This window comes from Pseudomonas sp. RIT-562 (genome assembly GCF_026241895.1).
GTDB classification, from domain to species: domain Bacteria; phylum Pseudomonadota; class Gammaproteobacteria; order Pseudomonadales; family Pseudomonadaceae; genus Aquipseudomonas; species Aquipseudomonas mandelii_F.
In genome coordinates this window covers 113,429-171,099 of the sequence record NZ_JAPJIV010000006.1, presented here as the reverse complement: position 1 = coordinate 171,099, position 57,671 = coordinate 113,429, and the positions used below count along the sequence as shown (strand labels likewise).

39 protein-coding genes and 2 pseudogenes (1 of these 41 cut by a window edge) are annotated in these 57,671 nt (G+C 61.1%); 17 read left to right on the top strand and 24 right to left on the bottom strand.

The genetic code is table 11. The features are described from left to right. Position 1: 1 nt before the first annotated feature. From ORL50_RS10500 to ORL50_RS10490, 3 genes are all read left to right on the top strand, one after another. A complete protein-coding gene (locus ORL50_RS10500; RefSeq protein WP_266013711.1) occupies positions 2-442 on the top strand; it encodes a carboxymuconolactone decarboxylase family protein in 441 nt (146 codons plus the stop codon). A 57-nt stretch (positions 443-499) separates the two neighbouring features. After that, positions 500-1,021, top strand: a complete 522-nt coding sequence (locus tag ORL50_RS10495) for a GNAT family N-acetyltransferase (protein ID WP_266013708.1) — start codon at positions 500-502, stop codon at positions 1,019-1,021. A 108-nt stretch (positions 1,022-1,129) separates the two neighbouring features. Then, entirely contained in the window at positions 1,130-1,624 is a 495-nt protein-coding gene (locus tag ORL50_RS10490; protein WP_266013706.1) for a hypothetical protein, read from the top strand. 131 nt (positions 1,625-1,755) lie between these two features. Here the strand turns inward: ORL50_RS10490 and ORL50_RS10485 are convergent, their stop codons facing one another. From ORL50_RS10485 to ORL50_RS10475, 3 genes are all read right to left on the bottom strand, one after another. Next, entirely contained in the window at positions 1,756-1,977 is a 222-nt protein-coding gene (locus tag ORL50_RS10485; protein ID WP_266013703.1) for a cbb3-type cytochrome c oxidase subunit 3, read from the bottom strand. Between the two features lie 13 nt (positions 1,978-1,990). Further along, positions 1,991-3,418, bottom strand: coding sequence for a cytochrome-c oxidase, cbb3-type subunit I (ccoN, locus tag ORL50_RS10480; RefSeq protein ID WP_266013700.1), 1,428 nt, complete (start codon positions 3,416-3,418; stop codon positions 1,991-1,993). Positions 3,419-3,799: 381 nt separating this feature from the next. Beyond that, a complete protein-coding gene (locus ORL50_RS10475; protein WP_266013697.1) occupies positions 3,800-6,160 on the bottom strand; it encodes a tetratricopeptide repeat protein in 2,361 nt (786 codons plus the stop codon). A gap of 213 nt (positions 6,161-6,373) precedes the next feature. Between ORL50_RS10475 and ORL50_RS10470 the strand changes: the two genes are divergently transcribed. Continuing rightward, positions 6,374-7,045 (top strand): DUF3313 domain-containing protein, encoded by a 672-nt coding sequence (locus tag ORL50_RS10470; protein ID WP_266013694.1) that lies wholly within the window; start codon positions 6,374-6,376, stop codon positions 7,043-7,045. A gap of 321 nt (positions 7,046-7,366) precedes the next feature. Here the strand turns inward: ORL50_RS10470 and ORL50_RS10465 are convergent. The 3 genes and pseudogenes from ORL50_RS10465 to ORL50_RS10455 all read right to left on the bottom strand — a co-directional run bounded on the left by ORL50_RS10465 (position 7,367) and on the right by ORL50_RS10455 (position 9,234). Continuing rightward, a pseudogene (locus ORL50_RS10465) lies at positions 7,367-8,382 on the bottom strand (HAD family hydrolase). Further along, positions 8,379-8,648 (bottom strand): annotated as a pseudogene (locus ORL50_RS29075) (BatD family protein); the annotation flags it as partial. The pseudogenes ORL50_RS29075 and ORL50_RS10465, both read right to left, overlap by 4 nt. A gap of 160 nt (positions 8,649-8,808) precedes the next feature. Next, the gene (locus ORL50_RS10455) at positions 8,809-9,234 is read right to left on the bottom strand and encodes a YciI family protein (protein ID WP_266013691.1); all 426 of its coding nucleotides are present in this window, start codon (positions 9,232-9,234) and stop codon (positions 8,809-8,811) included. A 1,182-nt stretch (positions 9,235-10,416) separates the two neighbouring features. Between ORL50_RS10455 and tpx the strand changes: the two genes are divergently transcribed. The 7 genes from tpx (at position 10,417) to ORL50_RS10420 (ending at position 23,347) form a co-directional block, all read left to right on the top strand. Beyond that, on the top strand, positions 10,417-10,917 hold the full coding sequence (gene tpx / locus ORL50_RS10450) for a thiol peroxidase (RefSeq protein ID WP_266013689.1): 501 nt from the start codon (positions 10,417-10,419) through the stop codon (positions 10,915-10,917). A 178-nt stretch (positions 10,918-11,095) separates the two neighbouring features. Further along, positions 11,096-12,406 (top strand): MdtA/MuxA family multidrug efflux RND transporter periplasmic adaptor subunit, encoded by a 1,311-nt coding sequence (locus tag ORL50_RS10445; RefSeq protein ID WP_266013687.1) that lies wholly within the window; start codon positions 11,096-11,098, stop codon positions 12,404-12,406. After that, positions 12,403-15,507 carry an MdtB/MuxB family multidrug efflux RND transporter permease subunit gene (locus ORL50_RS10440; RefSeq protein WP_266013684.1) on the top strand — a complete coding sequence of 1,035 codons (3,105 nt, stop codon included), beginning with the start codon at positions 12,403-12,405 and terminating at the stop codon, positions 15,505-15,507. The genes ORL50_RS10445 and ORL50_RS10440 overlap by 4 nt, the downstream gene beginning before the upstream one ends. Further along, positions 15,504-18,611 (top strand): efflux RND transporter permease subunit, encoded by a 3,108-nt coding sequence (locus ORL50_RS10435; protein ID WP_266013681.1) that lies wholly within the window; start codon positions 15,504-15,506, stop codon positions 18,609-18,611. Before ORL50_RS10440 ends, ORL50_RS10435 begins: the two co-directional genes overlap by 4 nt. Beyond that, positions 18,608-20,089 carry an efflux transporter outer membrane subunit gene (locus ORL50_RS10430; protein ID WP_266013678.1) on the top strand — a complete coding sequence of 494 codons (1,482 nt, stop codon included), beginning with the start codon at positions 18,608-18,610 and terminating at the stop codon, positions 20,087-20,089. Before ORL50_RS10435 ends, ORL50_RS10430 begins: the two co-directional genes overlap by 4 nt. A gap of 342 nt (positions 20,090-20,431) precedes the next feature. Beyond that, positions 20,432-22,564: a putative bifunctional diguanylate cyclase/phosphodiesterase gene (locus ORL50_RS10425; RefSeq protein ID WP_266013675.1), complete on the top strand. Its 2,133-nt coding sequence runs from the start codon at positions 20,432-20,434 to the stop codon at positions 22,562-22,564. 36 nt (positions 22,565-22,600) lie between these two features. After that, complete coding sequence (locus ORL50_RS10420) at positions 22,601-23,347, top strand: SDR family oxidoreductase (protein ID WP_266013672.1); 747 nt, start codon at positions 22,601-22,603, stop codon at positions 23,345-23,347. 110 nt (positions 23,348-23,457) lie between these two features. On the opposite strand, the gene mapR is transcribed toward ORL50_RS10420, so the two are convergent. The 3 genes from mapR to ORL50_RS10405 form a co-directional block, all read right to left on the bottom strand. Next, complete coding sequence (gene mapR, locus ORL50_RS10415; RefSeq protein WP_266013669.1) at positions 23,458-24,867, bottom strand: GntR family transcriptional regulator MpaR; 1,410 nt, start codon at positions 24,865-24,867, stop codon at positions 23,458-23,460. A gap of 120 nt (positions 24,868-24,987) precedes the next feature. Beyond that, positions 24,988-26,418, bottom strand: coding sequence for a cytochrome c oxidase accessory protein CcoG (ccoG, locus tag ORL50_RS10410; RefSeq protein ID WP_266013664.1), 1,431 nt, complete (start codon positions 26,416-26,418; stop codon positions 24,988-24,990). 195 nt (positions 26,419-26,613) lie between these two features. After that, entirely contained in the window at positions 26,614-26,847 is a 234-nt protein-coding gene (locus ORL50_RS10405; RefSeq protein ID WP_266013661.1) for a DUF3203 family protein, read from the bottom strand. Positions 26,848-26,967: 120 nt separating this feature from the next. On the opposite strand from ORL50_RS10405, the gene ORL50_RS10400 reads away from it, so the two are divergent. Beyond that, positions 26,968-27,474 (top strand): MgtC/SapB family protein, encoded by a 507-nt coding sequence (locus ORL50_RS10400; protein ID WP_266013658.1) that lies wholly within the window; start codon positions 26,968-26,970, stop codon positions 27,472-27,474. A gap of 66 nt (positions 27,475-27,540) precedes the next feature. On the opposite strand, the gene ORL50_RS10395 is transcribed toward ORL50_RS10400, so the two are convergent. Further along, a complete protein-coding gene (locus tag ORL50_RS10395) occupies positions 27,541-27,699 on the bottom strand; it encodes a hypothetical protein (RefSeq protein ID WP_266013655.1) in 159 nt (52 codons plus the stop codon). 213 nt (positions 27,700-27,912) lie between these two features. Here ORL50_RS10395 and ORL50_RS10390 point away from each other — a divergent pair, with 213 nt between their 5' ends. From ORL50_RS10390 to glgB, 3 genes are all read left to right on the top strand, one after another. Beyond that, on the top strand, positions 27,913-29,910 hold the full coding sequence (locus ORL50_RS10390; protein ID WP_266013652.1) for an alpha-1,4-glucan--maltose-1-phosphate maltosyltransferase: 1,998 nt from the start codon (positions 27,913-27,915) through the stop codon (positions 29,908-29,910). Positions 29,911-30,100: 190 nt separating this feature from the next. Next, positions 30,101-33,442, top strand: a complete 3,342-nt coding sequence (gene treS / locus ORL50_RS10385; protein WP_266013650.1) for a maltose alpha-D-glucosyltransferase — start codon at positions 30,101-30,103, stop codon at positions 33,440-33,442. 2 nt (positions 33,443-33,444) lie between these two features. Continuing rightward, positions 33,445-35,676, top strand: coding sequence for a 1,4-alpha-glucan branching protein GlgB (glgB, locus tag ORL50_RS10380; protein ID WP_266013647.1), 2,232 nt, complete (start codon positions 33,445-33,447; stop codon positions 35,674-35,676). Between the two features lie 66 nt (positions 35,677-35,742). On the opposite strand, the gene ORL50_RS10375 is transcribed toward glgB, so the two are convergent. The 13 genes from ORL50_RS10375 to glgA form a co-directional block, all read right to left on the bottom strand. Then, positions 35,743-36,816 carry an autotransporter domain-containing protein gene (locus tag ORL50_RS10375; RefSeq protein WP_266013644.1) on the bottom strand — a complete coding sequence of 358 codons (1,074 nt, stop codon included), beginning with the start codon at positions 36,814-36,816 and terminating at the stop codon, positions 35,743-35,745. 312 nt (positions 36,817-37,128) lie between these two features. Beyond that, on the bottom strand, positions 37,129-39,762 hold the full coding sequence (locus ORL50_RS10370) for an autotransporter family protein (RefSeq protein WP_266013642.1): 2,634 nt from the start codon (positions 39,760-39,762) through the stop codon (positions 37,129-37,131). A gap of 110 nt (positions 39,763-39,872) precedes the next feature. Next, positions 39,873-40,673, bottom strand: a complete 801-nt coding sequence (locus tag ORL50_RS10365) for an endonuclease/exonuclease/phosphatase family protein (RefSeq protein WP_266013640.1) — start codon at positions 40,671-40,673, stop codon at positions 39,873-39,875. Positions 40,674-41,171: 498 nt separating this feature from the next. Further along, entirely contained in the window at positions 41,172-41,930 is a 759-nt protein-coding gene (locus ORL50_RS10360; RefSeq protein ID WP_266013638.1) for a PIG-L deacetylase family protein, read from the bottom strand. Between the two features lie 140 nt (positions 41,931-42,070). Next, on the bottom strand, positions 42,071-42,670 hold the full coding sequence (locus tag ORL50_RS10355) for an SAM-dependent methyltransferase (protein ID WP_266013636.1): 600 nt from the start codon (positions 42,668-42,670) through the stop codon (positions 42,071-42,073). Further along, positions 42,667-43,425 (bottom strand): PIG-L deacetylase family protein, encoded by a 759-nt coding sequence (locus ORL50_RS10350; RefSeq protein ID WP_266013634.1) that lies wholly within the window; start codon positions 43,423-43,425, stop codon positions 42,667-42,669. Before ORL50_RS10350 ends, ORL50_RS10355 begins: the two co-directional genes overlap by 4 nt. Further along, a complete protein-coding gene (locus tag ORL50_RS10345; RefSeq protein WP_266013631.1) occupies positions 43,422-44,414 on the bottom strand; it encodes an acyl-CoA dehydrogenase family protein in 993 nt (330 codons plus the stop codon). The genes ORL50_RS10350 and ORL50_RS10345 overlap by 4 nt, the downstream gene beginning before the upstream one ends. 1 nt (position 44,415) lies before the next feature. After that, positions 44,416-46,575, bottom strand: a complete 2,160-nt coding sequence (gene glgX, locus ORL50_RS10340; RefSeq protein WP_266013628.1) for a glycogen debranching protein GlgX — start codon at positions 46,573-46,575, stop codon at positions 44,416-44,418. Positions 46,576-46,689: 114 nt separating this feature from the next. Further along, complete coding sequence (locus ORL50_RS10335; RefSeq protein ID WP_266013625.1) at positions 46,690-47,022, bottom strand: DUF2934 domain-containing protein; 333 nt, start codon at positions 47,020-47,022, stop codon at positions 46,690-46,692. Positions 47,023-47,043: 21 nt separating this feature from the next. Further along, positions 47,044-49,821: a malto-oligosyltrehalose synthase gene (locus ORL50_RS10330; RefSeq protein ID WP_266013622.1), complete on the bottom strand. Its 2,778-nt coding sequence runs from the start codon at positions 49,819-49,821 to the stop codon at positions 47,044-47,046. Beyond that, positions 49,818-51,896 (bottom strand): 4-alpha-glucanotransferase, encoded by a 2,079-nt coding sequence (gene malQ, locus ORL50_RS10325; protein WP_266013620.1) that lies wholly within the window; start codon positions 51,894-51,896, stop codon positions 49,818-49,820. Before malQ ends, ORL50_RS10330 begins: the two co-directional genes overlap by 4 nt. Next, on the bottom strand, positions 51,893-53,689 hold the full coding sequence (gene treZ / locus ORL50_RS10320; RefSeq protein WP_266013617.1) for a malto-oligosyltrehalose trehalohydrolase: 1,797 nt from the start codon (positions 53,687-53,689) through the stop codon (positions 51,893-51,895). Before treZ ends, malQ begins: the two co-directional genes overlap by 4 nt. A 15-nt stretch (positions 53,690-53,704) precedes the next feature. Then, the gene (gene glgA / locus ORL50_RS10315) at positions 53,705-55,291 is read right to left on the bottom strand and encodes a glycogen synthase GlgA (RefSeq protein ID WP_266013614.1); all 1,587 of its coding nucleotides are present in this window, start codon (positions 55,289-55,291) and stop codon (positions 53,705-53,707) included. A gap of 559 nt (positions 55,292-55,850) precedes the next feature. On the opposite strand from glgA, the gene ORL50_RS10310 reads away from it, so the two are divergent. Continuing rightward, the gene (locus ORL50_RS10310; RefSeq protein WP_266013611.1) at positions 55,851-56,663 is read left to right on the top strand and encodes a crotonase/enoyl-CoA hydratase family protein; all 813 of its coding nucleotides are present in this window, start codon (positions 55,851-55,853) and stop codon (positions 56,661-56,663) included. Positions 56,664-56,670: 7 nt separating this feature from the next. After that, positions 56,671-57,501, top strand: a complete 831-nt coding sequence (nudC, locus tag ORL50_RS10305; RefSeq protein WP_266013608.1) for an NAD(+) diphosphatase — start codon at positions 56,671-56,673, stop codon at positions 57,499-57,501. On the opposite strand, the gene ORL50_RS10300 is transcribed toward nudC, so the two are convergent. After that, positions 57,469-57,671 carry the 3' portion of a TSUP family transporter gene (locus ORL50_RS10300; protein ID WP_266013605.1) on the bottom strand. 577 nt of this gene lie beyond the right edge of the window, so 203 of the gene's 780 nt are visible here — the last part of the coding sequence; its start codon lies beyond the right edge, outside the window; its stop codon occupies positions 57,469-57,471. The genes nudC and ORL50_RS10300 overlap by 33 nt on opposite strands.

The following is a 57,671-nucleotide window of genomic DNA, read 5'->3' as shown; positions in this document are numbered from 1 at the left end:
CATGAATTCCCGCCTGGATTACTACAGCGCATCGCCCAAGGCGATGAAAGCCATGATCGCCATGGAGGCGCTCACCAGCAATCTCACGATCGAACCGCAGCTACTGCACCTGATCAAGATCCGCGCTTCACAGCTCAACGGCTGCGCATTTTGCACCGACATGCACTCGGTGGATGCGCGGCGCCTGGGCGAGACCGATCGGCGGCTCTATTCAATTGTGGTGTGGCGCGACAGCGGCTTCTTCAACCCCCGTGAACGTGCGGCGCTGGCCTGGACCGAGGCGGTCACGCTGCTCGCCCAGAGCCATGTGCCCGATGATGTCTACGCCCAGGCCCGGGAGCAATTCAGTGAAGCTGAAATGGTCGACCTGACCGTTGCCGTCACCACCATCAACAGCTGGAATCGCCTGGCCGTGAGTTTTCGCCAAACGCCTAGTTGTTGACCGGCGCAAGATGGTTATAGAGTGGGGGGCCATGTCTGTATCAAGGATGAATCACCCATGACTGTCGCCGATCCCGTCATTAGCCTCGAACGTTTCAACGAATCCCACCTCGAAGGCGTCGCCGCGCTCTACAACGATACGGCGATCACTCGCCAGGTGCTGCAGATGCCGTTCCAGTCCGTGGAAGTGTGGCGCAAGCGCATTGAGGCGGACAACGAACGCGCACTGAAACTGGTCGCGCTGCACCAGGGCGCGGTCATCGGTCACCTGGGGCTCGAACAATACTCGCGGGTGCGCCGCAGCCACGCTGGCAGCTTCGGCATGGGCGTTGCGGTGGGATGGCAGGGCAAGGGCGTAGGCTCAAGATTGTTGAGCGCCGCCATGGACATCGCTGACAACTGGATGAACCTGCAGCGAGTCGAGCTTTCGGTGTACGCCGACAACGAAGCCGCCATCGGTTTGTACCGCAAATTCGGCTTCGAAACCGAGGGTCTGTTTCGTGACTACGCGGTGCGCGACGGAGTGCTCGTGGACACGTTGAGCATGGCCCGTCTGCGGCGCACGCTCACTTCCCGCTGACCGGTCTGGCCGGATAAAAATACCGCTGGCGCGTTTAGTCGTACGCCAGCGGCTTGCATCTGCCATGCTCAATGTCCGCAGCACTGCTTCAATCTAAGGAACACCGCAATGGACGACGTACAGCAATTGGGTCAGATGCTTCGCCAGTACGCAGACAGCGAAGCGCACAAGAAGCAACTGTTTGAGGCGCAATCGGCCGTGTGGGCGACCCGCATCGGTGAACTGTTCGATCAGATCCAGCTGTGGCTGGAGCCGGTGAAGGCGCCCAATCTGCTGGAAGTCAGTCGCGAGGCCTATGTCGCTTTCGGGCCGAGTGTTCCGGTGGAAACCTCGAATTTCAAGACCGAGAAACTGAGCATCGTGATCGCCGGCAAACCGGTGGAGTTCGTGCCCGATGTGATGGGGACCGGCGGGCAGATTTCCCTGGCGGTCATGGGTTTGACGGCCGCCCGTTATGGCAGCGTTTCGCTGGTGTGCCTGCCGCCATCCAATAGCTGGCAGTGGCGCAAGACCAACGGGCTGAAGGACCCGGATACCTTTGCCTTCGATGCGAATTTCCTCGCGCAGCAGCTGCAGAGCCTGATCCCCCGCGAGCGCGGCTGAGATCCCTGATTGCGCAATCCACCCTGTAGGAGTGAGCCTGCTCGCGATGGCGGTGTATCAGTCGACACGTTTATCGACTAACACTGCGCCATCGCGAGCAGGCGCACTCCTACATTTGGATTTGCGCTAGATCACATTTGGCAGCGGCCCCAGCCTGGTTTTCGCACTTGCGCAGCTACTGCATTCACTTTTTTACCCGTCGCCAGCTCTACCCGTCGCGCTACCTCCGGGTCATCGGCAAAGGGAATCAGGCTGGCTTCCTCCAGGCTTTCGGCGGTCTGCCGATGAAGGCAGCACTCCACCGCCAGCCACAAACCCGCAACACCCAGCCCATTGATCAGCCACTCGACCATCTCAACCTCCGCCTCAGGCGATCTGCGCTTCACGGTTAGCCAGTGCGGCATCGGCAACCCGCACGGTGCGCCACACGTTGTAGGCCATCAGCAACATGCCGCTGAGGAAGAACACCCCGCCGGCAAAGCGCACGATGAAACCCGGGTGACTGGCCTGCAAGGCTTCGACGAAGGAATAGGTGAGGGTGCCGTCGTCGTTGATGGCACGCCACATCAGGCCCTGGGTGATGCCGTTGACCCACATCGAGGCGATGTACAGCACGGTGCCGATGGTCGCCAGCCAGAAGTGCAGGTTGATCAGCGGGGTGCTGTGCATCTGTTCACGTCCGAAAACTTTCGGGACCATGTGGTAGACCGCGCCGAAGGTAATCATCGCCACCCAGCCCAGGGCCCCGGCGTGTACGTGGCCGATGGTCCAGTCGGTGTAGTGGGAGAGGGCGTTGACGGTTTTGATCGCCATCATCGGCCCTTCGAAGGTCGACATGCCGTAGAAGGCCAGCGAGACCACCAGGAAGCGCAGGATCGGATCGGTGCGCAATTTATGCCAGGCCCCCGAGAGCGTCATCATGCCGTTGATCATGCCGCCCCAGCTCGGCGCCAGCAGGATCAGCGACATCGCCATGCCCAGCGATTGCGCCCAGTCCGGCAGTGCCGTGTAGTGCAGGTGATGCGGGCCGGCCCAGATGTACAGGGTGATCAGCGCCCAGAAATGCACGATCGACAGGCGATAGGAATACACCGGTCGATTGACCTGTTTGGGCACGAAGTAATACATCATGCCGAGAAAGCCCGTGGTCAGGAAGAACCCCACCGCGTTGTGCCCGTACCACCATTGCACCATGGCATCGGTGGCTCCGGAATACACCGGGTAGGACTTGAACCAGTCCACCGGGATCGACAGGTGATTGACCACGTGCAGCATGGCGATTACCACAATGAATGCGCCGAAAAACCAGTTGCCGACGTAGATGTGTTTGGTCTTGCGCTGCACCACTGTGGTGAAAAACACGATGGCATACGCGACCCAGACTACGGTCATCCACACGGCGCCGGAGAATTCGATTTCGGCGTATTCCTTGGTAGTCGTATAGCCCAGCGGCAGGGTAATCAGCATCACCACGATCACCGACTGCCAGCCCCAGAAGGTGAACGCAGCGAGCTTGTCCGAGTACAGCCGGACCTGGCAGGTGCGCTGCACGGCGTAATAGCTGGCGGCGAATTGCGCGCTGCCGGCGAAACCGAAAATCACCAGGCTGGTGTGCAGCGGGCGCAAACGGCCGAAGGTGGTCCAGGGCAGGTTCAGGTTCATGTCGGGCCACACCAGTTGCGAGGCGATCCACACCCCCATCGCCATCCCGACGACGCCCCAGACGATGGTCGCCACGATGAATTGCCGGACGACCTTGTAGTTGTAGGCCGCGCCGATTGCTGCTGTGCTCATGGTCAATGCTTCCACGGTTGCAAAGCAGGTACTGTAGAAATCTGCGAGTCAACAAAACAGACTCAGGAAAAGCGAGTTTATGCGGATCAGATAGAGGGCAAGCCTGCGGCGATAAGCCACGAGCTGATGCGGTTTTTTTTCGCGGGGAGTATCTGTTTGCTTGCACGCTACGCCACGTATTGCCGCTGTAGCAGCTGTCGAGCCTGCGAGGCTGCGTTCGGCTGCGCAGCAGTCGTGAGATCAGCGCTGCGGTGTATCAGGGCGACCGCTTGCGCAGGATTTGCGACTGCTGCGCAGCCGAACGCAGCCTCGCAGGCTCGACAGCTGCTACGTTGATCGGGGCGACGGCGAGGGCGCGCGGCGAGCACTCGGGGCAACCCGTCACTTCAATGCCGGGTCCCCCATGTTCATTTTCTTCCAGCCTTGCAGCAGCACCTGGGCCTTGGGTTCCTGGCCGTTTTCCAGGTAGTACTGAATCAACGACAGCCGCGCATTGCGATGGGTCGGCTGCTCTTTGAGCAGTCTTTCCAGCTCCTGGCAGGCCTCGTCGACTTTGCCGCTGTCGTGCAGCGCTACTGCCAGTACGTAGCCGTACTGCGCGGCCTGCGGCTCAAGTTGGGCCGCCTTGCGCAGGGCGGGCATCGCCTGGGCGGTTTTACCGGCGCGAATCAGCGCCAGGCCCTGGGAATGTTGCAGCAACGCCGCATCCGGGTGGTCCTTGAGACCCTGGGCCAGCAGCGCCTGAGCTTCCTGCCCACGCCCGGCTGCTTCCAGCCATTGCACCAGCGTTACCAGGGCCGGGTAGAAGTCCGGGTCGCGCTTGAGCGCGGTGCGCAACAAGTCTTCGACTTCACCGCTGCGACCCTGGGCCTGATACAGCATCGCCAGGTTGAGGTTGGCTTCGGCACGCTCGGCCAGGCTTTTCTGCACCGCTTCATATTCGCTGATCGCCGAGTCCCAAGTGGCCTGGTTGCTGCCCAAACCATTGCGTGCCGCGCCGAGCAGGTCTCGGGCGGCGGCGATCCGCACGGCCTTCACCGGATCAACCAGCAACGGCGCGAGCAGGGCGGCGCGCTCGGCCGGTGGCAGGAAGGCGCTGATCGCCCGTACGGCGCTTTCACGGACCTGGGGCGCGGGGTTGTTCAAGTCTTTACTTGCCAGCTTCAAAGCCTGTTCGCTGGGGTAGGACGCCAATTCAGCCAGCAGCGTCGCGCGTTGGATTGCCGGCAAGTTGCTGCGCTGCAATTGCTCGTACAGAGCTTGCGCGGCGCCCGGCTGGCCATTGCGGATCAGCCACAGGCTTTCGTCGTAGCGCGGCGCCTGGGCGGCAGTCGCGTTGTTCCAGAGCTTGAACTGTTCTGTGACCTTGTCTGCGGCCTTGCCCTGGTGGCAGGTCAGGCAAGCGTCGGGCGTGCCGAGTTTTTGTGCTCGCTGCGGGTTGGGGATGCTGAAACTGTGATCGTGGCGAAAGTCGTTGCCCATGTAGAACTTGCCCGGCATGTGGCAATCGACACATTGCGAGCCAGGCTGACCCATGGTGTGACGGGTGTGTTCGATGGAATCATAGTTTTTCGCCTGCAAGCCCTTGCCGTCGACCCCGGCGACGGCGGTTTTGCCCGCCGTGTTGTGACACTGCAGGCACACGCCATTGCCGGGTGCCTTCAGTTCATTGCTGTGGGGGTTGTGGCAGTTGCTGCAGCGCACGCCCTTGTCGGCCATTTTGCTTTGGGCGAAGGAGCCGTGCTCGAACACTTCATCCTTGATCTTGCCGTCCAGTGCGTACAACTCGCGAGTCAAGGCGCTGGGCAGGTAGTCATCCATCAGGCGCTTGCCGACAGTAAAACCATCGCCCAGGGGCGCGCGGCGGGAATGGCAGCGGGCACAGGTTTCGAGTTCGACCGTGGCGTTCTTGTCCTTGAGGTCGACGGCAAAACCCTTGTGTACCAGGTCACCTTTTTTCGCCGCCCACTCCAGGTGATTCGAGGCTGGACCGTGGCATGCCTGGCAGCCGACGCCGAGGCTGTTCCACTGGCTGTCGAAGGTGTTGTTTGCCGCATCGAAATTGCGCTTGAAGCCGGTGGTGTGGCACTCCACGCACATGAAGTTGGCGTTCTGGCTGGGCTTGCTCCAGTGCAGCGGGTTCTTGAAGTTGACGCCCTGGCCGGGATACAGATGAAACCAGCGATTCTTTTCGCTATCCCAGGCGACGCCGAGTGCTTGCAGTCGACCTTCACCGACCTCGATCAGGTACTGCTGCAGGGGTGCGATGCCGAAGGTGTAGGCCACCTTGAAGTCAGCATTCTTGCCGTCGATGCCAGGGGTGTTGACCCAGAAACCTTCATCCTTGCGCGAGAAGCGCGTGGTTTCGTTTTGCGCCTTGAAGCTGACGTTATTAAAGTCGCCCAGCACCGTATCAGTCTTGGCTTCCTGCATCGCCAATTGGTGATGGGAGCCTTGCCAGTCCTTGACCTCTGCACCGTGGCAACCTTGGCATTGCGCCTCATCAACCAGGGTCGCTGGCGCCATGGCGACGGGTTGCGCCTTGGGTGGTTGGGCAATCGGTGCAGGTGCAGATGCAGGCGCCGGCGCATAGGCGATCGGAGCAGGTTGGCTGTCCAGCAGAAACCAGCCGATACCCGCAACGCACATGAGCAGCGCAGAGATGATGACGGGAAACAGATAACGACCAATCGGGTTCGCAGGCGAATCAGGTTCTGCAGCTTTATTTTTATATTTCGGCATTGCGACTTCCGTAGTCCAGGTGCGATTGCCTTGAGGTGCGCGTGCAAGATCGTTGCAGCTTTGCCGTATGCCCGGCCTGTGTCAATTACCCGTTGTGAACCACTGCGCAGCCAGGATGAACATTGTGATTTTTCAAGGCATTATCCCAAGCATTGGCTATACCTGTTACACCGTTTCCCATAATGTTATCGACCTACTTACAGGAGTTTCCGCATGAAGCTAGCGTTAATGATGAGTACGCTGTGCATTGCCTCGGTTGGCATGGTGGGTTGTGCCAGCAAAGTGGTCGAACCGGATCAGTACTCGGGCTTCCTCAAGGACTACAGCCAGCTGCGCGAGGCACAGTCGCCGTCGGGCGCCACGGTAATGCGCTGGATTGACCCCAAGCTGGATATCAGCAAGTACACCAGCGTCTACGTGGAACCTACCCAGCTCTATCCGAAGCCGCAGCCGACAGTGAAAATTCCCCAGGCGACCCTCAATGGCATCACCGGCTACTACGACCAGGCGCTCAAGCGTGAGATTGGCAAGTCCTTGCCACTGGCCGCAGGGCCTGGACCGGGTGTGATTGTGGTGCGTGCGGCCATCACTGCGGTTAGCAGCAAGACCGAAGGCCTGAAGCCTTATGAAGTGATTCCGATTGCCCTGGTGGCGGCGGCGGTCAGCACGGCCAGTGGTATTCGTGACCAGGAAACCGACCTGTCGACCGAGGCCGTGTTCCTTGATGGCGGCGACAACCACGTGCTCGCCCAGGTTGTGCGCAAAGGCATCGGCAAACCGCTGGAAAATGAAAGCCAGGTGATGAAGGCGGATGACGTCAAGGGCGTGATCGATGGCTGGGCTGCGGATTTGCATCAGTCTTATTTGAAGCTCAAATCCAAGTGATGCGTTTGGGCTAGCGCAATACGCCGTGGGAGCGGGCTTGCTCGCGAATGCGTCGTGACATTCAGCATCGATGTTGGATAACCGACCGAATTCGCGAGCAAGCCCGCTCCCACAGGTTTTGCGACAGGCAAATTTTTATCGCGACAGCTACTCCATCACTGCCCCATGAACCACCGATAATACGGATTACCGCCATCCCCGCGCATCACCTCCCGGGCATCCCTGGCCCAGGCGGCGTCCCGGTCACTCCTTTTGCTCACTAACGTCGCGTTAAGGCGACAACGTTTTTACGGTCCTGCATTACGCTTTTTTTTACTGCACTTACTCTGTGGCGGGGGCGTCAAATGGATAAATGCGCTGCCATTCGGCGGCCATGTCCACAACGGTCCAGCCGCGCTTGTTTGCTTCGTCCAAGGCCTTGTCCAGACGACCGATCTGCGACTGGCGGTCATAGGCCCACTCGCGCTTGGCGTCGGTGTGATGCACCAGGCCCATGAAGCGTTTGCCGCTGCCGTCGGCGGTCCACTGCAGCATCTGCAGGTCTCCGTCGGAGTTGCCGAAGGCGAGGATCGGCCGGCGACCAATCACCGCTTCGATACTCTCGGGCTTGCCTGGGCCATCATCGTTGTGCGCCAGTTTCGGGGTGCGCAGGATCGACGCCTTGCCTTCCTTGAACTGGTACTCGGTGACAAAAGTGGTGCCGATCACCTGTTCCGGCGGCACTCCGTAAACCTTTTCGGCGAAGGCGCGCATGAAGCCGGTATCGCCTCCCGAGACGATGTAGGTCTTGAAGTCCTGGCTGCGCAGGTAGTCGAGCATTTCCAGCATCGGCTGGAAGATCATTTCGGTGTAGGGCTTGCCAGTCTTGGGGTGTTTGGCCTGGCTCAACCAGGTTTTGGCGTAGTCATCGAAGGCGTCAGTGGTCATGCCGGTGTGGGTGGCGCCGACGATCTTCAGCAGGCCGTCCATGCCGGTGGCCGCGAGGGCTTTATGGTCGTTCTCGATGACCGCCTTGAACGGTTGGGTGGTTGCCCATTCCGGGTGCTGCGGCGCAGTGCGCTTGACCTCTTCGAGGGCGAACAACAGCTCGAAGTACATCGGTTGCTCGCTCCACAGCGTGCCGTCATTGTCGAATACGGCGATGCGGTCCTGCGGCTTGACGAAGTCCTTGCTGCCCTGGTCGGTGACTGCCTGGACGAACTCGATGATGCTTTTTTCGACGGGCCATCGTTCCATGAAGGCAGGGGCTCGGCGGCAAGCGCTAGCAGTGGAATGCTCAAGGCCAGGGCGAAGAGAAACTTCAGCCCGTTGCGGTGGATCGAAGTCGGGTTCGTCATGGGAAGTCCTTCTCGTGGGCGGGGTTGAGAGGGCGTAAAGCCTGGGCCGGCGTCGCCCTATGGCGTGCCGCCTGACTGTGCAGCGTAGTCAAGAATTGCTTGAGCTGATGGAGTGCCTGACCTTCGGCGGGTTGCGGGCCATAACAGGCGCGCCACAACGTTTGCATGCGGGCTGTCAGTTTCAAGCCCAGACGACTGCGCCGCAGCCACAGTTAGAGAGCGCTTAACTGTGCCGGCTGGCTGTTGATTTGCTCGGGGATTTGCCTCGTATTAGCCAGTCGAAAGGATTAATTCCTTAGTTTTGCGTACGAGTTCTCACTCTATTCGTGTACTAAAAAGTTAATACAAATCGGCAGGTTGTTCCTCCGGAGTAAAAGGGGGCGGGCAAGCCTCGGGTTCGACGGTGGCTTGCGCGCACTTTAGGGTTCAGGTTTTTTTCGCCTGGGCCCGCACTCTTTCTTCCTGCTCGCGCAGTTCGGGGGTGAATTCGGCACCGAAATCTTCTGCGGCGAACACCGGGCGAATCTCGATTTCGGCGTCAGTGCCGGGCATTGGGTTGGGGCAGCGCTTTACCCAGTCGATGGCTTCCTGTTTCGAATTCACATCCCAGATCCAGTAGCCGGCGATCAGCTCCTTGGTCTCGATGAATGGGCCATCAATAACAATGCGCTGCTCTCCCGAGAACCGCACGCGGGCGCCTTTGCTGCTGGGTTGCAGGCCGTCGCAGGTGACCAGGATGCCAGCCTTGGCCAGTTCCTCGTTGTAGTTGCCCATGGCGGTCAGCAGTTCTTCGCTGGGCATGATGCCGGCTTCGGAATCGGCACTGGCTTTGACAATGATCATGAAGCGCATGGTGGGTACTCCTTCGTTGGCTTGCTCAATAGTCGAATTGCGGTGGCTGGAATCGACAGGCTGCAGAAGAAATTTGGCCTGGTTTCCTCGTAGGAGCTGTAGGAGCTGACGAGTGGAACGAGGCTGCGATCTTTTGATCTGGTCTTGGGTGCATATCCTTTGCTGCGGTCACGGCTGCTTATGGTTCCGCCCTTACGGCGGGTCACTTGGAGAAGCGCCAAGTAACCAAGCGCCCTTTGCCCCACCACTCGGCACCTCGCCTAGGCTCGGTGTGCCCTCACTCCGGCATTGCTCCGCGGGTCGCCGCGATGGGCCATCCCTGGCCCAGCGCGGCTAAACCGGCATCCTTGCCGGTTTCCCCGCTGCGCAATACCTGCGTTCGGCCATCGTGGTTAATGGGCGTCCGCGATCAAGAACCGGGCCGAGGCGGCCTGAAAGCCGACCTGGCGGGTAGTTCGGCTTTGCATCGGCGGTGTTATGTGAACGCGAATTTTTGGCACAACGAAATCTCCTGTAGGAGCCCGGCTTGCCGGCGATGGCGATCTCGCAGACGCCATCGCCGGCAAGCCGGACTCCTACAGGGGGCGTGTTTATTCAGGAAGTATGCGTAATCGTTCACGTCCATCGCGAGCAGGCTCGCTCCTACAGAGGGGTAGCGCAATGCGGCACGACTAGATAAGCGCAGCGCGCCGGCTTGATGCCTTGGTCGGCCCGAAGGCCGCCACGGCCCGGTTGTTGATCTCGGACGCCCCGTTAACCACGCTGGCCGAACGCAGGCATTGCGTAGCGGGTAAACCGGCAAGGATGCCGGTTTAGCCGCGCTGGGGCAGGGATGCCCCATCGCGGCGACCCGCGGAGCAATGCCTGCGTTCGGGCACACCGAGCCTAGGCGAGGTGCCGAGTGGTGGGGCAAAGGGCGCTTGGTTACTTGGCGCCGGGGCGCGCAGCCATTTCCAAGTAACCCGCCGTAAGGGCGGAACCGATACAAGCCATGACCGCAACAACGGATATGTACCCAGACACACAGCCCCCCGCGCAGCTTCTGCAGGCGATACAGGTCACGATTACGAGTAACAACGGATACACCACATTTTGTATCCGGGCATAGGTCGCCAGCCCATTTCGTGGTTAACTTCTGCCTCTTCAAAATTCTCCAAACCAACGTTCAGAAGGACTCCGTTCATGGCTCAAGTCACTCTCAAAGGCACCCCTGTTCAAGTCAACGGCCAACTGCCACAAGCCGGTTCCAAGGCGCCAGCCTTTTCCCTGGTTGCCGGCAATCTGTCCGACGTAACCCTGGCAAGCTTCGCCGGCAAGCGCAAAGTGCTGAACATCTTCCCTAGCGTCGACACCCCGACCTGCGCCACCTCCGTGCGCAAGTTCAACGCCCAGGCCAACGACGTGGCCAACACCGTGGTGCTGTGCATCTCCGCCGACCTGCCGTTCGCCCAGGCGCGCTTCTGCGGAGCCGAAGGCCTGGAAAACGTACAGAACCTGTCGACCCTGCGCGGTGCCGAGTTCATCGAGAACTACGGCGTAGCCATTGCCGATGGTCCACTCAAAGGCCTGACTGCCCGCGCAGTCGTGGTACTGGACGAAAACGACAACGTGCTGCACAGCGAACTGGTCAAGGAAATCGCTGAAGAACCAAATTACGAAGCGGCTCTTGCTGTTCTGAAATAAGTTAACGCTTACAATTGTTAACGGCCTGGCCCTGTCCAGGCCGTTTTCATTTGTGTATCAGTATCTTGGACAAACATCCTGTTACGTAAGCCGAAAGTAAATTGCCGGTAAAGCCGCTTTGCTTAATGCCCGCCAGTGCTTATCGTTCAGCCTCCCGTAGAAGAAGCCCACGCGCCCAATGGTTGATCATTCAATGCAATCCTCCTCCCGTAGTCCCCGTCGCTGGCTGTTCGGCCTGCTAGTCCTGTTGGTCGTCGCCGGCGTTTGCTGGAAATTCTGGCCCGCAGGCGACCAGAACGACCCCGCTGGGCAAAAAGCCGTGGCCGGGCGCACTGGCAAGGCCGGGGGCATGCGTCCGGGGTTTGGCGGAGCGACCGGGCCGATTCCGGTGCGCGTGGCACCGGCAGTGCAGGGTGATTTCCCGCTGTACTACAAGGCGCTGGGCACCGTTACCGCGCTAAATACCATCAATGTGCGCAGCCGGGTGGGCGGGGAACTGGTGAAGATTTCCTTCGAGGAAGGGCAGATGGTCAAGGCCGGTGACCTCCTGGCGGAGATCGACCCACGTCCTTACCAGAACGCCTTGCTGCAAGCCGAAGGCACCCTGTTGCAAAACCAGGCGCAGTTGAAGAACGCCCAGGTGGATGTCGAGCGCTACCGTGGCCTGTACCGCGAGGACAGCATCGCCAAGCAGACCCTGGACACCGCCGAAGCGCTGGTCGGCCAGTATCAGGGCACGGTCAAGACCAATCAGGCAGCGGTCAACGACGCCAAGCTCAATCTCGAATTCACCAAAATTCGCGCACCGATTGCCGGCCGTGTGGGCCTGCGCCAACTGGATGTCGGCAACCTGGTGGCCGCCAATGACACCACGGCCTTGGCCATCATCACCCAGACCCAACCGATCAGCGTCGCTTTCACCTTGCCGGAGAACAACCTGAGCGTGGTACTGGAGCGTTATCGTTCGGGGGCCAAGCTACCTGCCGAAGCCTGGGACCGGGGCGATACGAAGTTGCAGGCGACCGGCGTGCTGCAGAGCCTGGACAACCAGATTGACGTGACCACCGGGACCCTGAAATTCAAGGCCCGCTACGACAACCGCGATCAGTCGCTGTTTCCCAACCAGTTCGTCAACGTCCACCTGCTCGCCGACACCCTGAAAAACGTGGTGCTGGCCCCTTCGGCGGCGATTCAGTTCGGCACCAACGGCACCTTCGTCTATGCGCTGGATGGCGACAAGAAGGTCACCATTCGTCAGCTCAAAGTCGGTGCCAGTGACGGTGACAACACCGTGATCACCGAAGGCCTGGTGGCCGGCGATCGCGTGGTGCTGGAGGGCACCGACCGCCTCAAGGAAGGCAGCGAAGTGGAAGTGGTCAATGACAGCAAGGACGTGCCGACCACGCCAACCGAACACCTGCAGGGCAAGTCGGCGGCCACGGCGCCTGATGCGACGGCGACCGACAAGGCGAAAAAGGGCGGCGCATGAACATCTCGCGGCTGTTTATACTCCGCCCGGTAGCCACCACGCTGAGCATGCTGGCCATTATCCTGGCCGGCATCATCGCCTATCGTTTGCTGCCGGTGTCGGCACTTCCGCAGGTTGATTATCCGACCATCCGCGTCATGACGCTGTACCCAGGGGCGAGCCCGGATGTCATGACCAGTGCCGTGACCGCACCGCTGGAACGCCAGTTCGGGCAGATGCCCGGCCTGACCCAGATGGCTTCGACCAGCTCCGGCGGCGCATCGGTACTGACCTTGCGCTTCAGCCTCGACATCAACATGGACGTCGCCGAACAGCAGGTCCAGGCCGCGATCAACGCGGCGACCAACCTGTTGCCCAACGATCTGCCGGCACCGCCGGTGTACAACAAGGTCAACCCGGCGGACACCCCGGTCCTGACACTGGCGATTACCTCCAAGACCATGCTGCTGCCCAAGCTTAATGACCTGGTCGATACGCGCATGGCGCAGAAAATCGCGCAGATCAGCGGAGTCGGCATGGTCAGCATTGCCGGTGGCCAGCGCCAGGCCGTGCGGATCAAGGTCAATCCGGAGGCCCTGGCGGCCAACGGCCTGAACCTTGCCGATGTTCGCACCCTGATCGGCGCGTCCAACGTCAACCAGCCCAAAGGCAACTTCGACGGCCCGACCCGGGTGTCGATGCTCGATGCCAACGACCAGCTGACCTCTCCGGCGGACTACGCCAACCTGATTCTCGCGTACGCCAACGGCGCGCCGTTGCGGCTCAAGGACGTGGCGGAGATCGTCGACGGTGCGGAGAACGAACGATTGGCCGCGTGGGCCAATGAAAACCAGGCGGTGCTGCTCAATATCCAGCGCCAGCCCGGGGCCAACGTCATCGAAGTGGTGGACCGGATCAAGGCGCTGCTGCCGAGCATCACCGACAACTTGCCGGCCGGCCTCGACGTCACCGTCCTCACCGACCGCACCCAGACCATCCGCGCCTCGGTCACGGACGTGCAACACGAACTGCTGATCGCCATTGCCCTGGTGGTGATGGTGACTTTCCTGTTCCTGCGCCGCGCCAGCGCCACGATCATCCCCTCGGTGGCCGTGCCGCTGTCGTTGATCGGCACCTTTGGCGTGATGTACCTCGCCGGGTTCTCGGTGAACAACCTGACGTTGATGGCACTGACCATCGCCACCGGTTTTGTCGTGGACGATGCGATCGTCATGCTGGAGAACATCTCCCGCTACATCGAGGAAGGCGAGACCCCGCTGAATGCGGCGCTCAAGGGCGCCAAGCAGATTGGCTTCACCCTGATTTCCCTGACGCTGTCGCTGATCGCCGTATTGATCCCGTTGCTGTTCATGGCCGACGTAGTGGGGCGCCTGTTCCGCGAATTTGCCATCACCCTGGCGGTGGCCATCCTGATTTCCCTGGTGGTCTCGCTGACCCTGACCCCGATGATGTGCGCCCGCCTGCTCAAGCGCGAGCCCGAGGAAAAACAACAGGGTCGTTTCTATCGAGCCAGTGGCGCGACCATCGACTGGATGATTGCCGCTTATGGGCGCAAGTTGCAGTGGGTGCTCAAGCATCAGCCGCTGACGTTGCTGGTGGCAATCGGCACGCTGGCGCTGACCGTGTTTCTCTACCTGATCGTGCCCAAGGGCTTTTTCCCGGTGCAGGATACCGGGGTGATCCAGGGCATCTCCGAAGCCCCGCAGTCGATTTCCTTTGCGGCAATGAGCCAGCGCCAGCAGGATCTGGCGAAAATTATCCTCGCCGATCCAGCGGTCGAAAGCCTGTCGTCCTACATTGGCGTCGACGGCGACAACTCGACGCTCAACAGCGGGCGCCTGCTGATCAACCTCAAGCCCCACAGCGCTCGGGACCTGAGTGCCAGCGAAATCATCGCCCGCCTGCAACCGGAAGTGGACAAACTGGTAGGTATCCGGCTGTTCATGCAACCGGTGCAGGACCTGACCATTGAGGATCGGGTCAGCCGCACCCAGTACCAGTTCAGCATGTCGTCCCCGGATTCGGAGTTGCTCAGCCTGTGGAGCGGCCGCCTGGTCGAGGCCCTGGCCCAGCGGCCCGAGCTGACGGATGTGGCCAGTGACTTGCAGGACAAAGGCCTGCAGGTGTACCTGGTGATCGACCGCGATGCGGCGTCCCGGGTCGGCGTTTCGGTGTCGAACATCACCGATGCCCTGTATGACGCGTTCGGCCAACGACAGATCTCGACCATTTATACCCAGGCCAGCCAGTATCGCGTGGTCCTGCAGGCACAGTCCGGCGAGAAAATCGGCCCGGATGCGCTGAATCAGATTCACGTCAAGACCACCGATGGCGGGCAGGTGCGCCTGTCCAGCCTGGCCCACATCGAACAACGCCAGGCGCAACTGGCGATTACTCATATCGGCCAGTTCCCGGCAGTAATGATGTCGTTCAACCTGGCGCCCGGCGTGGCGCTGGGGCATGCGGTGGACATCATCGAACAGGTGCAGCAGGACATCGGCATGCCTCTGGGAGTGCAGACCCAGTTCCAGGGCGCGGCAGAAGCCTTCCAGGCGTCGCTGTCGAGCACTTTGCTGTTGATCCTGGCGGCGGTGGTGACCATGTACATTGTCCTGGGTGTGCTCTACGAGAGCTACATCCACCCCATCACCATCCTCTCGACCTTGCCCTCGGCGGCGGTCGGCGCCTTGTTGGCGCTGCTGTTGAGTGGCAATGACCTGGGCATGATCGCGATCATCGGCATCATTTTGTTGATCGGTATCGTCAAGAAGAACGCGATCATGATGATCGACTTCGCCCTGGACGCCGAACGCAATCAGGGGCTCGACCCGGAAACGGCGATCTATCAGGCGGCGTTGCTGCGGTTCAGGCCAATCCTGATGACCACCCTGGCTGCCTTGTTCGGTGCGGTGCCGCTGATGCTGGCCACCGGCTCCGGCGCGGAACTGCGTCAACCCCTGGGTCTGGTAATGGTCGGCGGGTTGTTGGTGAGCCAGGTCCTGACCCTGTTTACCACACCGGTCATCTACCTCTATTTCGATCGCCTGGGCCGGCGCTGGGGTCATAAATCCGAGCCTGTGGAAGTGGTAGAGCAGCCATGAACCTGTCCGGACCTTTCATCAAGCGGCCGGTCGCCACCATGCTGCTGAGCCTGGCGATCATGTTGCTGGGCGGCGTGAGCTTCGGCCTGTTGCCGGTGTCGCCGCTGCCGCAAATGGATTTCCCGGTGATCGTGGTCCAGGCCAGCCTGCCGGGCGCCAGCCCCGAGGTCATGGCTTCGACCGTGGCTACCCCGCTGGAGCGCTCGTTCGGCGCGATTGCCGGGGTCAACACCATGAGCAGTCGCTCCAGCCAGGGCTCGACCCGGGTGATCCTGCAATTTGACCTCGATCGTGATATCAACGGCGCGGCGCGGGAGGTGCAGGCGGCGATCAACGCTTCGCGCAACCTGCTGCCCAGCGGCATGCGCAGTATGCCGACCTACAAGAAGGTCAATCCGTCCCAAGCGCCTATCATGGTGCTGTCCCTGACCTCCGATGTGCTGGAGAAGGGCCAGCTATACGACCTGGCCTCGACCATCCTGTCCCAGAGCCTGTCCCAGGTGCAGGGCGTCGGCGAAGTGCAGATCGGCGGCAGTTCCTTGCCGGCAGTGCGCATCGAACTTGAGCCGCAGGCGCTGAACCAGTACGGCGTGGCACTCGATGACGTGCGTACGGCCATCGCCAATGCCAACGTGCGCCGGCCCAAAGGCTCGGTGGAAGACGGCGAGCGCCTGTGGCAGGTGCAGGCCAACGACCAGCTGGAAAAGGCCAAGGACTATGAATCGCTGATCATTCATTACGCCGACGGCGCCGCATTGCGCCTCAAGGATGTGGCCAAGGTCAGCGACGGCGTCGAAGACCGCTACAACAGCGGCTTCTTCAATGACGACGCGGCGGTTCTGCTGGTGATCAACCGCCAGGCCGGTGCCAACATCATCGAGACCGTCAACGAGATCAAGGCCCAGCTGCCGGCGTTACAGGCCGTGCTCCCGGCGAGCGTCAAGCTGAACCTGGCGATGGACCGTTCGCCGGTGATCAAGGCCACGTTGCACGAAGCGGAAATGACCCTGCTGATCGCCGTGGCGCTGGTGATCCTGGTGGTGTTCCTGTTTCTGGGCAATTTCCGCGCCTCGCTGATTCCGACCCTCGCGGTCCCGGTGTCACTGGTTGGCACTTTTGCCGTGATGTACCTCTACGGCTTCTCCCTGAACAACTTATCGCTGATGGCGCTGATCCTGGCGACCGGGTTGGTGGTGGACGACGCCATCGTGGTGCTGGAGAACATTTCCCGGCACATCGACGAGGGCGTACCGCCGATGAAGGCCGCTTACCTTGGAGCCGAGGAGGTCGGTTTCACCCTGCTGTCGATGAACGTCTCGCTGGTGGCGGTGTTCCTGTCGATCCTGTTCATGGGCGGGATCATCGAGAGCCTGTTTCGCGAGTTTTCGATCACTTTGGCGGCGTCCATCGTCGTCTCGCTGGTGGTTTCGCTGACCCTCACGCCGATGCTTTGCGCCCGCTGGCTCAAGCCGCATACGCCGGGCCAGGAGAACCGCCTGCAGCGCGTAAGCCGCCGGACCAACGACTGGATGGTGGCCAAATACGCCACCAGCCTCGACTGGGTACTGCGTCACCGGCGTCTGACATTGCTCAGTCTCTTCGTGACAATTGGCGTTAATGTTGCGCTCTATGTTGTTGTTCCTAAGACATTTATGCCGCAGCAGGATACCGGGCAACTGATCGGTTTCGTGCGCGGTGATGACGGTCTGTCGTTTACCGTGATGCAGCCCAAAATGGAGATTTTTCGCCGTGCGGTGTTGAAAGACGCGGCCGTCGAGAGCGTCGCCGGCTTCATCGGTGGCAGCAACGGCACCAACAACGCCTTCATGCTAGTGCGCCTGAAACCGATCCAGGAGCGCAACATTTCCGCGCAGAAGGTCATCGAGCGCCTGCGCAAGGAAATGCCCAAGGTTGCCGGAGCGCAATTGATGCTTATGGCCGACCAGGACCTGCAGTTCGGCGGCGGGCGTGAGCAGACCACCTCGCAGTATTCCTACATCCTGCAGAGCGCCGACCTTGGCTCATTGCGCCAGTGGTACCCGAAAGTCGTGACCGCACTCAAGGCCTTGCCGGAGCTGACGGCGATCGACGCCCGGGAAGGCCGCGGCGCCCAGCAGGTCACCTTGATTGTCGACCGCGATCAGGCCAAGCGCCTGGGCGTCGACATGAACATGGTCACTTCGGTGCTCAACAATGCCTACAGCCAACGGCAGATCTCGACCATCTATGACAGCCTGAACCAGTATCAGGTGGTGATGGAGGTCAATCCGAAATACGCCCAGGACCCGATTACCCTCAAGCAGGTGCAGGTGATCACCGCTGATGGCGCACGGATTCCGCTGTCGACCATTGCCCATTACGAAAATAGCCTGGAAGACGACCGGGTCAGCCACGAGGGCCAGTTCGCTTCCGAGAGTATTTCCTTCGACATGGCCGAAGGGGTCACGGTGGAGCAGGGCACCGCTGCCATTGAGCGGGCGATTGCGCGACTGGGTATGCCGGAAGACGTGATCGTCAAGGTCGCGGGCACCGCTGATGCGTTTGCCGCCACACAGAAAAGCCAGCCGTGGATGATCCTTGGCGCGCTGGTCGCGGTGTACCTGGTGCTGGGCGTGCTGTACGAGAGCTACATCCATCCGCTGACGATTCTCTCGACCCTGCCGTCTGCAGGCGTCGGCGCCTTGCTGTCGATCTATGCGCTGGGCGGTGAATTCAGCCTGATTTCGCTGCTGGGGCTGTTCCTGCTGATTGGTGTGGTGAAGAAAAACGCCATCCTGATGATCGACCTGGCCTTGCAGCTCGAACGCCATCAGGGCCTGGCGCCGCTGGAATCGATTCGCAGTGCCTGCCTGCAGCGGCTGCGGCCGATCCTGATGACCACCCTGGCAGCCATTCTCGGGGCCTTGCCTTTGCTGCTCAGTCGCGCTGAAGGGGCGGAAATGCGCCAGCCTTTGGGCCTGACGATTATCGGCGGGCTGATCTTCAGCCAGGTGCTGACCCTCTACACCACCCCGGTGGTCTACCTCTATCTCGACAAACTGCGCCATCGCTTCAACCACTGGCGTGGGGTGCGTACCGATGCTGCTCTGGAAACTCCGCTATGACTGACCGTTCGCTTTTCACCCGGGCCGCGCCCTTGATCCCGGCCCGCGGCTCGCGCCTGCTGAGCCTGGTACTGTGCGTGTCCTTGCTCAGTGCCTGCGCCATCGGACCGGATTACCAGCGCCCGCAGGCGGTTGCCCCTGTGCAGTACAAGGAAGCAGCCGGCTGGCGGCAGGCCAACCCCAGCGATTCCCTCGCACGCGGGGCCTGGTGGGAGTTGTATGGCGATCAGCAGCTCAACGGCTTGATCGACCAGCTCAACAGCGCCAACCAGACCGTCGCCCAGTCTGAAGCTCAATATCGCCAGGCCCAGGCCCTGGTGCGCAGCGCCCGTGGCGCATTCTTTCCGACGGTGGACCTGACCGTGGGCAAGAATCGCTCGAGCCAAGGTACCGGGAGCAGCAGTTCCAGCCTGAGCAGTTCCTCCAGCGGTATCCGCGACACCTATACGGCGCAGGCCGGCGTGAGTTGGGAAGCGGACGTCTGGGGCAAGTTGCGGCGCGGCCTGGAAGCGGATACCGCAAACGCCCAGGCGAGTTATGCCGACCTGGCGGCCATGCGCCTGAGCCAGCAGTCGGAGCTGGTGCAGAACTATCTGCAGCTGCGCGTCATCGACGAACAGAAACGTTTGCTGGAAGCGACAGTCGCGGCCTACGAGCGCTCGCTGAAGATGACGCAAAACCAGTACCGCGCCGGAGTGTCCGGCAAGGACGCGGTGGCCCAGGCGCAAACCCAGCTCAAAAGCACCCAGGCCGACATGGTCGACCTGATCTGGCAGCGTGCGCAGTTTGAACATGCCATCGCGGTGCTGATCGGTCTGCCCCCGGCGCAGTTCAACCTGGCCGAGTCCCAGGACATACCGACTCTGCCCGAGGTACCGCTGAACCTGCCTTCGCAGCTGCTGGAACGGCGGCCGGACATTGCGTCGGCGGAGCGCTCGGTGATGGCGGCGAACGCCAACATCGGCGTGGCCAAGGCGGCGTATTACCCGGACCTGACGCTCAGCCTCAATGGCGGCTACAGCAGCAGCACGTCGTCGAACTGGTTCAGCGTGCCAAATCGCTTCTGGTCGGTGGGACCACAGTTGGCCATGACCCTGTTCGATGGCGGCCAACGCTCGGCGGAAGTGGACCGCAGCGAAGCCGCCTACGACGAAACCGTGGCCAAATATCGCCAGACGGTACTCGACGGGTTCCGTGAGGTGGAGGACTACCTGGTGCAATTGAAGGTGCTGGAGAACGAGTCCGAAGTTCGCCAGCAGGCACTGGACGCCGCCCGCGAATCCTTGCGCCTGATCCAGAATCAGTACAAGGCGGGGCTGATTGCCTATCTCGATGTGGTAGTGGTTCAGGCGACGGCACTGAACAACGAACGCAACATGCTCAGCCTGATGCAAAGCCGCTTGATCGCCAGCGTGCAGCTGATTGCAGCGCTGGGCGGCGGGTGGGATGGGCAGCTGGAACAAAACGCGGCCCGGTAACAATCAAAACATTTGGGAATAATACCGATCTTTTGACACCAACCTATTGGAGCAAGGCTTGCCCGCGATGCTGTTGGCGGCCTTGTGGCCCCCATCGCGGGCAAGCCTTGCTCCCACAGGTGATCTTCAACCACAGGTTGATCTGCACTCACAGTTCATCCGCACTCACAAGTTGATCTAAACCCCCACCTTTGCCACCGGTTTTCATGTTCAAACAAGCGTTTCATCGCCTTGATGGCCTTTTGCTAATTTTCTCAGTGCGTTCTTGTTGAGAATCAGTACAATCGCCGAATTCAACGCCACCGAGCAGGGACGCAGTACGGGGTAATTTCGAGAAGTCCCATGCTTATTGGTAGCTATTCCCCCACGCTCGTTATCATTTCCCTGTTCGTTGCGATTCTCGCTTCCTACACTGCACTCAACCTGACCGAACGTATTGCCACAGCCAAGGGCCGCGCGGTTTCGTTGTGGACGGCGGGTGGCGCCTTTGCCATGGGTGTCGGCGTATGGTCGATGCATTTCATCGGCATGCTCGCGTTTACCTTGCCTGTGGAACTGGGCTATGACGTCACGCTGACCCTGTTGTCACTGCTGATCGCGGTGCTGTCCTGCGGCTTTGCCCTGTGGCTGGTCAGCCAGCCCCAATTGCCCGCCTGGCAGCTGCTGTTCGGTGCGCTGACCATGGGCAGCGGCATCAGCGCCATGCACTACACCGGTATGGCGGCGATGCGCATGCAACCGGGTATCGACTATGACCCGACGTTGTTCAGCGCCTCGCTATTGATCGCGGTTGGCGCTTCCGGCGCGGCTCTGTGGATTGCCTTCCGCCTGCGCAAGCACACACCCCACGTGGCGCTGATCCGCGCGGGTGCGGCGGTGATCATGGGTATTGCCATCGTCGGCATGCACTACACCGGGATGGCGGCGGCACGTTTCCCCGACGGTAGCTTCTGCGGTTCGGCGTCCAGCGGGTTGAGCGGCAGCGGGCTCGATAACCTGGTGTTGATCACCACCTTGGCGGTGCTGAGCATCGCGCTGCTCACCTCCATTCTCGACGCCCGGATGGAAGCACGGACCGCAGACCTGGCCCAGTCACTGACCGAGGCCAATCGCGAACTCACCCAACTGGCCCTGCATGATCCACTGACCGGGCTGCCCAACCGGGTGTTGCTGGCCGATCGCATTGACCAGGCGATGCTGGTGGTGCGCGAGCAGGGTGGCTGTTTTGCGCTGATGTTCATCGATCTGGACGGTTTTAAGCCGGTCAATGATGCCTTCGGTCACCATATGGGCGATCAGTTATTGCGCGAAGTGGCCCAGCGTCTGCGGGTGGATCTGCGCAGCCAGGACACCCTGGCGCGGATTGGCGGCGACGAGTTCGTACTGCTGGTGCAACTGGCCGAACAGGATGACGCACTGAATCTGGCGGCGCGTCAGGTCGGCCTGATCGCGCGCGCATTCCGCGTCGCCGAACATGATCTGCAAATTTCCGCCAGCGTCGGCATCGCGGTCTATCCGGGCAATGGCGCGACGGCCCAGGAGCTGCTGATGAACGCCGATGCCGCGATGTATCACGCCAAAGGCAGCGGCAAGAACGGCTACAGCTTCTTTGATGCGTCGATGAACAGCAACGCGCGCAAGCAGCTGCAGCTGTTGCAGGACTTGCGAGCGGCACTGGAGCAAGAGCAATTCAGTTTGTACTACCAACCGAAGTTCGACGCCGCCAATGGCCGTCCCGTGGGTGCCGAGGCGTTGTTGCGCTGGGTCCATCCGACTCAGGGCATGCTGCTGCCGGACAAGTTCATCGAGCTGGCGGAAAAGACTGGTTTGATCATTCCAATCGGTGAATGGGTGCTTAACGAAGCCTGCCGACAGATGCGTGAGTGGTATGTGCTGGGTTACACCGACTGGCGTATCGCGGTGAATCTGTCGGCACTGCAGTTCTGCCATGTCGGCCTGGTCCAAAGCGTCGCCAAGGCCTTGGCGACTCACCATCTGCCGGCCAACAGCCTGACCCTGGAAATCACCGAAACCACCGCGATGAGTGACGCCGATGCGAGCATGACGGTGTTGCAGGCACTGTCGGACATGGGCGTGGACCTGTCCATCGACGACTTCGGCACCGGTTATTCCAGCCTGATGTACCTCAAGCGCCTGCCGGCCAATGAATTGAAGATCGACCGCGGCTTCGTTCGCGACCTGGAGCGCGACAGCGATGACGCCGCGATCGTCTCGGCCATCGTCGCGCTGGGGCAGGCGCTGGGCTTGCGGATAGTCGCCGAGGGCGTGGAGACCGATGTGCAGCAGGACTTCCTGACACAACTGGGGTGTGACTCGCTGCAAGGATATCTGCTCGGTCATCCGCTGCCGGCACAGCGCTTCATGATAGATATTGTTCGCGGGGAGCAAATGGCGGCCGCCGGAGCGCAAGCTGCCACAAACCATGCAAAAACCGCTGATGGCGGTTATTCTTGACCCCGACTGCTTACGCGAAAAATGGGGAAAGTCAGCATGGACAAAGTCATCGTCATCACCGGTGGGGGTCGAGGCATCGGCGCCGCGACAGCGCTCCTGGCCGCTGAACTGGGCTATCGGATCTGCATCAATTATCAGGCTGACGAAGAAGCGGCGCATGGCGTCCTCGAACAGGTACGCGCCCTCGGTGCCCAGGCAATCGCGGTACGCGCCGACGTCAGCATCGAAGATGAAGTGGTCGCCCTGTTCAATCGCGTAGACGCCGAACTGGGCCGTGTCACCGCCCTGGTGAACAATGCCGGTACTGTCGCGCACAAGTCCCGGGTGGACGAGATGTCCGAATTCCGCATTCTGAAAATCCTCAAGACCAACGTCCTGGCGCCGATCCTCTGCGCCAAGCACGCGATCCTGCGCATGTCGCCCAAGCATGGCGGCCAGGGTGGCAGCATCGTCAACGTGTCGTCAGTGGCATCGCGCCTTGGCTCGCCCAACGAATATGTCGACTACGCGGCCTCCAAGGGTGCGCTGGACAGCTTCACCATCGGCCTGTCCAAGGAAGTGGCGGGCGAGGGCATTCGGGTCAATGCCGTGCGGCCCGGGTATATCTACACCGACTTCCATGCGCTGAGCGGCGATCCGGACCGGGTCAGCAAGCTGGAATCGGCGATCCCGATGGCCCGGGGTGGCCGGCCGGATGAAGTGGCCGAGGCGATTGTCTGGCTGTTGTCGGACAAGGCGTCGTATGCGACGGGGACGTTTGTTGATTTGGGTGGTGGGCGCTAACCATCGACATCTGCGCTGCCTGAGCCTTTTTCGCGAGCAGGCTCGCTCCTACAGGGGACCGCGTTTCCTGTAGGAGTGAGCCTGCTCGCGATGGCGACGACGCCAATCCTTCAGAACGACCGCACAATCCGCCCCAACGTCTCCATCGCCTTCTCCGCAGCCTCATCCCAGGGGCTGCCGTAATTCAGCCGGATGCAATTCCTGAAGCGCCGGGTCGGTGAAAAAATCGGTCCTGGGGCAATGCTGATGCCTTGGGCCAGCGCCATCTGGAACAGCTTCAACGAGTCCATTTGCGCCGGCAGCTCCAGCCACAGGAAATAGCCGCCAGCCGGTTGGCTGACCCGGGTCTGCGCCGGGAAATACCGGGCAATGGCTGCCAGCATCGCGCTTTGTTGCTCCTCCAGTGCGTAGCGCAATTTGCGCAAGTGGCGATCGTAGCCGCCGTGTTGCAAGTAATCGGCAATCGCTGCCTGGGCGGGCATCGACGCACAGAGCGAGGTCATCAGCTTCAAGCGTTCGATCTTCTGCGCAAAACGCCCGGCAGCCACCCAACCAATGCGATACCCCGGAGCCAGGCTCTTGGCGAACGAGCCGCAATGCATCACCAGGCCTTCGGTGTCGAACGCCTTGGCTGGTTTGGGAGCCTGTTGGCCGTAATACAGCTCGGCGTAGACATCGTCCTCGATCAGCGGCACCTGATGTCGGCGCAACAACTCCACCAGCTCCTGTTTCTTCGCCTCGGGCATGCTCGCGCCCATGGGATTCTGGAAGCTGGTCATGCACCAGACGGCCTTGATCGGATGGCGCTCGAGGGTCTGCGCAAGCACGCCCAGGTCGATGCCCTCGCGCGGATGCACGGGTATTTCCACCGCCTTGAGCTTGAGCCGTTCGAGGATCTGCAGGCACGCATAGAACGCCGGGGCCTCGATAGCCACCAGGTCGCCCGGCTCGGTCACGGCCTGCAGGCACAGGTTGAGTGCTTCCAGGGCGCCGTTGGTGATCAACAATTCCTCCATTGGCAACATCAGCCCGCCCACCATGTAGCGCAGGGCTATCTGCCGGCGCAATTGCGGATTGCCTGGCGACATGTCCGTGACCACCATGCGCGGATCCATGTCCCGGGTGGCGCTGGCCAGGGACCGTGACAGGCGTTGCAGGGGAAACAGCGCGGGGCTGGGGAACGCCGAGCCAAAAGGCACGGTGTTGGGGTCCTTGATCGAATCAAGCACCGAGAACACCAGCTCGCTGACGTCGACCTCGGTGGACTCGTTAACCTGGGCGCTGATCACCGGCTCGGAAAACGGGCTCGGCGCGTGGGTGTTGACGAAGTAACCGGAGCGCGGCCTGGCGCGGATTAACCCGCGGCGCTCCAGCAGGTAATAGGCCTGGAACACCGTGGACGGGCTGACCCCGTAAGTCTGGCTGGCGTAGCGCACCGACGGCACCCGTTGGCCGGGACCGAGGACGCCGGAGCGGATCAGTTCAGCGATGTCATCGGCGAATTTTTCGTAGCGTTTCATTAAAAGCCCGGTTGGGTTGTTCTGTGAAATCGGGGGGACTTCTTCGCGAGCAAGCCCGCTCCCACAGGTGTTGTGGTGACCTTGTAGGAGTGAGCCTGCTCGCGATGGCAGTCTAAGGGATCAACGATTCATTGGCGCAACAAACCGGCTCTTGGCCTCGCTGTAGATCTGCGGCTCATCGGTATCGACGATCTTGAACACGATGCTTTGCGAACTGCTGCTCGGGCGCTCCGTGGTCATCGCCACGGACACCGGCACGTCGACGATTTCCCCTGGGGCCAGGCTCAATTCAGTCTTGCCTTGCAGCTGGAAGCCATCACCTTCGACCAGCATCAGCCGATAGTCCTGGCGCTGCTGGGTCTTGTTGATGATTTTCAAGCTGTAGATATTCTCGATCTGGCCCTGGCTGTTTTCGCGGAACAGTCCGCGGTCCTTGCTGACGTCGAGCGAGACCATTGGCCGTTCCACCAGGGCCAGGGCGAGGGCACCGATCATCAGCAGCAGCACGGCGGTGTAACCGATCAGTCTGGGCCTGAGCAGGTGGGTCTTGCCACCCTGCAACTCATGCTCGGAGGTATAGCTGATCAATCCACGGGCGTAGCCCATCTTGTCCATGATCGAATCGCAGGCGTCGATGCAGGCAGCGCAACCAATGCACTCCATCTGCAAGCCGTCGCGGATGTCGATGCCGGTAGGGCACACCTGCACGCACAGCTGACAATCGATGCAATCCCCCAGGCCAACAGCGGCTGGCGCGACTTCACGCTTGCGCGGGCCACGGTTTTCCCCGCGAGCGAAGTCGTAGGAAATGGTCAGGGTGTCCTTGTCGAACATCACGCTCTGGAAGCGCGCATAGGGGCACATGTGCATGCACACCGCTTCACGCAGCCAACCGGCATTGATGTAGGTGGCGCCGGTAAAAAACAGCACCCAGAACAAGCTGACTCCGGCCATTTGCAGGGTCAGCAGTTCCTCCGCCAAGGGCCGGATCGGGGTGAAGTAGCCAACGAAGGTAAGGCCCGTGAGCAAACTGATCGCCAGCCACAGCGTGTGCTTGGCCGACCGCCGCAGCAGCTTGTTCAGGGTCCAGGGAGCGGCTTGCAGCTTGATCCGCTGATTGCGTTCGCCTTCGGTGATCTTCTCGCACCACATGAAGATCCAGGTCCAGGAACTCTGCGGGCAGGTGTAGCCGCACCAGACTCGGCCAGCGAACACGGTGATCGCGAACAGGCCGAACGCGGCAATGATCAGCAGCGCCGAGAGCAGAATGAAATCCTGCGGCCAGAACGTCGCCCCAAAGATATGAAATTTGCTTTCGGACAGATCCCAGAGCACAGCCTGGCGTCCACCCCAGTTCAGCCATACCGTGCCGAAGAACAGCAGGAACAGAAAACCGGCACCGCTCATGCGCAACGTGCGGAACAGTCCGGTAAAACTGCGGGTGTGGATCAGGTTGTCGCCAGACCGGGTCTTCGTTTTTGCACGCGAAGGCTCAAAAGTCTGGACGGACGGGGCACTCTCAAGGGTTCGGACGGGAATTCTTTCGCTCATGGTCTTTCGCTCATCAGCCTCCATCAGGCCAGAGCACTATGAGCGCCGATCTGTTTGCATAACAGACTCAGCTATTGCAATAAAAAGCGGATCAGATGGGTGCTGATCCGCTGGCTGCGACAACTTGAAGCAGCTGGGAGACGTTGGCCGGGGCGCCTATAACAGACGCCTGCAGGCCTTGTTGATCGGCGTCAGTCAAATCACCGAATCACTGTCGGTGGCTTTCAAATGCCTACGCCCATCCACGGCGCCTGCTACGGTCAATGCATCGGCTTCTGCTTCGGTGATGTAGATGCGCCTGCCTTCAATTTCGACGGCCGACATGGCTTTGTCCGAATCGGTAATCACGGTGACGTCGGGACACAGGCGGATTTCTTCGCCGTTTTCGGTCGTGAAGAAGCAAGTCTGGTTTTCGATGCGAACGGTCATGGCGGAGTCCTTATTTCTGCGGGTTCTGCAGCGTTAGGCTACGGGCAATGCGCATCGTTCGGTGCAACCGATTAATGGTTGGCGTGGTCCATCTTCCAGATCAATCACAAGGACAGCAGCATGAAAGCCTGGTGGCATGAAGTTTGGGAAACCCTGCAAGCGGAATTCGCCGACATTGGCGATGCAGCACAATTGACACGAATTACCGTGAGACTGGTGATCGCCGCGATCCTGGGCGGCATCCTGGGATTCGAGCGTGAACATAAAGGCAAGGCGGCCGGGGTGCGTACCCACATGCTGGTGGCATTGGGTGCAGCGTTGTTTGTCCTGGTGCCGCAGATGTCCGGCTCCCAGGCCGATGCCATGAGCCGGGTGGTGCAGGGGGTGATTGCCGGTATCGGCTTCCTCGGCGCCGGGACCATCCTGAAGAACACCGAAGGCGATGAGGGTCATGTCAAGGGCCTGACCACTGCAGCGGGGTTGTGGATGACCGCAGCGATCGGGGTGTCGGCGGGTATGGGGCGAGAATCGACGGCGGTGCTGAGCACGCTGTTGGCGCTGGCGATTTTCAGCGTGATGCCGAGGATCGTGAAGATGCTGGACAAGGATCGAGGGGATGCGCCTTAACAGTCGCAACAACAGAAGAGGGGTGGGCCATGGATGGCCCACCGTTTTATGGGGGATCAGTGAGAGTTACACAACCACCGGCGGCATGGTCTGCGGCGGTTCTTCGCGCGGCGGTGGCACGGTTCCTGGCGGCTCCTGTTCTGGAACCGGCTGCGGGTCGGTGGGCGGAATGGTCGGACTGTCGATATTCGGATCTGGCGTTTCAACGGGGTTGGGAATCGTCATCGCTGCATCTCCAGTGGCACATGGCGTGAGTCGTGCTTAAGTCTGTTGACCCGTGCTTCATCAAAATGATTCCCGCGACCTCACCGGCAAATCAGCGTGAACTTTTACCGCGCAGGGTCGCTCGGAACCTAAGTGAGTTCATTCGGGGCCGACCGCTTTGCGATTGTCGGCTGAGTACAAGAGCGTCCATGGGGCGTAAAGGAGAGATGCTCGATGACGACTGAAAAGCCTACAGAGTTGAGCTACAACCCTCATATACCGTTGTCGCAGGCGCTGCTGCTGCCGCGAATCGCGATTGAAGACACCATGCCGATCCTCGATGGCGGGCAGTTCGCTGTCAAAGCCGTGGTGGGTCAGGACGTGGTGGTTACCAGCAAGGTATTTGCCGATGGCCACGACAAGCTGGCCGTGCGGGTGCGCTGGCGCTCCGAGGCCGATGAGACGTGGCAGAGCGCCGTCATGGGCGAGCTGGGCAACAACGGTTATCAGGGCCAGTTTCGCGTCGAGCGTCAGGGCCGCTATGTGTATTGCGTCGAAGCCTGGATCGATCAGTTCGCCAGCTTCTGTTACGAGCTGGAGAAAAAGCACTCTGCTCGGGTGCCGGTCAGCCTGGAACTGCAGGAAGGACGCACCCAGGTCCAGCACGCCGCAGAGCGCGCCGAAGGACCGTTGAGCGAAGCGCTGGCGGCATTGCACCACGAATTGTCCGGCCTGCTCGAAACCGAGCAGGTTGCGCTGTTCCTGCACCAACGTAGCGCGGAACTGATGGCCCAGGCCGATCATCGTGCTTTCGTCAGCCTGAGCCCAGAGTACCCGGTGGACGTCGAGCGCGACCTGGCGCAGTTCGCCAGTTGGTATGAGCTGTTCCCGCGCTCGATCACCGACGACCCGGCCCGGCACGGCACGTTCAATGACGTGCACTCGCGCTTGCCGATGATTCAGGACATGGGGTTTGACGTCCTGTATTTCCCGCCGATCCATCCGATCGGCCGCAGTCATCGCAAGGGCCCGAACAATTCCCTGACTGCCGGCCCTGATGATCCGGGCAGCCCGTATGCCATCGGCAGTGCCGAGGGTGGCCATGAGGCCATTCACTCGCAACTGGGTACCCGTGAGGATTTCCGTCGACTAGTCGCGGCTGCGGCAGACCACGGCCTGGAAATAGCCCTGGACTTTGCGATCCAGTGTTCCCAGGACCATCCATGGCTGCAACAGCATCCGGGCTGGTTCAACTGGCGTCCGGACGGCACGATCAAATATGCCGAAAACCCGCCGAAGAAATACCAGGACATCGTCAACGTCGACTTCTATGCAGTCGACGCAATTCCGAGTCTGTGGGTCGAATTGCGCGACATCGTGGTGGGCTGGGTCGAGGAGGGCGTGAAGATCTTCCGCGTCGATAATCCACACACCAAGCCGCTGCCGTTCTGGCAATGGCTGATCGCTGACGTGCGTGCGCTGTACCCGGAAGTGATCTTCCTCGCCGAAGCGTTCACCACGCCGGCGATGATGGCGCGCTTGGGCAAGGTCGGCTACTCCCAGAGCTACACCTATTTCACCTGGCGTAACACCAAGTACGAGCTCTCGACTTACTTGGCAGAGCTCAACGAATCGCCGTGGCGCGAATGTTATCGCCCGAACTTCTTCGTCAATACTCCGGATATCAACCCGGTGTTCCTGCATGAGTCAGGGCGTGCCGGGTTCCTCATTCGCGCTGCGTTGGCGACCATGGGCTCGGGCCTTTGGGGCATGTATTCGGGCTTTGAGTTGTGCGAAGCGGCGCCGGTGCCAGGCAAGGAGGAATACCTCAATTCGGAGAAGTACGAAATCCGCCCAAGGGATTTCAACGCACCTGGCAACATCATCGCCGAGATTGCCCAGCTCAACCGCATCCGCCGGCAGAACCCGGCGCTGCACTCACACCTGGGCCTGAAAATCTACAACGCCTGGAACGACAACATCCTGTATTTCGGCAAGCGTAGCGCCGATGGCAGCAACTTCATCCTGGTGGCGGTGAACCTCGATCCGCATAACGCCCAGGAAGCGAATTTTGAGCTGCCACTGTGGGAAATGGGCCTGCCGGATGACGCCCATACCCAAGGCGAGGACTTGATGAACGGGCACCGCTGGACCTGGTACGGCAAGTACCAGTTCATGCGCCTCGACCCGGCTCAACAATCGTTCGGGATCTGGCGGATTTCAGCGTCTTGAATAGAAGAGGCTGACCGCTGACCTCGGTAGGAGCTGCCGCAGGCTGCGATCTTTTGATCTTGTCTTTGATTTTTGAGGACATCTGCGTCAACGGAATTTCAACATCAAAAGATCGCAGCCTTCGGCAGCTCCTACGACGGAAATCCGTTTGCCAGACGCATTGCGGTATCGAATTCAACAGGAGTTTCAAATGGCGAAGAAACCCAAGGCAGCCACCTTTATCAAAGACCCGCTCTGGTACAAGGATGCGGTGATCTATCAGGTACACGTCAAATCATTTTTCGACTCCAACAACGACGGGATCGGCGACTTTCCCGGCCTGATCGCCAAGCTTGATTACATTGCCGACCTAGGCGTCAATACCATCTGGCTATTGCCGTTCTACCCTTCGCCCCGCCGCGACGACGGCTACGATATTGCCGAATACCGCGGCGTGCACCCCGACTACGGCACCATGGCCGATGCCAAGCGGTTCATCTCCGAGGCCCATGATCGCGGTCTGCGGGTGATCACCGAATTGGTCATCAACCACACCTCCGACCAGCACGCCTGGTTCCAGCGCGCGCGCAAAGCGAAGAAAGGCTCGGCCGCCCGGGACTTCTACGTGTGGTCTGATGACGACCAGAAATACGACGGCACCCGCATCATCTTTCTTGATACCGAGAAGTCCAACTGGACGTGGGATCCGGTGGCAGGCCAGTACTTTTGGCACCGTTTCTACTCGCACCAGCCGGACCTGAATTTCGACAACCCGCAAGTCATGAAGGCCGTGCTGTCAGTGATGCGCTACTGGCTCGACATGGGCATCGACGGCTTGCGCCTGGACGCCATTCCGTACCTGATTGAACGCGATGGCACCAACAACGAAAACCTGCCTGAGACCCACGACGTCCTCAAGCAGATCCGCGCCGAGATCGATGCCAACTACCCCGACCGCATGCTGCTGGCCGAGGCCAATCAATGGCCGGAAGACACCCAGCTGTACTTTGGCGACACCGACGCCGAGGGCCAGAATGGCGATGAATGCCACATGGCGTTCCATTTCCCGCTGATGCCGCGCATGTACATGGCGCTCGCCCAGGAAGACCGCTTTCCGATCACCGACATCCTGCGCCAGACCCCGGAGATTCCGGCCAACTGCCAGTGGGCGATTTTCCTGCGCAACCATGATGAGTTGACGCTGGAGATGGTCACTGACAAGGAACGCGACTACCTGTGGAACTATTACGCTGCCGATCGGCGCGCCCGCATCAACCTGGGGATTCGTCGGCGCCTGGCGCCATTGATGGAGCGTGACCGCCGCCGCGTGGAACTGCTCAACAGCCTGTTGCTGTCGATGCCGGGCACGCCGACTTTGTACTACGGCGACGAAATCGGCATGGGCGACAACATCTACCTGGGCGACCGTGATGGCGTACGCACGCCAATGCAATGGTCGATTGACCGCAATGGCGGCTTCTCCCGCGCCGACCCGGCCAGCCTGGTGTTGCCACCGATCATGGACCCGCAATACGGTTACCTGTCGGTGAATGTGGAGACCCAAGCCGGCGATCCGCATTCCCTGCTCAACTGGACCCGACGCATGCTTGCGGTGCGCAAGCAGTCCAAGGCGTTTGGGCGCGGCACCTTGAAAATGCTCTCGCCGAGCAATCGTCGAATTCTCGCCTATACCCGCGAATTCACAGGGGCAGATGGTAAGCACGAGATCATTCTGTGCGTGGCCAACGTGTCGCGCAGTGCCCAGGCGGCCGAGCTCGACTTGTCGGCCTACACCGGCATGGTGCCGGTGGAAATGCTCGGCGGTAACGCGTTCCCGCCCATCGGCCAGCTGAACTTCCTGCTGACCCTGGCGCCGTACGGTTTCTACTGGTTCGGCCTGGCGGCGGAAAACCAGATGCCGAGCTGGCACGTGGAACCGGCGCAGAGTCTGCCGGACTTCACCACCCTGGTGCTCAAGCACCGCATGGAAGAGCTGCTCGAAACGCCGTCCCGGGACACCATGGAACAGGGCATCCTGCCGAACTGGCTGCAGAATCGCCGCTGGTTTGCCGGCAAGGACGCCACCATCGAACAGGTCAAAATGGCCTATGGCGTGCGCTTTGGCGACGCCGAGCATCCGGTGTTGCTGAGCGAAATAGACGTCACCAGCAATGGCCAGACCAGCCGTTACCAACTGCCATTTGGCTTCATTGCCGAGGATCAGGTCGGCCCGGCGCTGCCGCAGCAACTGGCGCTGTCCCGGGTTCGCCGCGGTCGCCAGGTCGGCATCATCACCGATGCCTTTGCCCTGGAAAACTTCATCCGAGCCGTGTTGGCCGGCATGCAGAACAACACGGTGCTGGCATCTGACGCAGGCGAGATCCGCTTCGAACCGACCCCCGCGCTCGCTCAGTTGGGCCTTAACGCGGAGTCGGAAGTGCGCTATCTGTCGGCCGAGCAGTCCAACAGCTCGGTGGTGGTCGGCAAGAGCCTGGTGCTCAAATTGATCCGCAAAATCGCCTCCGGGGTGCACCCCGAACTGGAGATGAGCGCGTACCTGACCAATGCCGGTTTCGCCAATATTTCCCCGCTGCTGGGTTCGGTAATCCGCCGCAACGCTGAAGGCGAGGACACGCTGCTGATGATCGCCCAGGGCTTCCTGAGTAATCAGGGCGACGCCTGGGAATGGACACAGAACAACCTCGAACGCGCACTTCGCGACGAACTGGCGCAAGCCATTTCCGAGCAGGAACAGCACTACAACGCCTTGGGCGAGCTGAAGGATTTTGCCGGCATGCTCGGCCAGCGCCTGGGTGAAATGCACCAGGTGCTCGCGGCGCCCACCGATGACCCGGACTTTGCGCCGCAGGTCACCACGCAAAAAGAAGCCCTGGCTTCGGCCAAGGATGTCGCCGCGCAGGTGGAACATTCGCTCAAGTTGTTGAAACAGCATCAATCCGAACTGAACCCGGCCGACCAGGCGCTGGTCAGTCGTTTGCTGGACAACAAAAAGGCGATCCTGAGCCATGTCCAGGACCTGGGCAAAAAGGCCGCCGGTGGCCTGCGAATTCGCGTCCACGGCGACCTGCACTTGGGCCAGGTGCTGGTGATCAAGGGCGATGCCTACCTGATCGACTTTGAAGGTGAACCCGCTCGGCCTCTGTACGAACGTCGGGGCAAGCACAGCCCGTACAAGGATGTGAGTGGCGTGCTGCGTTCGTTCGATTACGCCGCAGCCATGACCATCAATGTGCACAACGTCGATAACACCGAGGACGCACAGGCGGCGCGAGTCAGGGTCGCCGAGCGTTATTTAAATGAAGCTCGCCAGGCATTTGTCGACGCTTATCGGCTGGCGGCAGCTAGTCTTGGACATGCGTGGCAAGATCCGGGAGGCGAGGACGCTGCGCTGGCATTGTTCGGTCTGGAAAAGGCCGCGTACGAGGTGGCCTACGAGGCGGAAAATCGCCCGACCTGGCTGCCCGTGCCGTTGCATGGTTTGTATGGATTATTGAGTGGGCTTAAACCCTTTTCCGATCTTGGTGGAGAGTAGTCATGAGTTTCCAGAACAAGGAACTGGGTCACGCTAAAGAAGCGCTGCTGCCCGGATCGCAGGACATCGACGCGCTGGTTCGCGCCGCACATCCCGACCCTTTCGCAATACTCGGCCCCCATGGCGACAACGCCGGCGGCCAATTCATTCGGGCTTATTTGCCGGATGCCCTGAGCGTCCAAGTGATCGCCAAGGACTCCGGGGAAGAACTGGGCAGCCTCGAGGCCACCCAGACTCCTGGCCTGTTCGTCGGCCATTTCGATCGCGCCCAGCCTTACCTGTTGCGCACGCGCTGGGCCGGTGGCGAGCAGGTTTCCGAGGACCCCTACAGCTTCGGCCCGTTACTGGGCGAGATGGACCTGTACCTGTTTGCCGAAGGCAATCACCGCGACCTCAGCAGCTGCCTCGGTGCCCAGCTGAAAACCGTCGACGGCGTTGATGGCGTGCGGTTTGCCGTGTGGGCGCCAAATGCCAAGCGGGTCTCGGTGGTGGGGGACTTCAACAATTGGGACGGCCGTCGTCATCCGATGCGCCTGCGCCATCCTACCGGTGTGTGGGAGTTGTTTATCCCACGCATGCAGGCCGGCGAAACCTACAAATACGAGATTCTGGGCGCCCACGGCATCTTGCCGCTGAAGGCCGACCCGATGGCGCTGGCGACTACGCTGCCGCCGGACACCGCGTCCAAAGTCGCCGCGCCCCTGAGCATTGAATGGCAGGACCAGGCGTGGATGCAGTCGCGCATCGAACGTCAGCACCCGAGTGCGCCGCTGTCGATCTACGAGTTGCACGCCGGTTCCTGGCAGTGCGAACTGGACGATCTGGGCGAAGTCGCCCGCCAGTACAGCTGGCATGAGTTGGGCGAGCGCCTGATTCCATACGTGAAGGAACTGGGGTTTACCCATATCGAGCTGATGCCGATCATGGAACACCCGTTCGGTGGCTCATGGGGTTACCAGTTGCTGTCGCAGTTCGCTCCGAGTGCGCGCTACGGCTCACCCGATGATTTTGCCGCCTTCGTCAACGCCTGCCACCTGGCGGACATCGGTGTGATCCTCGATTGGGTGCCGGCGCATTTCCCGACGGATACCCACGGCCTGGCGCAATTCGATGGCACCGCGCTGTACGAATACGGTAATCCGCAGGAAGGTTTCCACCAGGACTGGGACACCCTGATCTACAACCTCGGCCGCACCGAAGTGCACGGCTACATGCTGGCGTCCGGGTTGCACTGGCTCAAGCATTTCCACGTCGACGGCCTGCGCGTCGATGCCGTGGCGTCGATGCTTTATCGCGACTATTCGCGCAAGGCCGGCGAATGGGTGCCGAACCGGCATGGCGGTCGGGAGAACTTGGAGGCGATCGACTTCCTGCGCCACCTTAACGATGTGGTCAATCTGGAGGCGCCTGGCGCCCTGGTCATTGCCGAAGAATCGACTGCGTGGCCTGGCGTCAGCCAGAGCACCCAACAGGGCGGCCTGGGTTTTGACTACAAATGGAACATGGGCTGGATGCACGATTCGTTGCACTACATCCAGCAGGACCCGGTGTATCGCGGGCATCACCACAACGAGCTGAGTTTTGGCCTGGTGTATGCGTGGTCCGAGCGCTTCATCCTGCCGATTTCCCATGATGAAGTGGTCCATGGCAAGCACTCGCTGATCGACAAGATGCCCGGCGACCGCTGGCAGAAATTTGCCAACCTGCGGGCCTACCTGAGCTTCATGTGGTCGCACCCGGGCAAGAAATTGCTGTTCATGGGCTGCGAGTTCGGCCAGTGGCGCGAGTGGAATCACGATCAGCAGCTAGATTGGTACCTGCTGCAGTACTCCGAGCACAAGGGTGTGCAGAAGCTCGTCGGCGACCTTAACCGGTTGTACCGCGAAGAGCCGGCGATGCATGACCAGGACGACGCGCCCCAGGGGTTCCAGTGGTTGATTGGCGATGATGCGATCAACAGCGTGTATGCCTTCCTGCGCTGGAGCAAGGATGGCAGCCCGGTGTTGGTGGTAGCCAACTTTACGCCGGTGCCACGTCAGGGTTACCGAGTCGGCGTGCCGTTTGCCGGGCGCTGGACCGAGGTCATCAACAGTGATGCGGCGATGTATGCCGGGTCCAATTATGGCAATGGCGGCGGGGCGTTTACCGAAGAAGAACCGAGCCACGGTCAGCCGCTTTCGCTGTCGTTGAATCTGCCGCCGTTGGCGGTGCTGATCTTGCGACCTGAGGCGTAATTCAAAAGGTCGCAGCCTGCGGAGTGTGCGCGCTGCCGCAGGCTGCGATCTTTTGCTTTTAATCAATTACCAACGCATCCGCACACCCAGGCTGCCAATCAGCCCGTTCAAATCGTTGTCATCCACATCACTGCTGTAATCGGCACTGACATACAGGCTCACCGCCGGTGTCACCTTCGCCACCAATCCCAGCCCTAACTCCACCGTCGACGACTTGCGGCTGCTGCTGATCTTGTCGACCTGATCCAGCGATACCGTGTTGCCGGTGTACACCGTGTGCCACAAGTTGGTCCGCACATACGGCTCCACGCCCAAGCCATTGATATCGTAGCTGCCCTTCAACCGCGCTCCGACCCGGCCGCTCCAGGAGTTGAGATCGCTGGCAGCAGCATTACCCGAACCCGAATAGGGCGTATCGAGGGTAATTCGTTGGTTGATCAACTGCGCCTGGGGTTCGACTACCCAGTTTTCGCTCAGCCCGATGGGGAATCCGCCCTCCACCGACAGCGTCACCGCGCTGCCTTCGGTCACTTGCCGCGCGCCCTGTTCATTACGGCTGAAACCGTTGACCCGACCACCGCTGGCCGACAGGTCGACGTGCCAGCCTTGCGGCCCGGTCAGGCTCCAATAGGCGCCAAGGCTCTGGCCTTGCAGGTTGAGGGTGTCCGTGGCGGGGTCAGCCTGGGCGCGACTGGTCAACAGACCATTGCTGTTGCTCTGAAACTGACTCGTGCCGCCGATCAGGCCGACTCGCTGGGTATGTCCGCTGTTGCTCTGCAGGGTAAGGATCGCCGGGCCCTTGAATTCGCTGACACCGGGCCCTGAAAAACCTTGCGCCAGGGCGTCCTCCTGGGCCAGGCGCGAGGGCTGGCCGTACAGTTGGTCCCAGGTCGAGGGAGCTGCATCTTCGATGGTCAGGCGTGAACTTCGGGCGTCGGATGCGGCGCTGAAATGGCCGGGGTAGGGCGCAGTGATATTGATTGCGGGCAGTGACATCACCGGGACGTCCTGGCGATACCAGGGCAGGGTCTCATCTTCTATGGGCCCCGCCTGCGCTCCCACAGATGAACACAACAGCAGCGAACTCGAGAGGGTGTAGAAAGTAACTTTGATCTCTAGTGGGGGGAGTGATGTTCTCATGGTGGTCTACCTTGCAATCGCATGCGCTATCTCGCTTTGGCGTCTCTCCTACCCCGAATGAGGGGCGACCGAATTGAGTAGGCCAAACCTGCACCTGCCCTGATATGAGCGGTGTGAAGGCTTGTTCCTGGTAGTGTTTCCGGGGGTAGTACGGTGTAGCTAAGAAGATGCTTGACATTGCGTCAAGAAAATGGCCGATAAATGGTAGGCTTAATTTGATGCTATTAAGTGACTGATTTCCGGCGCGCTTGCAAGTGATTGTTTGTACGAAACATCGTCAAAAAACCGCGCGCCAGAGCCTATACATGATGATTACCAGCTAATCCTCACGCCCAAATTGCCAGACACTCCCTGTAGCTGTTGGCTGTCAATATTGGTGCTGTAGTCAGCGCCAGCGTAAACGCTGACGTCTTTGGCCAGGCTCAGGTTCACGCCCAGGCCAACATCAGCCGATGAGGCTTTTTGTTCAGTGGTGACCTGGTCGACGTTGTCGAAGGTCACCGTGTCAGAGCCGGACAGCGTGCGCCACAGGTTAACCCGCAGGTAAGGTTCGAGCGGGCGGCCGCTGACCTGGTAGCTGCCTTTGAGCCTGGCACCCAGGCGCCCGGTCCATGCACCGTCGGAGTCGAAGTCAACGCGGGAGATGCCGTCGTCCTGGCTGTCCAGGGAGATTTTCTGATGGATGATTTGCACCTGGGGCTCAACCACCCATTTTTCAGTGACGGCGAATGGATAACCGGCTTCGCTGGACAGCGTCAGCCCGTGACCACGGGTGTCGAGCTTCAGGCCGCGTTCCGAGCGATTATCGCCATCAAAGCGAGTCGCCATGATCACGTTATCGAAGTACCAGCCGGTAGGGTCCACCAAGGTCCAGTACAGGCCGACGTGGTCGCCGCGCAGCTCGATCTTACCGGCGCGTTTGTCTTCAAAGCCCTGGTTGAAGCCGTCGACGTTGCCTTTCATGCTGCTGTGGCCGACGAAAAAACCGGTGCGCTGGGTCTGCCCGCCGGAGGTTAACGAACTGAAGATGTCATTTCCGACCTGATAGCCCTTGATCGAACCGTCGAACTTCGGCGTTACCGTACCGGCCCAGGTTTGCTCGAGGTCCTTGCCGTAGGCCCGGCCCCAGCCCGCGCCGAACGCCCCCGTTTCCGTGAGCAGGCGCTGGTCGCCCTGGCGATCATGGAAAGTACCGAGCGCCATCAGGCTTAACTGCGCTGCGGCAGGCGGCAATACCGACCAGTTGGGGACTTCCGGGCGATACAGCGCGATCGGTGCCGCACCGGGTACGGCTTCGGGTAGCGGTGGCAGGGGCGCTGGCGCCGGCGCTGGCAACCCGGGGCTGCCTGGTTCAGGCGCTGGCGCTGGCGCGGGCGGGGCGAGTGCGGCAACTGGTACGGGAACGACCGGCACCGTAATGGGGGGCAGCTGCGGGTCAGGATTTGGAATGGTGGTGACCGCCGGCGCAACCACTGCCGAGCGCAGGTACCAGCTGTTTTCCGTGCCTGCAGTGACGCCACCTTTGAACAGGCGGTAATCAAAGGCACCGGCGGAAATCAGCCCGCCATTGAGCGCAAACGCGCTGATGTTGCTGACTGCCGAGCCTTGCGCTTCGACAAGCTGGATGCCGTTCTGCTGAGTGAGCCCGCCTGCACCGCCCAGGTTTTGCACGGTAATGACGGTGCTGCCGGTGAGGGTGCCGTTGTTGACCACCAGTTTATCGCTGGCCGAGTTGTCTTCGCCGAGCACGCTTTGCAGCAGCAGCTTGCCACCGTTGCCAGCATAGTTGCCTTGTACCGTCAGCGTGTCGTTGGTGCGCGAGTTGCCGCTGGTGAGGTCGATGGTGCCGGCATTGTTCAAGGTTGCCAGTTGGCCTGCAGTGAAAGGCACAATGCTGCCTTGGGTCGAGGTGAGGGTGCTGGTGGCATCGACGTTGATGACGCCGGTTGCGCTGGCACTGTCGCCCAACACCAGCGAGCTGCTTTGCAGGTCCAGGCTTGAGTTCGTGGTCAGGTTGACCGTTTCCCAGTTGGTGTAGCGCGACGCACCGGCAGTGGTGGTTTGCTTGAAGTTCAAGGTATCGGTGCCAAGGCCGCCGTCGAGGCCCGGCGTCAGTGCCAGGGTGCTTTCGCTCAGATTGGTGAGGCTTGCAATGTCATTGCCTTCGCCCATCAGGACCGGGGAGCGGATGATCCCGCCGCTCCAGTTGAAAATGTCATCGCCGACACTGGCGCGGATTTCGCCGACGATTTCGCCGCCGGTGACGGTAATGCTGTCGTTGCCGCCGCTGACGCTGATGTTGCCGCCGATTCTGCCGCCAGAAACGATGATGGTGTCGGTGCCGAAACCTGTCACCAGATTGCCGAGGATCTGGCCAGCCGACATGTCGAACAGGTTGTTGTCGAGTTTCATGTCGACCCGACCGATGGTGCCGCCGGTCATTTTCGCAACGTCGCCGTCTTCGAAGGCTCCGACTACGGTGCCGCCGGTCATCAGGAAGGTATCGCGGCTGTCGCCTTGGGCCAGGGACTGGATGGTCCCGCCCGTCATCACGAAGTCATCGATCTGGTTGCCTTGGTTGACCGCTCCGGTGATCACACCGTTGCTGATCCGCACCGAGTCGGTACCGTCACCCAGGTTGAGGGTGCCGGCAAGGGTGCCGGAATCCATCAGCAGTGCATCGGCACCGGCGCCAAAGGTGACGGTGCCATTGATTTGGCCAGTGCCGCCGGTGGGAAACGTCAGGCTGTTGTTGCCGAGAAGGTCGGTCAGGGGGCCGCCCATGCCGCTATCGCAGACATGGTTGTCATTACCGGCGGTGGGCGTAAGTGTGCAACTTGCCTGGGCGAATTGCGGCCAACCCAGGCTTAGACAAATGGAAACGGCGACGGCACTAAATCGGTATTCACTCATACGGTACTTAGGCAAACCTGTCGCAATTTCCATGCATTTCTCCAGGTGTTTAAAGGCGTCCAGCGCTTTAAACACCACAGTATCAAGAGAATTACGCGCAAACCACTGTCACAATTGACAGGTGTATTCGATTTGTTTAGCGCTTACAGGTGCACTTCCACTGCCAATGGCAAGTGGTCCGAGAGGTGCGTCCAGGGCTTGTGCCCCAGTATCCGCGGGTCATGGCTGCTGGCATTGCGCAGGTAAATGCGGTCCAGGCGCAATAGGGGAAACCGCGCCGGATAGGTTTTCGCCGGGCGGCCGTGATGGCGTTCGAAGGCTTCATGCAGATAATCGCGCCGGGCGAGGGCGGCATTGCCTTGCAGTTGCCAGTCGTTGAAATCTCCGGCGATGATGACTGGAGCATCGTCGGGCAGGGACTCGAGCAGTTGGCACAGCAGTTGGAGCTGTAGCTGGCGATGACTTTCCAGCAGGCTCAGGTGCACGCAGATTGCATGGACTTCGGCATGCCCCGGTACATCTAGCACGCAATGCAATAAGCCACGGCGCTCGGGACCGGTGATCGACACGTCGAGGTTGCGATATTCGCGGATCGGGTATTTGGATAGCAGGGCGTTGCCGTGGTGGCCATCAGGGTAGACGGCGTTGCGTCCGTAGGCGAAATCGCTCCACATGCTGTCGGCCAGGAATTCGTACTGCGAGACTTGCGGCCAGTTGTTCAGGCGCGAGGAATGGCGCTCGTGTTCACCGACGACCTCCTGGAGAAACACCAGGTCCGCCGAGGTGCTGCGCACCGCCTCGCGCAATTCGGGAAGAATGAAACGCCGGTTGAGCGCGGTAAAACCCTTGTGGGTATTGACCGTCAGGACTCTGAGGCGATGGATGGCCGGTGGTGTATTCAGCGGCACGTCTTCAAGTGCCTGCCGCGTTGGATCACTGGTCACGTTTGCTCCTGGTAGGCGGTTCCTTATGTATGCGACTGATATGCGCGTGCGCAGTTCCAAGGATCACGCACGCCGCATTTGCGCAGGCGAACGCAGCCTTCGGCAGCTGCTACAAGGTCGGCGCGGTTTTTTGTAGCAGCTGGCGAAGCCTGCGTTGGGTCGCGAAGCGGCCCCCGGATTCTCAAGACAGAAATCCAATCGTCTGGAATAGCGCCTGCTACGCAGGCGAACGCAGCCTTCGGCAGCTGCTACAAGGTCGGCGCGGTTTGTTGTAGCAGCTGGCGAAGCCTGCGTTGGGTCGCGAAGCGGCCCCAGGATTCTCAAGACAGAAATCCAATCGCCTGGAATAGCGGCTGCTACGCAGGCGAACGCAGCCTTCGGCAGCTGCTACAAGGTCGGCGCGGTTTTTTGTAGCAGCTGGCGAAGCCTGCGTTGGGGCGCGAAGCGGCCCCGTGGTCTTTACGCCGAAAATATAACCATCTGAGGCGTTATGCGGAGTCAGACGAACACGATTTCATAGGGTAGGCGCATCCTCTCCAACAGAACCCTAGGCAGAAGCGGCGCGAGGCCCAGGGCGGGTTCGCCGTCGAGCTGGCTGGCGTAGGCATGGGTCGCATGGCTTTTACGCGCGACGGTCCAGGTGTCGAGTCGAACTTTGCGTGCACGGTGCCAGGGGATTTGTTCGCGGTCACGAATCGGCCGGTGCCAGGCGCGGATCGGTACTTCATTAAAGGCTGCGCCGACCATCTTCGCCGCCTTGGCCGCCGCTCGGCCAACGGCATCGTGATCCAGGTGACGGTCTTCGCTCCAGGTGCTGAACACCACGTCGCCAGGGCGCAGATAGCGGGCGATGAACTCGCTCAACTGGGCTTCATGTTCTGTCAGGGCGTTGTCGGTAAAGCCGCCACGAATCCATTTCAGACTGTGCATCGGCATGCCCAGGCGGCGCAGGGCCTCGACGCTTTCCTGGGAGCGGAACACGCTGAGGCGCTTCTCGGACCATTGTTGCGAGCCCGGATAGCTGGCGCTGCCGTCGGTCATCGAAATTAATTGCAGCGGGTGACCCAGGGCACTGAGCAGTTGCAGCAAGCCGCCACACATCATGACTTCATCGCCAGGATGGGGCGAAATCACTACCGCGCGCGCGCCTGGAGGAACCAGGGTCTCGGTGTTGATGACGGGGATGTTGTCCAGTTGCGCCGCACTGTTCCAGATCTGCGCCGGCAGGCTGCTTTCGCTAAGGGAATTGGATTTCATCGGGCTACGTCCTTGTTCCAACAAATAAGCTTGCGGGTATGAGCCTAGGTGCGCACGCTCCAGACCATGGATTGCCGCGCAAGGAGTATTGCTCAAGTATTGTGATTCGTCGCGTAGATGTTCTATCTGGTACGTTTTTTTTATCGCAGGCCTTCCAAGGCAGCGACTGAGCGTGGTTCGCGGCTCCAGAGTTCGAGCAGAAAGTCGGCTTCCTGATGCAACACCAGCCGCGGTAGACCCAGGTGGTCGTGCAGAAGGTCATGCACTTGGCGGGCGTTCAGCGGGCAGCCGTCGATAGGCGGGCGCCAGTGGCATGCCAGCAGCTGGCCGTCGGCTGTGAGGGACCGCGAGGCGTGCTCGATCACACGCTTGAGGTCTTCGGCATCAAGGTAGTAGCCAATCTCGCTGATCACGATCAGGTCGAACTGCTCACTTGGCCACTGCTCAGGCAACCGTGCCTGGCGCACTTCAGCGTGATTAAACGGGCTTAAACGCGTGCGTGCCAGCGCGACTGCGGCACTGGCGGTGTCGCAACACAGCAGGCGATCACAGCGGGTGGCGAGGTCGGCACTGAGTTCGCCATTGGCGCAGCCCGGTTCGAAAATGGCGCGATAACGCGGTCGGGGCAGGGCCGCCAGGGTAATGGCCCGTTTGCGTTGCTCGTACCAGCGCTGACGGAAGGCCCAGGGGTCGTCACTGCTGGCAAACAAACCGTCGAAATAGCGATCCTCGACACTCATACGAACACCACTTCAAAGGGTTGCAGAAGACGCTCCAGCACGAAAGGCGCCAGCACCGGCGGCAACCCGATCTGCGGGTCACCTTCGAGCTGACTGGCAAAAGCGTGGATCGCGTGGCGCTTACGGGCGATCAACGACGGCGCCAACAGGATCTTGCGCGCCCGGTGCCAGGGCACACTGTGGTCCTCGGGCGTTGCCCAATGCCAGGTCCACACCGGCAGCTCGTGCAACGTCGCCCCGACCCGTTGCGCCGCTTCGGCACTGGCACGCCCCACGGCCTCGTGATCGCAGTGCCCGTCTTCGCGCCAGGTGGTGAACACCACATCACTGGCGCGCAGGTGACGTTCGATAAAATCACTCAGTTCGGCTTCCCGGGCAGCCACCTGGCTGTCGGCAAAACCACCGCGCAGCCATCTCAGACTATGCAAAGGCAAGCCGAGGCGACGCAGCGCTTCCACCGATTCCTGGGGCCGCACCGTGCTCAACCGCTCCACGGGCCAGCGCTGCGAACCCGGATGACTGGCGCTGCCATCGGTCACCGAGATTAGCTGCAGGTCCCGGCCCGCTTGCGCCAGGATCTGCAGGAAACCGCCGCAGCCGAGAATCTCATCGTCCGGGTGCGGCGCGATGATCACCGCGCGCGAGCCTTCCGGCACCAGTTGCAGAATGTCGATCGCTGGCATCTGCGCCAGTTGGCTGGAGGCTTGCCACTGATACAGCGACGTGCCCTGGCCGACAATCGGATTGGTTTTCATAACGTCCATGTCCCTTCACTAATAAGTTGCCCCAAGTCCGCGAGATCGCGCTCGGCGTGACTCTGGCGCAGAAAAACCGGCAGGTCGGCGCTCAGTTGCGCGAACTGTCGATCCTTGCAATAAGGGCCGGCGCCCAAGGCGCGACCAACATGATGAATGACTTGCTCGGCGGCGTTTTCAACCACGGCGCGAGCGCGTCGGGCCAGCAGTTCAGCGCTATCCAGCGGCGCCGCATCGATCGCCTGTGCGCTGGCGCGCAAGACGGCGGCAGCGCCTTGCAGGGCACTGTCGACGGCGCCCAGATGGGCAAGTGCGTGGGGTTCTTCGCGATGTGCACAGTGTTCGCGCAAGCGCTCGGCAATGCTGCAGGCGGCGCCGTACCAGCAGGCGGCAATGCCGATCCCGCCTTGCCAGAATCCAGGTCGTTGCAGGTAGTCGCCGGGGTTACCAATGGCAAGACCCCGGGCGTTGTCGAACAAAATTTCGACACTGCCGGTTGCGCCCATCCCCACCGCTTGCCAACCCTGATCAGTCACCGTAACACCGGGTTGATCAAGGGCCACTGCCACCAGTTGCTGGCGGTCCTGCTCATCCCAAGCGGTGAGCAATCCATGACTCAATACGCCTGCGCCCGAGCACCAGGCCTTGCGTCCATGCAGCACCACAGCCTGTCCCGAGGAAGTCACCCGAACCCGTGCATTCGGTGGTTCGGCTGCCCACATTCCCCAGGTACTGCCTGGTGGCGGGGCGGATGCACCGAGTTGCTGGAAAATGGCCAGCGCGTCCGTGTGCCCCTCATACAATTTGCACAACCGCAGATCCTGCCCACCGACCTCGGCCAAGCGCTGGAAACGCTCCAGCGTGTGGCCCTGGCCCGGCAGCGGCAGTCGATCCAGACCTGCCTCCACCAGTTGCCGCAGGCACTGTCCTAGTGCCTGGGTGCTGTCGTAATCCGTCGACTGGCGATCAAGATACGTCTTGAGCTCCATCTCACTCGTCTTCCTCACGTTGCAGTTCGAACAGCAACAGGGAGCGACCGGTCACCGAATACTCGTGGCCGAACTCGAAGCGTTCCTGGCCGCGGATCGACGGTTGGTTGGTGTCGACCATGCATGTCCAGAACACGCCTTCCGGTACTTCCGGCAAGGTGAAGTTAACGATGTCGTGGTGCGCATTGACCACCAGCAGCAGGGTCGCGTCTGCACCCTTGCGGCGAATCCCGGTTTCCTGGGCGCGCCCGTCCATCAGCATGCCGAGGCAGCGACCGTGGGCATCTTCCCATTGCTCGATGGACATCTCGCTGCCGTCCGGGGCCAGCCAGGTCACATCCTTGACGCCCAGGTCCTCGTTGTAGTTGCCGACCAGGAAGCGCCCGCGACGCAGGATCGGGTAAGCCAGGCGCAGCTTGATCAAGCGCTTGACAAACTTGAGCAGCGCCTTGCCATCTTCGCTCAGGTCCCAGTTGACCCAGCCAATCTCGCTGTCCTGGCAATAGGCGTTGTTATTGCCGTCCTGGGTGCGGGCGAATTCATCACCGGCGACCAGCATCGGCGTGCCCTGGGACAGGAGCAAGGTGGCGAAGAAGTTGCGCATCTGCCGCTGGCGCAGCTCGTTGATTTCCGGGTCGTCGGTGGGGCCCTCGACGCCATGGTTCCAGGACAGGTTGTTGTTGCTGCCGTCCTGATTGTTTTCGTCGTTGGCCTCGTTGTGCTTGTCGTTGTACGACACCAGGTCATTGAGGGTGAAACCGTCGTGGGCAGTGATGAAGTTCACTGACGAGTAAGGGCGTCTGCCGCGCTGGTTGAACATTTCGCCGGACGCGGTCATGCGGCTGGCGAAGTCCGCCAGTTGGCCGTCGTCGCCTTTCCAGAACGCGCGCACGGTGTCGCGGAACTTGTCGTTCCACTCGACCCAGCCCGGCGGGAAGCCCCCGACCTGGTATCCGCCGGGGCCGCAATCCCATGGCTCGGCGATCATTTTGACCTGGCGCAAGACCGGGTCCTGGCGGCAGGCAACGAGGAAGCTGTGGCGCTCGTCAAAACCGTCGTGGTAGCGCCCGAGGATGGTCGCCAGGTCGAAGCGGAAACCGTCCACGTGCATTTCCGTGGCCCAGTAACGCAAGGAGTCGGTGACCATCTGCAATACGCACGGATGGCTCAGGTCCAGGGTGTTACCCGTGCCGGAGTCGTTGATGTAGTAGCGCTTGTCATCGGGCATCAGGCGGTAGTAAGACGCGTTGTCGATGCCGCGCATGGACAGGGTCGGGCCTTGCTCGTTGCCCTCGGCGGTGTGGTTGTAGACCACGTCCAGAATCACTTCGAGATTGGCTTCGTGCAGGTGCGCGACCATCTCCTTGAACTCGGCGATCTTGCCGCTGGCCAGGTAACGCGGGTCCGGGGCGAAGAACGCGATGCTGTTGTAGCCCCAGTAGTTGGTCATGCCCTTGTGCAGCAGGTGCTGATCGTTGACGAAGGCGTGGATCGGCAGCAGTTCGACCGAGGACACGCCCAGTTTGCGGATATGTTCCAGCACGTCGTCGACCATCAGCCCGGCAAAGGTGCCGCGCACGTTTTCCGGCACCGAAGGGTGACGCATGCTGATGCCGCGCACGTGGGTTTCATAGATGATCGTCTTGTCCCACGGCACGCTGACGCGCTGGTCGTGGCCCCAGGTGTGTGCCGGGTCGATGACCTTGCACTTGGGTACGAAGGGCGCGCTGTCGCGTTCGTCGAAGCTGAGGTCGGCGTCGGGGTGGCCGATGGTGTAGCCGAACAGGGCCTCGGACCATTTCAACTCGCCCACCAGTTGCTTGGCGTAGGGGTCGATCAGCAGTTTGTTGTGGTTGAAGCGGTGACCGTTGGCCGGGTCGTACGCACCGTATACCCGATAGCCGTAGATCAGCCCCGGGTGGGCGTCGGGCAGGTAGCCGTGGTAGATCTCGTCAGTGTATTCAGGCAATTCGATGCGTTCGAGTTCAACCTCGCCCGAGTCATCGAAGATGCACAATTCAACCTTGGTGGCGTTGGCGGAAAACAGCGCGAAGTTGACGCCCAGGCCGTCCCAGGTGGCACCGAGCGGGAAGGGCAGGCCTTCACGAATTCGCGAGGCCTCGGCGTGAGGTTCGGTCGCGGGGTTTTTTGGACTGCTCATAAGTGCTCCTGCAAATGGGGTCGAGTACGGTGTGGCTAATGTTTTTTCAGGGCGAACGACCCCGACATGGCGAGCAAGCTCGCCATGAATCCAGTCAGATCAAAGAATCAGGCGTCAGACCGCAGGCTTTTTGCTCGCTCGCGGTTTTTTCTCGGGCGCTTTCTCACCTGGCGGAATGACCGAGGAGGCGGCTGCAGGCTTGGCCTTGGTAGCGGCCTTGGGCTTGGCAGCGGGTTTTTCTTCAAGCTTGCCGTTGGGCTTGGCAGCCGGCTTGGCAGCGGCACCTTTACTTCCAGCAGCCTTGGACGACTTGCTGGGAGCCAGTGCTTCAGCTTCTGCCAGTTTGCGCGCCATTTCCCAATGCCGGGCTTCCTGACCCTCGGGTTTTCCTTCCGATTCCCAGATCTGATAGGCAAATTCGCGAACGCGTTTATCGTCGGTACTCATCGCTATGCTCCTGAACTGAACTCAAGCTTGGGTAGAAAATTGAATAAAAAGATTGACCGGGAATTCGCCCAGCGCGGTGCTGATGTTCAGCTCCTTGTGGTTTGTGACTGTGGCGCCTGGAAAAAGTCCCTTCAGATTTTCCGTGGATGCCTCGAACGGTAATATGACTCGGGTGTCGCCCCACTGCAGCGCATCGATCAAGGGTTCGGCACTGTTTTTCAGCAGTTCGGCGCAACGAATCGGCACGACCACCACGGCCTTGCTGCCCGCCTGTTCACGCATGAACGCGAGCACTCTGTGGGCCTGGCTGCCGACCACTTCCAGGGCCTGATAGCTGCCATGGGCGAACAACTCGGCATGCTCGGCCCGCAAGTTGAGAGCTCGGCGAATCAACGTCTGCTTGATGCGCCCGTCGCGCCAACCCGCCACCAGCTCTGCCAGCGCCTGAGGTTGTTGCATGGCTTGCTGCCGGCTCCGGGAATCCACCGGCCGACGGTTGTCCGGATCGACCAGCGAGAAGTCCCAGTAATCGTTGCCCTGATACAAATCCGGTATGCCAGGCACGGTCATGCGCAGCAAAGTTTGCGCCAGGCTGTTGACTGCACCGGGTACTGCCAGTGTCTGGGCGGCCTTGGCCAGGGCAGAGCGTAATAGCCGACCTTCAGGGCTCAGCAGCAAGCGCTCGATGAACACCTGGACCGCGCGTTCGTAGGCGTCATTGGGCGCGCTCCAGCTGCTTTGCAGTTTGGCTTCACGCAAGGCTTTCTGTTGCCACTGCCAAAGGCGCCGGGCGTAGTCTTCGAGGGCGCCCTGATCGTCAGGGCGCAGGTCCAGCGGCCAGCTGCCAAGGATGGCCTGATAGAGGATCAACTCATCGCCGGCAGACGGCATCTGGTCGTCGTCGCGCAGTTGGCGGGCGAGGGTTTGCCACTGCGGCAGTTGTTCGGCGTACCAGGCGCTGCGCTCGCTCAAGATAGCCAGGCGCGCGCGAGTGTCCTCGCCTCGTTTGTGGTCGTGGGTCGCAGTCGCCAGCAAATTTTCCGGAAAAGCTTCGAAGCGCTGCAGGCAGGCCTGGTGGAAATCGGCGACCGGCGCGCTGAACTGTTCAGTGCTGAAGCCCACGTCGTTGCGCGACAGCAGCACTGCCGAGCGATAGAACGCAGTGTCCTCGACAGCTTTGGCGGCCGCCGGTGAAGTCAGTTGCTGGAAACGCACGCAGGCATGCTTGAGGATCTTGCGCGAACGTCCGAGCGGGCGATCACGCCATGGTTTGCCACCGAGCCATCCGGCCAGGCAGTCGAGGACCGGCCAGTCGGCCTCGCCGAGGGTCTGCCGCGCGCCTGCCAGGGCTTGCTGGAAAAACACGTCGTCTTCGCTGGAGCGTCCAAGCGGGCTGATGTAGGTCCGGTACACCGGAAAGTGCACGATCAACTCCTGCAGCGCGCGGCGGATCGCGCCCAGAGTCAGGTCGCGGGTCATCAGGTCATCCCGGGCCACTTGCAGCAGCGCCTGGGCCACGCTTTCGAAATCACCGGCCAACGAACCGTTGAGGATTTGCTGGCGGGCCAACTGGGCTTCCTGGCGGAAATCGGCAGGCCGTTCGCTGTACTTGCTCCACAGTTCACCCAGGGGTTGGGCGCCCTCGGGGTCGTGTTGCAGCAGCGACAGCTGATTCATGAATTCGTAGCCGGTGGTGCCGTCCACCGACCAGTCGCGGTGCAGCGCTTCGCCCTCACCGAGGATTTTCTCGACGTAGATCGGCAAATGGCGCTCGGGAGACAGCGAGTCGACCCGGCGCCGCAGTTTGCGGCAATAGCCCCGCGGGTCAGCCAGGCCATCGATGTGGTCGATGCGCAGGCCGTCGATCAGTCCTTCAGCCACCAGCTCGAAAATCTTCGCGTGGGTGGCCTCGAACACGGCAGGGCGTTCAACGCGCAAGCCACCGAGCTCATTGACGTCGAAAAAACGCCGCCAGTTGATGTCATCACCGGCGGTGCGCCAACTGGCGAGGCGATAGCTCTGGCGTTCGAGCAGCAGGTGCAGGCGCTCGAAGCCTTCCGGGGTCAGCGAGTCGTAGCCTTGCAGGTTCTGTTCGATGCGCTGCAGGATCGCCGGGTCCTGCGCCAGTTCCCGCAGCTCCTCCTTCAGGGGAACGGCCAGGCTGTGGGCGTCGGTCTGGTAGCTCAGGGCGCTGAAGCGGTCGGCGAGAAACTTCAGCCGTTCGTCATCACTCTTGAGCAGTTCGCCGTAGCTGTTGGGACAGATCGGAAAGTGATGGTCGTAGTGTTCGACATGGAACGAGCCACGCTCTCGATCAAAGCGCAGGGCCAACGTACCTTCCTGCAACGCCACGCCATATTCGCTACCCAGGAACGGCAGCAGCAACTGGCCTTCCATCAAGGGGTCGGGGGAATGCCACTGGATGTCGAAGAACTCGCCGTGGGGGCTCAGGCGCCCCCATTCGAGCAAGTCCAGCCACCAGGGATTGTCACTGCCGCCGACCGCCATGTGGTTGGAGACGATATCGAGGATCATCCCCATGTTCTGTTCGCGCAGGGCCGCCACCAGGCGACGCAGAGCGGGTTCGCCGCCCAGCTCCGGGTTGACCTGGGTCGGGTCGACCACATCGTAGCCATGCATCGACCCGGCCCGCGCGGCGAGCAGGGGCGAGGCGTAGATGTGGCTGATGCCCAGGCTGGCGAAATACGGCACCAACGGCACCGCCTGGTCCAAGGTGAAGTCTTTATGGAACTGTAGGCGCAGGGTCGCGCGTAACGGTTGGATTAATGCCTGGTTCATTGGTCACGCTCACCGGCTTGAAGTCGCGCACAGGCGAGCAATTCCAGGCGCCGTGCAGCGTCTGGGTCATCGAGTAATGCTTCGCTGTAGCCTGGCAAACGTCGGCTCCAGTTGGGATGGGTATTGATGGTGCCGGGCAGGTTGGCCTGCTGTTCGATGCCCAGGGCATCTTCCAGCGGTAGCAGCACCAGCGGCGCGCGAGTGTGGCCAAGGAAACGCACGCTCGCGTCGAGCACCTGGTCGGTTTCGTGGGACTCTTCGCGAAAGTTCTGCGGGTCCTCACCCAGTACCCGACGCAAGCCCTCGCGCTCGCGCTCACGGTGGCGGCGCCAGTCGATTTCGCTGCTGGCGTCGGTCAGGCCCAGGCGCGCATTCCAGTCGATATCGCGGCCATGCCACCAGCCGTTGAGCGTCGGCAGGTCATGGGTGCTGGTGGTTGCCAAGGCATTGTCGGGCCAGTCGAGGATCGACTTAAAGTGCGTGTTGTCCTGTTCGAACAACAGCACGCGCATGCCAAGGATCGAGCGGGCGATGAGTTTTTCCTGCAGGCCCTCCGGCACTGTGCCCAGGTCTTCACCGAGGACAATCGCCTGGTGCCGATGGGATTCCAGGGTCAGCAGGCGCAGCAGGTCGTCCACCGGATAATAAAGATAGGCGCCGTCGGCGGGCGAAGCTCCGTTAGGGATCACCCACAACCGTTGCAGGCCCATCACGTGATCGATGCGCAACCCGCCGGCATGGGCGAAATTGGCCCGCAGCATTTCAATGAATGCGCGAAAACCATTGCGCACCAGGCCTTCCGGCGAGAACGCAGAAATGCCCCAGCCCTGGCCCGTGCGATTGAGAATGTCCGGCGGCGCGCCCACTGTCAGGGACGCGAGGAGTTCATCCTGGCGACTCCAGGCCTGGCTGCCACCACCATCTGCGCCGACCGCGAGGTCGGCGATCAGGCCGATGCTCATGCCGCTGCCGCGCGCCGCTGCTTGTGCGCGCTCCAGGCATCGGGTGATCAACCATTGGCAGAAAGCAAAAAAGCCGATGCGCCCGGCGTTTTCTTCGGCGAATTCGGCCAGCGCAGCGCTGCGCGGGTCACGCCACTGCTCGGGCCACTCACGCCAGTCGAGGGCTTCACCCTTGGCGGCGCGGGCTTCTTGAATGGCTTCGAAGCGACAGTGGTTTTCCAGGGCCTCGCCACCGGCGTGGCGGAAGCTGCTGAAGTCGGCGTGCAGCGGATGCTCGCCCTGGACAAACCCCTCATACAGCGCCTGCAGCAGGCGATGCTTGGCTTCAGCCGCCACCGGCCAGTCGATCAGCGCCTGCTCTTCAAGGTGCTTGAACTCGGCGGCCAGGCCAGTGGAGTCAATGGCGGCACGCACCGCGCGCTCACCGAGGATTGCGCCTGGTGCGGCATACAGGCTGTTGAGAAACAGCCGGCTGGATGGCGAATACGGGCTGTAACGCTGGGTATCGCTGCTGAACATGGCGTGCAGCGGGCTGATCGCCAGGGCATCGCTACCCCGTTCCCCGGCGACCCGGGCCAGATCTTCCAGGGCCTGGGTGTCACCAAAACCGCCATCGCCCGGGCGACGCAGGGAGTACAACTGCACGCTCAAACCCCAGGCGCGGGGAATCGGGTTGTCCACCGCATCGCCAACGCTGTAGCAGCGGGCCGGCGCGACGGCGAGGGTGAACTGCTGGCCATCGATGCTGACGTGTTGATAACCGACCGGCACCAGGCCGGGCAGCATCGATTTGGCATCCAGCTTCAGATTCAGACGCGAGCCGTCCTCGAGGTGGATTTCACACGGGGTTTCGGGCTCGAAGTAACGTGCCAGGTCAACGGCCACTCCCACATCTGCGGTGAGCATGGGTGGCAGATGGCGGGTCTGCTGGACTTCCTGCAACTGCAGCAGGCTGGCATCGATTTCCTGTGCGGTGCTGGCCGGATGGCCGAGACCGGTCAGGACGCTGCGCAGTACCGCAGGGGCAACTTTTTGCGGGCGGCCGTTGGCGTCGATCCAGTCGACTGCCAGGCCGGCGCGGCTGGCGAGTATTTCCAGTTGCGCATCACTCATTGGCGCTCTCCATCCGGGGGTAGCAAAGGGGCTGCGGCCTTGAGGCTGACTAGCGCGCTATACGGGGCCAGATGCCCCTGATCCAACAGGCTGGCGGTGTGTGCGGGGTGTTCGAACAACACCTTGGCACCGGCCTGAGAAGTGTGGACCACGGGCGCGTCGCCGAGGTTCAGGTCAATGCGCAGCTCAGTGCCGTCACCCATGCGCCAGCTGGCACTCACGGCGCCCTGGGCCAGCACCTTGGCGCCGAGAGATCGGGCGCCAGGCAGGCGCGGCACGATCTGGTCATGGCGCAGGCTCAGCAGATGCCGGTACAGCGCATGGATGGCCGGGGTCTCGGTGGGTGCCAGGTTTGGAATCGACGCTTCGAAGGTCTGCGGCGCGTTCGGGTCGGGAATCCGCTCGCGTTTTTGCGGATCGGCGAATGCGCTGAACGCCGCGAATTCGTTACGCCGGCCTTCGCGCACCAGCTCTGCCAGTTCGCCGTGGTGGTCGGTGAAGAACAGGAACGGTTCTTCGGCTCCGAATTCGTCACCCATGAACATCAACGGAATCATCGGTGACAACAACAGCAGCGCAGTCGCTGCGTGCAGGGCATCCGGGTGGGCCAGCTGATGCAGGCGTTCGCCGAAGGCTCGATTGCCAATCTGGTCGTGGTTCTGCAGGAACAGTACGAACGCAGTGGGCTCCAGGTGGCCGCTGGGTTCACCGCGAGGTTGACCATGGCGGTTGACGTGGCCCTGAAAGACAAAGCCTTCGCTCAGGCAGCGCGCCAGTTGCTGGGTTGGTTGTTCGGCGTAGTCGGCGTAATAGGCGTCGGTTTCGCCAGTGATCAACACGTGCAGGGCGTTGTGCCCGTCGTCGTTCCACTGCGCATCAAAACCTTCGTCAAGCAGGCTGGCCTGGTTGTGTTCATTTTCCAGCATCAGCCACACATGCCGACCCGGCGCAGTTGCCTGGCGAATTCGCCCGGCCATCTCGTGGAGAAAGTCGGGGCTTTCGATTGCGTGCACCGCGTCGAAGCGCAAGCCGTCGAAGCGGTACTCCATCAGCCACATGAGTGCGTTGTCGATAAAGAAGTCGCGCACTTCACGGCGCCGGAAGTCGATGGCCGCACCCCAGGGCGTGTGTTTGTCTTCGTTGAAGAAACCCTTGGCATAGCGATGCAGGTAATTGCCATCGGGGCCGAAGTGGTTGTAGACCACATCGAGGATCACTCCCAGACCAAGGCCGTGGGCGGTGTCGATCAGGTGCTTTAGTTGTTCCGGAGTGCCGTAGGAGGCTTGGGGCGCGTAAGGCAATACCCCGTCGTAACCCCAGTTACGCTCGCCGGGAAATTGCGCCAGGGGCATCAGTTCGATCGCGGTGATACCCATGTCGACCAGGCGCGCCAGATGCTGTTCGACTCCGGCAAAGCCACCGAGGGCACCGACGTGCAGCTCGTAGATGACCGCCTCATGCCACGGCCGGCCTTGCCAGCCGGTGTGTTGCCACTGATAGGCGCCGGGATCGACCACCACGCTGTGCAAGTGCAGGGCACCGGCCTGAGCCCGGGACGCTGGGTCAGGCACTTGCAACTCGCCGTCGATGTTGTAGCGGTAACGCGTGCCGGCAGGGCAACGCGTCTCGATCACGAACCAACCATTGGCTTGGGGCAGTAGCGGTAAGGATGGTCCATCTTCCAGTTCGACGCTGACGCCAACTGCATCCGGCGCCCACAAGGCAAAACGCGTGTGTTCTGCGTCCAGCATAATTGCGCCGTGGGGCCAGGTTTCAAGGGTCCGTAACGGCATCTTAAAAAAAACCTCTTATTGTCGGTGCGATTTACCCAGCGCCTTGGCGACCAGTTGTTCGTAAAGTTCGGCGTAGGGTTCTACGGCCTTGCACCAGTTGAACGGGGCGGCCATGGCCCGGCAGCGCATGGCGTTGAGCAGCTCGGGATAAGCAAATACCTTGAATGCGCGGCTCAGGGCTTCCTGATAGCTTTCTGCGGTGGATTCGTCGAACAAGAAACCGGTTACGCCATTTTCAATGGTGTCGGCCAGGCCGCCGGTATTGCGCGCCACCGGCAACGAACCGAAACGCTGGGCGTACATCTGGCTGAGGCCGCAAGGCTCGTAACGCGAAGGCATCAGCAGGAAATCGCTGCCGGCGAACATGCGTCGGGCGTCGGTTTCGTTGAAGCCGATGCGCACGCCGATCTGGCCGGGGAAACGCAGGGCCAGCTCGCGCATGGCTTGCTCTTCTTCCGGCTCACCGCGCCCGATGATGGCGATTTGGCCACCGGACTTGACGATGTATTCGGAGACCGCTTCGGTCAGGTCCAGACCCTTCTGGTAGACCAGCCGGGAGACCACCGCGAACAATGGGCCTTCGGAGTCGTCGAGGCCAAACAGCTCGCGGACATGGGCAGCGTTCACCGCCTTGCCGTCCCAGTCGCCAATGGTGAACGGGCAGAACAGGTGCGGGTCAGTCGCAGCATCCCAGCTCTCGTCGATACCGTTGGGGATACCACTGAGCAGGCCTTGCTGGGTCTTGGCGGCGAGAAAGCCGTCGAGGCCACAGCCGAAGTCCGGCGTGGTGATTTCCTGGGCGTAGGTCGCGCTGACGGTGGTGATGTGACTGGCATAAGCCATGCCGGCCTTGAGAAACGACATCTTGCCGTAGAACTCCATGCCTTCCTGTTGCAGCGCATGGGTGGGAATCCCCAGCTCAGGGCACGAACCCAGGCTGGTTACGCCTTGATACGCCAGGTTGTGGATGGTGAACAGCGTCGGGGTCCGCTGTCCACGCCAATGCATATAAGCAGGCGCGAGGCCGGCAGGCCAGTCGTGGGCGTGCACCAGGTCCGGGCACCAGTGAATCTGCGCGAGATTGGCCGCAATGTCGGCAGCAGCAAGGCCGAGGCGGGCGAAACGAATATGGTTGTCTGGCCAGTCGCGGCCGTTGTTGGCGCCGTAGGGCGAGCCTTCGCGCTCGTAGAGTTCGGGGCAGATCAGCACGTAGATGACCAGGCCATCAGGCATGTCCATGCGCCCGATCTTGCAGGGTGGCAGCGCAGCGTGACCACCCAGCTCACCGATGATGTGAATCGGGTTTTCGCTGTGGAGCACCTGCGGATACCCGGGGATCAGCACACGCACGTCGTGCAGGTGCGCCATCGCGCGCGGCAGTGCGGCGGAAACGTCGCCCAGGCCACCGGTCTTGACCAGATCCGCGATCTCGGAGGTCACGAACAACACACGTTTCTTGTTCGGATTCTGACTGGCTACCGGCGGCAGCTTGCGCGTGCTGGTAACGTTAACTGGTGTAGCCGCTTGCGCATTTACGGTGCTCGATTCGCCGACCTGCTGATGAGCACGTTCTCCCTGAATATCTAAAGCCGCACTGATCATATGAATCTCCCGTGTTGTTGATCTAGTTCTCGGTCTGGCACCAACGATGTTTGATGGCCTGTCCCTGTGGCCGGGCGCAAACGCGCTACGCATCGGTGAGCAAACGCTGCCAACGCGTTGAAGCACAATGGCTGGGGAGGGCTATTGCAAGGATCGAACCATTCGCAACTCACCCACCTTTAAGCTGACCTTGGGCCAGCGGCAAAAGTTTCTTCTATTTTTTCCAGCTGTGACCGACCGGTTTTACCCGGCGAAAATGAGTCTAGGCCAGAACCTAGAGCGGGCCAGTCCAGATGGGAAAATTGTTCGACAATCCGTTTCAGAGGGTAACGGGCTGAGCGTATCGGTGGGGGAACGCACCGACGAAGGGCAGCTTTTTTTTGCATGGCGCCTCACAATGTGACCAGTGAGTCACAATAATGGGCGAGGTGTGACAATTTCGTTGCACTGTTGTGGTGCGGTGGGCAAGTCCCGCATTTGGCTGAACCGCTGCCTTACTGCAGTGCCGGGAGGCTTGGTATAGTTCGGGCCTCTTTTTGTCCAGTAAAGGATCGCTGCCATGTCCCAGTACACCGCGTTCACCGTCGAACTGGCGGATAAAGTCGCCCATGTGCAGATCAATCGCCCGGAAAAGATCAATTCGATGAACGCGGCGTTCTGGAGCGAAATCATCGAGATCTTCCAGTGGATCGATGACTCGGACGAAGTTCGTGCCGTGGTGATCAGTGGGGCAGGCAAGCACTTTTCCTCCGGCATCGACTTGATGATGCTGGCCGGCGTCGCCAACGAAATGGGCAAGGACGTGGGGCGCAATGCGCGCCTGCTGCGCCGCAAGATCCTCGCCTTGCAGGCCTCGTTCACAGCCGTTGATAACTGCCGCAAACCGGTACTCGCGGCCATCCAGGGTTACTGCCTGGGCGGCGCAATTGACCTGATCGCCGCCTGTGACATGCGCTACGCCGCTGAGGATGCACAGTTTTCGATCAAGGAGATCGATATCGGCATGGCGGCCGATGTTGGCACCCTGCAACGCTTGCCGCGCATCATCGGTGACGGCATGCTGCGTGAACTGGCTTACACTGGCCGCTCATTTGGCGCCGAGGAAGCGCGCAGCATGGGGCTGGTCAATCGCGTCTACAGCGACAAGGACAGCCTGCTTGACGGCGTGATGGGCATTGCCCGGGAAATCGCCAGCAAGTCGCCAATCGCCATCGCCGGCACCAAGGAGATGATCAGCTATATGCGCAACCATCGTATTGACGACGGCCTGGAATACGTCGCCACCTGGAATGCCGCGATGCTGCAATCCAATGATCTGCGCGTGGCCATGGCCGCCCATATGAGTAAACAGAAACCCGAATTTCTGGATTGAATGAACCATGACTTCACGCTGGACCACTGCAGTACTGGACACCGATAAACCCGGGGGCTGGGCCGTGGCTCGCAGCCCTGAAGGCTTCCTCTACGACGATAATGGCGCGCTGTTCCCGCGGGAATGGCTCAAGCGCCAGGACCTGCCGGTTCTCGCCGAGCATGGCATCGGCCACCTTGATGGCGAACCGGTGTACCTGCTGGAACTGCGCGGCCCTGGCGAAGTGCCCGGCTGCAGCTGGAAGGGCCTGCGGGCCTTCATGCTGGAAGGCGATCACACGCTGTACAAGGTGCTGGGCTACGCCGCGCAGATTGGCACCTGGGCTCGCGAGCACCGGTTCTGTGGCAATTGCGGCCAGCCAATGACGCAGGTGCCACGGGAGCGCGCAATGTATTGCGCGCCCTGCGATTTGCGCAGTTACCCGCGCATTTCGCCGAGTATGATCGTGTTGATCACCCGCGGTGATGAGATCCTGCTGGCGCGCTCGCCGCGTTTTGTCAGCGGGGTCTACAGCACGCTGGCGGGGTTTGCCGAGCCTGGGGAGTCGGCCGAAGAGTGCCTGGTGCGCGAGGTTCGCGAGGAAGTGCAGATCGAGGTGAAGAACATCCAGTACCTGGGCAGCCAGTGCTGGCCGTTTCCTCACTCGATGATGCTGGGCTTTCATGCCGAGTATGCGGGTGGGCAAATCGTCTGCCAGGAAGACGAGATTGAAGACGCCCAGTGGTTCAACGTACACGAGCTGCCGCCGTTGCCGGCGTCTCGCTCGATTGCCCGTTACCTGATCGACGTCTATGTGGCGCGGCGCCTAGGCCACGCTGAACCAGTGCTGCCAGGCTAAGCGCACGGTCAAGCCGAGCACCACGGTGATGAACACCGGGCGAATGAATTTCGCACCGCCGCTGATGGCGGTGCGAGCGCCGAAAAACGCCCCGACCATGACTGACAGGCCCATGCTCAGGCCGATGATCCAGTCCACCTGCCCGGAAAACACGAACACCGACAGCGCCG

Bases quoted from the DNA above. Each gene is read 5' to 3' on its own strand.
- glgX (WP_266013628.1), bottom strand. From the start codon at position 46,575: ATGAGCAGTCCAAAAAACCCCGCGACCGAACCTCACGCCGAGGCCTCG.
- ORL50_RS10400 (WP_266013658.1), top strand. From the start codon at position 26,968: ATGAAAGCCTGGTGGCATGAAGTTTGGGAAACCCTGCAAGCGGAATTC.
- treS (WP_266013650.1), top strand. From the start codon at position 30,101: ATGGCGAAGAAACCCAAGGCAGCCACCTTTATCAAAGACCCGCTCTGG.
- ORL50_RS10420 (WP_266013672.1), top strand. From the start codon at position 22,601: ATGGACAAAGTCATCGTCATCACCGGTGGGGGTCGAGGCATCGGCGCC.
- ccoN (WP_266013700.1), bottom strand. From the start codon at position 3,418: ATGAGCACAGCAGCAATCGGCGCGGCCTACAACTACAAGGTCGTCCGG.
- ORL50_RS10430 (WP_266013678.1), top strand. From the start codon at position 18,608: ATGACTGACCGTTCGCTTTTCACCCGGGCCGCGCCCTTGATCCCGGCC.
- ccoG (WP_266013664.1), bottom strand. From the start codon at position 26,418: ATGAGCGAAAGAATTCCCGTCCGAACCCTTGAGAGTGCCCCGTCCGTC.
- ORL50_RS10350 (WP_266013634.1), bottom strand. From the start codon at position 43,425: ATGAAAACCAATCCGATTGTCGGCCAGGGCACGTCGCTGTATCAGTGG.
- ORL50_RS10330 (WP_266013622.1), bottom strand. From the start codon at position 49,821: ATGAACCAGGCATTAATCCAACCGTTACGCGCGACCCTGCGCCTACAG.
- treZ (WP_266013617.1), bottom strand. From the start codon at position 53,689: ATGCCGTTACGGACCCTTGAAACCTGGCCCCACGGCGCAATTATGCTG.
- glgA (WP_266013614.1), bottom strand. From the start codon at position 55,291: ATGATCAGTGCGGCTTTAGATATTCAGGGAGAACGTGCTCATCAGCAG.
- ORL50_RS10345 (WP_266013631.1), bottom strand. From the start codon at position 44,414: ATGGAGCTCAAGACGTATCTTGATCGCCAGTCGACGGATTACGACAGC.
- ORL50_RS10435 (WP_266013681.1), top strand. From the start codon at position 15,504: ATGAACCTGTCCGGACCTTTCATCAAGCGGCCGGTCGCCACCATGCTG.
- mapR (WP_266013669.1), bottom strand. From the start codon at position 24,867: ATGAAACGCTACGAAAAATTCGCCGATGACATCGCTGAACTGATCCGC.
- malQ (WP_266013620.1), bottom strand. From the start codon at position 51,896: ATGAGTGATGCGCAACTGGAAATACTCGCCAGCCGCGCCGGCCTGGCA.
- ORL50_RS10475 (WP_266013697.1), bottom strand. From the start codon at position 6,160: ATGCCGAAATATAAAAATAAAGCTGCAGAACCTGATTCGCCTGCGAAC.
- ORL50_RS10495 (WP_266013708.1), top strand. From the start codon at position 500: ATGACTGTCGCCGATCCCGTCATTAGCCTCGAACGTTTCAACGAATCC.
- ORL50_RS10405 (WP_266013661.1), bottom strand. From the start codon at position 26,847: ATGACCGTTCGCATCGAAAACCAGACTTGCTTCTTCACGACCGAAAAC.
- ORL50_RS10310 (WP_266013611.1), top strand. From the start codon at position 55,851: ATGTCCCAGTACACCGCGTTCACCGTCGAACTGGCGGATAAAGTCGCC.
- glgB (WP_266013647.1), top strand. From the start codon at position 33,445: ATGAGTTTCCAGAACAAGGAACTGGGTCACGCTAAAGAAGCGCTGCTG.
- ORL50_RS10360 (WP_266013638.1), bottom strand. From the start codon at position 41,930: ATGAAATCCAATTCCCTTAGCGAAAGCAGCCTGCCGGCGCAGATCTGG.
- tpx (WP_266013689.1), top strand. From the start codon at position 10,417: ATGGCTCAAGTCACTCTCAAAGGCACCCCTGTTCAAGTCAACGGCCAA.
- ORL50_RS10425 (WP_266013675.1), top strand. From the start codon at position 20,432: ATGCTTATTGGTAGCTATTCCCCCACGCTCGTTATCATTTCCCTGTTC.
- ORL50_RS10455 (WP_266013691.1), bottom strand. From the start codon at position 9,234: ATGCGCTTCATGATCATTGTCAAAGCCAGTGCCGATTCCGAAGCCGGC.
- ORL50_RS10355 (WP_266013636.1), bottom strand. From the start codon at position 42,670: ATGAGTGTCGAGGATCGCTATTTCGACGGTTTGTTTGCCAGCAGTGAC.
- ORL50_RS10490 (WP_266013706.1), top strand. From the start codon at position 1,130: ATGGACGACGTACAGCAATTGGGTCAGATGCTTCGCCAGTACGCAGAC.
- ORL50_RS10445 (WP_266013687.1), top strand. From the start codon at position 11,096: ATGGTTGATCATTCAATGCAATCCTCCTCCCGTAGTCCCCGTCGCTGG.
- ORL50_RS10500 (WP_266013711.1), top strand. From the start codon at position 2: ATGAATTCCCGCCTGGATTACTACAGCGCATCGCCCAAGGCGATGAAA.
- ORL50_RS10395 (WP_266013655.1), bottom strand. From the start codon at position 27,699: ATGACGATTCCCAACCCCGTTGAAACGCCAGATCCGAATATCGACAGT.
- nudC (WP_266013608.1), top strand. From the start codon at position 56,671: ATGACTTCACGCTGGACCACTGCAGTACTGGACACCGATAAACCCGGG.
- ORL50_RS10335 (WP_266013625.1), bottom strand. From the start codon at position 47,022: ATGAGTACCGACGATAAACGCGTTCGCGAATTTGCCTATCAGATCTGG.
- ORL50_RS10440 (WP_266013684.1), top strand. From the start codon at position 12,403: ATGAACATCTCGCGGCTGTTTATACTCCGCCCGGTAGCCACCACGCTG.
- ORL50_RS10375 (WP_266013644.1), bottom strand. From the start codon at position 36,816: ATGAGAACATCACTCCCCCCACTAGAGATCAAAGTTACTTTCTACACC.
- ORL50_RS10370 (WP_266013642.1), bottom strand. From the start codon at position 39,762: ATGGAAATTGCGACAGGTTTGCCTAAGTACCGTATGAGTGAATACCGA.
- ORL50_RS10390 (WP_266013652.1), top strand. From the start codon at position 27,913: ATGACGACTGAAAAGCCTACAGAGTTGAGCTACAACCCTCATATACCG.
- ORL50_RS10470 (WP_266013694.1), top strand. From the start codon at position 6,374: ATGAAGCTAGCGTTAATGATGAGTACGCTGTGCATTGCCTCGGTTGGC.
- ORL50_RS10485 (WP_266013703.1), bottom strand. From the start codon at position 1,977: ATGGTCGAGTGGCTGATCAATGGGCTGGGTGTTGCGGGTTTGTGGCTG.